Annotated in this window: 48 protein-coding genes and 2 pseudogenes (1 of these 50 running past the window's edge); 33 read left to right on the top strand and 17 right to left on the bottom strand. The window is 60.4% G+C overall.

Annotated features, from left to right (window positions below; translation table 11 throughout):
- From IG169_RS02380 to IG169_RS02465, 18 genes and pseudogenes are all read left to right on the top strand, one after another.
- Window positions 1-1,519, top strand: a 1,519-nt coding sequence (locus tag IG169_RS02380) for a sugar ABC transporter ATP-binding protein (RefSeq protein ID WP_193174566.1), incomplete at its 5' end; no start/stop codon positions are given.
- Complete coding sequence (locus tag IG169_RS02385) at window positions 1,516-3,606, top strand: ABC transporter permease (protein WP_193174567.1); 2,091 nt, start codon at window positions 1,516-1,518, stop codon at window positions 3,604-3,606. The genes IG169_RS02380 and IG169_RS02385, both read left to right, overlap by 4 nt.
- 13 nt (window positions 3,607-3,619) lie before the next feature.
- Window positions 3,620-4,420, top strand: a complete 801-nt coding sequence (locus IG169_RS02390; RefSeq protein WP_193174568.1) for an SDR family oxidoreductase — start codon at window positions 3,620-3,622, stop codon at window positions 4,418-4,420.
- Window position 4,421: 1 nt separating this feature from the next.
- On the top strand, window positions 4,422-5,369 hold the full coding sequence (locus tag IG169_RS02395) for a 3-hydroxyacyl-CoA dehydrogenase (protein ID WP_193174569.1): 948 nt from the start codon (window positions 4,422-4,424) through the stop codon (window positions 5,367-5,369).
- Between the two features lie 13 nt (window positions 5,370-5,382).
- Entirely contained in the window at window positions 5,383-6,315 is a 933-nt protein-coding gene (gene kce / locus IG169_RS02400; RefSeq protein WP_193174570.1) for a 3,5-dioxohexanoate:acetyl-CoA acetone transferase, read from the top strand.
- 55 nt (window positions 6,316-6,370) lie between these two features.
- Complete coding sequence (locus IG169_RS02405; RefSeq protein ID WP_193174571.1) at window positions 6,371-7,243, top strand: SMP-30/gluconolactonase/LRE family protein; 873 nt, start codon at window positions 6,371-6,373, stop codon at window positions 7,241-7,243.
- 20 nt (window positions 7,244-7,263) lie between these two features.
- Window positions 7,264-8,139, top strand: coding sequence for an SMP-30/gluconolactonase/LRE family protein (locus IG169_RS02410; RefSeq protein ID WP_193174572.1), 876 nt, complete (start codon window positions 7,264-7,266; stop codon window positions 8,137-8,139).
- A 397-nt stretch (window positions 8,140-8,536) separates the two neighbouring features.
- Window positions 8,537-9,126 (top strand): annotated as a pseudogene (locus IG169_RS02415) (transposase); the annotation flags it as partial.
- Between the two features lie 485 nt (window positions 9,127-9,611).
- Window positions 9,612-11,129: a sugar ABC transporter ATP-binding protein gene (locus IG169_RS02420; RefSeq protein WP_428982226.1), complete on the top strand. Its 1,518-nt coding sequence runs from the start codon at window positions 9,612-9,614 to the stop codon at window positions 11,127-11,129.
- Between the two features lie 3 nt (window positions 11,130-11,132).
- Window positions 11,133-12,131, top strand: a complete 999-nt coding sequence (locus IG169_RS02425) for an ABC transporter permease (protein ID WP_193174574.1) — start codon at window positions 11,133-11,135, stop codon at window positions 12,129-12,131.
- A complete protein-coding gene (locus IG169_RS02430; RefSeq protein ID WP_193174575.1) occupies window positions 12,131-13,156 on the top strand; it encodes an ABC transporter permease in 1,026 nt (341 codons plus the stop codon). The genes IG169_RS02425 and IG169_RS02430 overlap by 1 nt, the downstream gene beginning before the upstream one ends.
- Window positions 13,157-13,326: 170 nt before the next feature.
- Window positions 13,327-14,568, top strand: a complete 1,242-nt coding sequence (locus IG169_RS02435; RefSeq protein ID WP_193174576.1) for a sugar ABC transporter substrate-binding protein — start codon at window positions 13,327-13,329, stop codon at window positions 14,566-14,568.
- Between the two features lie 148 nt (window positions 14,569-14,716).
- Window positions 14,717-16,045, top strand: a complete 1,329-nt coding sequence (hisD, locus tag IG169_RS02440; RefSeq protein WP_193174577.1) for a histidinol dehydrogenase — start codon at window positions 14,717-14,719, stop codon at window positions 16,043-16,045.
- 43 nt (window positions 16,046-16,088) lie between these two features.
- Window positions 16,089-17,147 carry a LacI family DNA-binding transcriptional regulator gene (locus IG169_RS02445; RefSeq protein ID WP_193174578.1) on the top strand — a complete coding sequence of 353 codons (1,059 nt, stop codon included), beginning with the start codon at window positions 16,089-16,091 and terminating at the stop codon, window positions 17,145-17,147.
- Window positions 17,144-17,722, top strand: coding sequence for a hypothetical protein (locus tag IG169_RS02450; protein WP_193174579.1), 579 nt, complete (start codon window positions 17,144-17,146; stop codon window positions 17,720-17,722). The genes IG169_RS02445 and IG169_RS02450 overlap by 4 nt, the downstream gene beginning before the upstream one ends.
- 21 nt (window positions 17,723-17,743) lie before the next feature.
- On the top strand, window positions 17,744-18,631 hold the full coding sequence (locus tag IG169_RS02455) for an N-acyl homoserine lactonase family protein (RefSeq protein ID WP_193174580.1): 888 nt from the start codon (window positions 17,744-17,746) through the stop codon (window positions 18,629-18,631).
- Window positions 18,628-19,587 carry a 3-hydroxyacyl-CoA dehydrogenase gene (locus IG169_RS02460; protein ID WP_193174581.1) on the top strand — a complete coding sequence of 320 codons (960 nt, stop codon included), beginning with the start codon at window positions 18,628-18,630 and terminating at the stop codon, window positions 19,585-19,587. Before IG169_RS02455 ends, IG169_RS02460 begins: the two co-directional genes overlap by 4 nt.
- A gap of 61 nt (window positions 19,588-19,648) precedes the next feature.
- Complete coding sequence (locus IG169_RS02465; protein WP_193174582.1) at window positions 19,649-20,413, top strand: SDR family NAD(P)-dependent oxidoreductase; 765 nt, start codon at window positions 19,649-19,651, stop codon at window positions 20,411-20,413.
- A 556-nt stretch (window positions 20,414-20,969) separates the two neighbouring features.
- Here IG169_RS02465 and IG169_RS24400 read toward each other — a convergent pair.
- The 3 genes from IG169_RS24400 to IG169_RS02475 form a co-directional block, all read right to left on the bottom strand.
- Complete coding sequence (locus tag IG169_RS24400) at window positions 20,970-21,227, bottom strand: HGGxSTG domain-containing protein (protein ID WP_428982227.1); 258 nt, start codon at window positions 21,225-21,227, stop codon at window positions 20,970-20,972.
- Window positions 21,214-22,413 (bottom strand): tyrosine-type recombinase/integrase, encoded by a 1,200-nt coding sequence (locus tag IG169_RS02470; RefSeq protein ID WP_193174583.1) that lies wholly within the window; start codon window positions 22,411-22,413, stop codon window positions 21,214-21,216. The genes IG169_RS24400 and IG169_RS02470 overlap by 14 nt, the downstream gene beginning before the upstream one ends.
- A 485-nt stretch (window positions 22,414-22,898) precedes the next feature.
- On the bottom strand, window positions 22,899-23,606 hold the full coding sequence (locus IG169_RS02475) for a GntR family transcriptional regulator (protein WP_193174584.1): 708 nt from the start codon (window positions 23,604-23,606) through the stop codon (window positions 22,899-22,901).
- A 142-nt stretch (window positions 23,607-23,748) separates the two neighbouring features.
- Between IG169_RS02475 and tcuA the strand changes: the two genes are divergently transcribed.
- Window positions 23,749-25,146, top strand: a complete 1,398-nt coding sequence (gene tcuA, locus IG169_RS02480) for an FAD-dependent tricarballylate dehydrogenase TcuA (protein WP_193174585.1) — start codon at window positions 23,749-23,751, stop codon at window positions 25,144-25,146.
- On the top strand, window positions 25,133-26,251 hold the full coding sequence (tcuB, locus tag IG169_RS02485; protein ID WP_193174586.1) for a tricarballylate utilization 4Fe-4S protein TcuB: 1,119 nt from the start codon (window positions 25,133-25,135) through the stop codon (window positions 26,249-26,251). The genes tcuA and tcuB overlap by 14 nt, the downstream gene beginning before the upstream one ends.
- Before the next feature lie 16 nt (window positions 26,252-26,267).
- Here the strand turns inward: tcuB and IG169_RS02490 are convergent, their stop codons facing one another.
- Together IG169_RS02490 and IG169_RS02495 are read right to left on the bottom strand one after the other, a co-directional pair.
- The gene (locus IG169_RS02490; RefSeq protein WP_193174587.1) at window positions 26,268-28,370 is read right to left on the bottom strand and encodes an acetate--CoA ligase family protein; all 2,103 of its coding nucleotides are present in this window, start codon (window positions 28,368-28,370) and stop codon (window positions 26,268-26,270) included.
- The gene (locus IG169_RS02495) at window positions 28,370-29,533 is read right to left on the bottom strand and encodes an acyl-CoA dehydrogenase family protein (protein ID WP_193174588.1); all 1,164 of its coding nucleotides are present in this window, start codon (window positions 29,531-29,533) and stop codon (window positions 28,370-28,372) included. Before IG169_RS02495 ends, IG169_RS02490 begins: the two co-directional genes overlap by 1 nt.
- A gap of 93 nt (window positions 29,534-29,626) precedes the next feature.
- Here IG169_RS02495 and IG169_RS02500 point away from each other — a divergent pair, with 93 nt between their 5' ends.
- Together IG169_RS02500 and IG169_RS02505 are read left to right on the top strand one after the other, a co-directional pair.
- Window positions 29,627-30,535 (top strand): LysR substrate-binding domain-containing protein, encoded by a 909-nt coding sequence (locus IG169_RS02500; protein WP_246717081.1) that lies wholly within the window; start codon window positions 29,627-29,629, stop codon window positions 30,533-30,535.
- A gap of 226 nt (window positions 30,536-30,761) precedes the next feature.
- Window positions 30,762-31,502 carry an IclR family transcriptional regulator gene (locus IG169_RS02505; protein WP_193174589.1) on the top strand — a complete coding sequence of 247 codons (741 nt, stop codon included), beginning with the start codon at window positions 30,762-30,764 and terminating at the stop codon, window positions 31,500-31,502.
- An 86-nt stretch (window positions 31,503-31,588) separates the two neighbouring features.
- Here IG169_RS02505 and IG169_RS02510 read toward each other — a convergent pair whose 3' ends face one another.
- Genes IG169_RS02510 through IG169_RS02520 form a run of 3 tightly spaced genes read right to left on the bottom strand, consistent with a single transcriptional unit; the run spans window position 31,589 to window position 34,422 of the window.
- On the bottom strand, window positions 31,589-32,914 hold the full coding sequence (locus IG169_RS02510) for a TRAP transporter large permease (protein ID WP_193174590.1): 1,326 nt from the start codon (window positions 32,912-32,914) through the stop codon (window positions 31,589-31,591).
- Window positions 32,911-33,441 (bottom strand): TRAP transporter small permease subunit, encoded by a 531-nt coding sequence (locus tag IG169_RS02515; RefSeq protein ID WP_193174591.1) that lies wholly within the window; start codon window positions 33,439-33,441, stop codon window positions 32,911-32,913. The genes IG169_RS02510 and IG169_RS02515 overlap by 4 nt, the downstream gene beginning before the upstream one ends.
- Before the next feature lie 48 nt (window positions 33,442-33,489).
- A complete protein-coding gene (locus IG169_RS02520; protein WP_193174592.1) occupies window positions 33,490-34,422 on the bottom strand; it encodes an NAD(P)-dependent oxidoreductase in 933 nt (310 codons plus the stop codon).
- 209 nt (window positions 34,423-34,631) lie between these two features.
- Between IG169_RS02520 and IG169_RS02525 the strand changes: the two genes are divergently transcribed.
- The 3 genes from IG169_RS02525 to IG169_RS02535 all read left to right on the top strand — a co-directional run bounded on the left by IG169_RS02525 (window position 34,632) and on the right by IG169_RS02535 (window position 38,413).
- On the top strand, window positions 34,632-36,071 hold the full coding sequence (locus IG169_RS02525; protein WP_193174593.1) for an aldehyde dehydrogenase family protein: 1,440 nt from the start codon (window positions 34,632-34,634) through the stop codon (window positions 36,069-36,071).
- A gap of 29 nt (window positions 36,072-36,100) precedes the next feature.
- Window positions 36,101-36,988, top strand: coding sequence for an NAD(P)-dependent oxidoreductase (locus IG169_RS02530; RefSeq protein WP_343225550.1), 888 nt, complete (start codon window positions 36,101-36,103; stop codon window positions 36,986-36,988).
- Window positions 36,989-37,186: 198 nt separating this feature from the next.
- Complete coding sequence (locus IG169_RS02535) at window positions 37,187-38,413, top strand: TetR/AcrR family transcriptional regulator (protein WP_193174595.1); 1,227 nt, start codon at window positions 37,187-37,189, stop codon at window positions 38,411-38,413.
- Window positions 38,414-38,416: 3 nt separating this feature from the next.
- Here IG169_RS02535 and IG169_RS02540 read toward each other — a convergent pair whose 3' ends face one another.
- On the bottom strand, window positions 38,417-40,471 hold the full coding sequence (locus IG169_RS02540; RefSeq protein ID WP_193174617.1) for a 3-hydroxyacyl-CoA dehydrogenase NAD-binding domain-containing protein: 2,055 nt from the start codon (window positions 40,469-40,471) through the stop codon (window positions 38,417-38,419).
- A gap of 61 nt (window positions 40,472-40,532) precedes the next feature.
- Entirely contained in the window at window positions 40,533-41,735 is a 1,203-nt protein-coding gene (locus IG169_RS02545; protein WP_193174596.1) for an acetyl-CoA C-acyltransferase, read from the bottom strand.
- Between the two features lie 233 nt (window positions 41,736-41,968).
- Here IG169_RS02545 and IG169_RS02550 point away from each other — a divergent pair, with 233 nt between their 5' ends.
- Entirely contained in the window at window positions 41,969-43,159 is a 1,191-nt protein-coding gene (locus IG169_RS02550; protein WP_193174597.1) for an acyl-CoA dehydrogenase family protein, read from the top strand.
- Between the two features lie 23 nt (window positions 43,160-43,182).
- On the top strand, window positions 43,183-44,331 hold the full coding sequence (locus tag IG169_RS02555) for an acyl-CoA dehydrogenase family protein (RefSeq protein ID WP_193174598.1): 1,149 nt from the start codon (window positions 43,183-43,185) through the stop codon (window positions 44,329-44,331).
- Between the two features lie 9 nt (window positions 44,332-44,340).
- On the opposite strand, the gene IG169_RS02560 is transcribed toward IG169_RS02555, so the two are convergent.
- Genes IG169_RS02560 through IG169_RS02580 form a run of 5 tightly spaced genes read right to left on the bottom strand, consistent with a single transcriptional unit; the run spans window position 44,341 to window position 49,054 of the window.
- Complete coding sequence (locus IG169_RS02560; RefSeq protein WP_193174599.1) at window positions 44,341-45,435, bottom strand: glycerol dehydrogenase; 1,095 nt, start codon at window positions 45,433-45,435, stop codon at window positions 44,341-44,343.
- Between the two features lie 17 nt (window positions 45,436-45,452).
- Window positions 45,453-46,331, bottom strand: coding sequence for an N-acyl homoserine lactonase family protein (locus IG169_RS02565; RefSeq protein ID WP_193174600.1), 879 nt, complete (start codon window positions 46,329-46,331; stop codon window positions 45,453-45,455).
- 13 nt (window positions 46,332-46,344) lie between these two features.
- Window positions 46,345-46,905: a hypothetical protein gene (locus IG169_RS02570; protein ID WP_193174601.1), complete on the bottom strand. Its 561-nt coding sequence runs from the start codon at window positions 46,903-46,905 to the stop codon at window positions 46,345-46,347.
- On the bottom strand, window positions 46,902-47,444 hold the full coding sequence (locus IG169_RS02575) for an acyl-CoA thioesterase (protein ID WP_193174602.1): 543 nt from the start codon (window positions 47,442-47,444) through the stop codon (window positions 46,902-46,904). Before IG169_RS02575 ends, IG169_RS02570 begins: the two co-directional genes overlap by 4 nt.
- Window positions 47,441-49,054, bottom strand: coding sequence for an AMP-binding protein (locus tag IG169_RS02580; RefSeq protein WP_193174603.1), 1,614 nt, complete (start codon window positions 49,052-49,054; stop codon window positions 47,441-47,443). The genes IG169_RS02575 and IG169_RS02580 overlap by 4 nt, the downstream gene beginning before the upstream one ends.
- Window positions 49,055-49,238: 184 nt before the next feature.
- Between IG169_RS02580 and IG169_RS02585 the strand changes: the two genes are divergently transcribed.
- The 5 genes from IG169_RS02585 to IG169_RS02605 all read left to right on the top strand — a co-directional run bounded on the left by IG169_RS02585 (window position 49,239) and on the right by IG169_RS02605 (window position 56,031).
- The gene (locus IG169_RS02585) at window positions 49,239-49,748 is read left to right on the top strand and encodes a 2,4'-dihydroxyacetophenone dioxygenase family protein (protein ID WP_193174604.1); all 510 of its coding nucleotides are present in this window, start codon (window positions 49,239-49,241) and stop codon (window positions 49,746-49,748) included.
- Between the two features lie 88 nt (window positions 49,749-49,836).
- Window positions 49,837-50,997: a C4-dicarboxylate TRAP transporter substrate-binding protein gene (locus IG169_RS02590; protein ID WP_193174605.1), complete on the top strand. Its 1,161-nt coding sequence runs from the start codon at window positions 49,837-49,839 to the stop codon at window positions 50,995-50,997.
- Window positions 50,998-51,230: 233 nt separating this feature from the next.
- Window positions 51,231-52,406 (top strand): substrate-binding domain-containing protein, encoded by a 1,176-nt coding sequence (locus IG169_RS02595; RefSeq protein WP_193174606.1) that lies wholly within the window; start codon window positions 51,231-51,233, stop codon window positions 52,404-52,406.
- Window positions 52,407-52,491: 85 nt separating this feature from the next.
- Complete coding sequence (locus IG169_RS02600) at window positions 52,492-53,481, top strand: ABC transporter permease (protein ID WP_193174607.1); 990 nt, start codon at window positions 52,492-52,494, stop codon at window positions 53,479-53,481.
- 27 nt (window positions 53,482-53,508) lie between these two features.
- Window positions 53,509-56,031: an ATP-binding cassette domain-containing protein gene (locus IG169_RS02605; protein WP_193174608.1), complete on the top strand. Its 2,523-nt coding sequence runs from the start codon at window positions 53,509-53,511 to the stop codon at window positions 56,029-56,031.
- Between the two features lie 212 nt (window positions 56,032-56,243).
- Here IG169_RS02605 and IG169_RS02610 read toward each other — a convergent pair.
- Window positions 56,244-56,390: pseudogene (locus IG169_RS02610) on the bottom strand (IS6 family transposase); the annotation flags it as partial.
- A gap of 110 nt (window positions 56,391-56,500) precedes the next feature.
- Window positions 56,501-57,448, bottom strand: coding sequence for a LysR substrate-binding domain-containing protein (locus IG169_RS02615; RefSeq protein ID WP_428982228.1), 948 nt, complete (start codon window positions 57,446-57,448; stop codon window positions 56,501-56,503).
- A 119-nt stretch (window positions 57,449-57,567) separates the two neighbouring features.
- Between IG169_RS02615 and gabT the strand changes: the two genes are divergently transcribed.
- Window positions 57,568-57,671 carry the 5' end (the start) of a 4-aminobutyrate--2-oxoglutarate transaminase gene (gabT, locus tag IG169_RS02620; RefSeq protein ID WP_193174609.1) on the top strand. 1,189 nt of this gene lie beyond the right edge of the window, so only the first 104 of its 1,293 coding nucleotides appear in the window; the start codon lies at window positions 57,568-57,570; its stop codon lies off the right edge, out of view.

A 57,671-nucleotide genomic window follows, 5' to 3' on the forward strand; every position in this document is an offset into this window, starting at 1 on the left:
GGCCGTGGCCGTGTCAAACCTGAGCAAAGCTTTTGGCGCGACCGTCGCTGTTGATGATGTCTCTTTTCAAATCGAATCCGGGACCGTCCACGCCCTTCTGGGAGAAAACGGCGCCGGCAAGTCAACGGTCGTCAAACTGCTTTCCGGACTGATCGAGCAGGATCAAGGGCACATCAACGTATTTGGCGAGGCCGCCAGCCTCCGTAGCCCGCGCGCCTCACACCGCCACGGAATACAGACCGCTTTCCAGGAGATGACACTGGTGCCGGACTTGACGGTGCTGGACAATATGCTCCTGCCTTACGCGCCGATGGGGTTGACCGGGATGGTCCGGAGGCAGGCGGCGGAAGTGAAGGTGCGCGCGCATCTGGACGCGATGGGTTTCGATGTCGATTTGCACGATGAGGTCGGCGAACTCGATCTCGCTGTTCAGCAGAAAATCGAAATCGCCCGGGCCATTTTCCGAAAGCCGAAAATCCTGCTGCTCGATGAGCCGACGTCCACGCTTGCCGGGCGCGATGTCGATTGGCTCGGGGATGTCATCGCCCGGCTCAAGGCGGATGGCGTTACGGTCGTTTTCATTTCGCATCGGATGCCTGAAGTCCGGGCATTTTGCGACCATCTGACAATTCTGCGGAACGGGCAGCACATTTCGACCGGTGCGGTGTCCGATTTCACCGATGCCGAGATCATCGAAAAGATCATTGGACGTTCTATCAGCCAGACTTTCCCGGCGCGGCCGCCCAGCAAAGAAGTCGCGGACGAGGAAGTTTTCGGGGTCAGCGGTATGACCGCCGGAGCTAAGCTGCGCGGTGCGAGTCTTTCGCTCCGCAAAGGCGAGATCCTGGGCGTTGCCGGATTGCAGGGAATGGGCCAGCTCGATCTCTTCATGGCCTCGTTCGGCATGCGGGAGATCCGCGAGGGGAGCATTCGCATCGACGGCCGCGAGGTCGCCATTACTTCGCCAAGGGACGCGATCCGGCCAAATATCGCCATGGGTCTGTTGCCCGAAGACCGCAAGACCGAAGCGCTGTTCCTGAAGTTGACCGGCCGGCACAATGTTTCATTGCCGGTAATCGATCGCTATGGCCGCGGCGGTGTCATCGATACAGCGCGGGAGACGAAAGCGGTAAAACGTGTATTCGACCGGGTCGAAGTTGACCACCGCGCCCTGTGGACCAGAGTTGGTTCGTTCTCGGGCGGCAACCAGCAAAAGATCGCGCTTGCAAAATGGCTCTTTGCGGAGAGCCGCATATTGCTGCTTTTCGATCCGACGCGCGGCATCGATGTAGGCACCAAGCACGAGCTTTACGTGCTCATGCGAGCTTTCACGGAACTCGGCGGCAGTATTCTCTTCCATTCAACCGAGATACCCGAACTGGTGCATCTCTGTGACCGGGCGATCGTCCTCTATGCGGGGCGTGTCGTGGCGGAAATCGAGGCGGATGACTTGTCGGAGCACAACATCATGCGGGCGGCGCTCGGAGCCGACACGCCCGGCACGGAAGCGGTCGCATGAATACCCACGCAAAAAATGGCGGAATTCCTTCGCAGTCGAAAGGTGGCGTCCGTAGGCTTCGGCTCGGCAGGTTTCGCGGGCTGATAACTGCGGTCGTGGTTTTCGCGGTATTGCTCGTCGTAGTCGATCTTATCTCTGCCGGACCGCTCAGCTATTTCGACATCAGTTTCCTTTCCAGTGGCGGAGCGACCTTGGCGCTGACAGCGGTGGGCGAAACCATCGTCATCCTGTCCGGCGGATTCGACCTATCCGCAGGCGCCGTCCTTTCGTTGGTCAACGTGATCCTCGCGACGTCGATGGACCCGACGAATTTCGAAGCGTCCATTACGCTATGGACACTTGCCGGCATCGGAATTGGCATGTCCGTAGGGGCGTTCAACGGATTCTTCATTGCGTTTCTTCGCTTGCAACCGATCGTCGTTACGCTTTCGACGATGTTCATCATTCAGGGCATCACGCTGCTCATCCTCGACAAGCCGGGCGGCTTCGTATCGCCTTCGCTGGGCGGGTTTTACATGGGAGACCTCGTCTCCAACTGGATTCCGATGCCGATCGCGTTGCTCGTGGCCGTCGGATTGTTCTGGGCCTGGCTGAAGCGGACCCGGTTCGGGACAGCCGTCTACGCTGTCGGCAGCGATCCAAACGCCGCCGCATCGGCGGGATTGCGCGTCACCTGGGTGCGTTTCGGTGTGTATGTGGTCGCCGGCGGATTCTATGGACTGGGCGGGGTTTTCATCAGCGCACAGACCGGTTCGGGCGATCCCCTGGTCGGCAATCCGCTGCTCCTGTCGATCTTCGCGGCGGTCGTTGTCGGCGGAACGCGGCTCGGCGGCGGTCGAGGCGGGCCGATCGGCTCGATTCTGGGCGCTTATATCCTGATGATCGTCGTCAACATCCTCCTCGTACTCAACGTATCGGCCTACTACTCGTCGATCGCGGAGGGGCTGATACTGATACTGGCGGTTCTCGCAGGATCGTTGAGCCGGGACTCGACGCTTGCGCAACAGATCAGGAGTGCGACGACCCAATTTCAGGCATGGCGTGCCGGAACCTTGGCGTCGCAAATTGGCGGGGGCGACAAGCGTTTGGCCATGCAGGACGTGCATGCGCCCGCGTCGCGCGTCTCGGCCATGCCGTCATTTTGGAGCCGCCACGGTGAGACGCTGCGTTTCGCGCTTCCCGCCTATGTATCGCTCATCCTCGTTATCGTGGTGACGCAGGTCACGCTCGGTCACGCGATCTTCAACTGGACCTACTGGAATTCCCTAGCAGTCCTTTCCAGCTTCCTCGCTATCCTGGCGCTGGGACAAGGTACGGTCATTCTGACGGGTGGCCTTGATCTTTCCGTGCCGTGGACAATCGGGTTCTGCGGGATCCTACTTGCCGGCATCGTGCAGGGATCGGATGCAGCACTCATCTACGCGCTTCCTGTCGTCCTGGGCGTCGCGGTGCTTATCGGCCTGGTCAACGGACTCGGGATTGTCTGGCTCGGCCTTTCGCCGATTGTCGTGACATTGGCGACGAATGGCATCCTGCAGGGAGCGGCCCTGATCTACTCGGGCGGGACGCCGGCGGGATTTTCCTCGCCGCTGCTGCGCTGGTTCATGACGGCGAAGGTCCTTGGCGTGACCCCGGTCGTCTATTTCATGATTGGTTTTGTCGTGCTCGCGGTGATCCTGCTGTCGCGGACTTCTTTCGGACGGCAGGTTTACGGAATCGGCAACAGCATGCGCGCCGCACAACTGTCGGGAACGGCGACTGGCAGGGTACTGGTCGGCGTCTACGTCCTGTCGGCGGTTTGCGCCGGTCTGGTGGGAATGCTGCTCACCGGATTTTCCGGGCAGGCGAGCCTCGGCATGGGGGACGACTATCTCCTCCCGTCGATTGCGGTCGTCGTCGTCGGCGGCGCGCTGATTACTGGCGGCCGGGGACACTATCTCGGCATGCTGGGTGGCGCGCTTCTTCTTACCGCGTTGCAGACGCTCCTTGCCGGAACGACGCTCCCTTATGCCACCCGGGCAATCATTTTCGGCTCTGTCGTATTGGGCGCGGTCATCGCGCTGCGCGATCGGCGGGAAGCGAGTTAAGGAGGACCAGTGAATGGCAGATACACATTTGAATGATGATCTCGCCGGAGGCATTGCCGGGCAAAGGGTGCTGATTACCGCGGGCGCGGGCGGTATCGGTCTGGCCATTGCCGAACGGTTGGCCCTTCACGGCGCGCGCCTGTTCGTCTGCGATGTCTCCGATGAGGCACTCGATGCTTTCGGACGCAACTATCCGGAAGCCGGACGCATAAAGGCGGACGTCTCCGACGAAAACGACGTCGACCGGATGTTCGACGAGGTCGCCAGCAAGCTTGGCGGTCTCGATGCGCTCATCAACAATGCGGGTATTGCCGGACCGACGGGCGGCATCGATGAAATCGATCCGGCCGACTGGAGGCGGTGCATCGATGTGTGCCTGAGCGGACAGTTCCTGTGCGCCCGCCGGGCGGTCCCCATGCTCAAAGCGGCGGGAGGCGGTTCGATCGTCGCGATGTCTTCCGCAGCGGGACGGTTCGGATACGCTTTCCGCACGCCTTACTCGTCGGCGAAATTCGGGATCATCGGTCTCACGGAGAGCCTCGCCAAGGAACTTGGTCCGCACAACATCAGGGTCAACGCCATTCGTCCCGGTATCGTGGAGGGGCCGCGCATGGAAGGCGTCATTCGTGCCCGGGCCGAGCAGGTCGGCGTCCCTTATGAAGCGATGGAGTCCGAATATCTGTCGAAGATCTCGTTGCGCCGGATGGTGACGCCCGAGAACGTTGCCTCCGTGGTGGCGTTCCTGCTTTCCGACGCGGGGGCCAACCTTTCGGGACAGTCGATCGGCGTTGACGGAAACATGGAGACGCTCTGAAATGGCCAATGTCGCGATAATCGGAGCGGGTTTTATCGGACGTGCCTGGGCAATCACCTTCGCGCGCTCCGGACATACTGTCACGCTGTGGGACCAGGACAAGTCGGCCCCCGCAGGCGCCATCGGCTTTATCAGTGATGTACTGCCCGATCTCGCGGCAAACGATCTCCTGAACGGCCGGTCGCCCGAAGCGGTCCTTGGAAACATCCGTATCGAGGATGAGCTTTCGGCCGCCGTCGCCGGCGCGGAACATATCCAGGAGAATACGCCGGAACGCCTCGATGTGAAGAAGGCGGTATTTTCCGAGCTTGATGCGATCGCGCCAGAGGACGCGGTGATCGCAAGCTCGAGTTCCGCGCTCCTGCCGTCACATTTTACGGAGACGCTTGCCGGACGGCACCGCTGCCTGGTCGTGCATCCGATCAATCCGCCTTACCTCGTGCCCGCGGCCGAGGTGGTGCCCGCGCCGTGGACCGCGCCGGAGGTCGTCCAGCGTACACGGGAACTCCTGAACTCCTGCGGTCAGGCGCCCATCGTGATGAAGCGTGAACTGGACGGCTTCATCATGAACCGCATGCAGGGCGCGCTTCTCGAGGAGGCATTCCGGCTCGTCGCCGACGGATACGCGACAATCGAGGATGTCGATGTCGGCATTCGGGACGGACTGGCGTTGCGCTGGGCATTCATGGGGCCGTTCGAGACGATCGATCTGAACGCGCCGGGCGGCGTACGCGACTATGCCGAGCGCTACCAGGGCATCTACGAAAACATATTCAATCAAACGCAAAGACGCGTCGATTGGACAGGTCCGGTGATGGACACTGTCGAACACGACAGACGGCAAGTGCTGCCGGAAGAAAAACTGGCGGAGCGCCAGGCGTGGCGGGACAGGCGGCTGATGGCGCTGGTCGCGCACAAACGTCGCGCCGCAAAGGACATTGGCGAGTAGCGAGGGAACAACCATGGCATCCGACGGCAAGATCATCATCACATGTGCGATAACCGGCGCAATTCACACGCCGACCATGTCTCCGTATTTACCGATCACACCCGATGAGATCGCAAAGGAAGCGGTTGCGGCGGCTGAAGCAGGGGCGGCAATCCTGCATCTGCACGCGCGTGATCCCGAAACAGGAAAACCCGATCAGACGCCCGAGGCGTTCGCGCGGTTCCTGCCGCGGATCAAACAGGCAACCAATGCGGCGATCAATATTACGACGGGCGGCAGCCCCTACATGAAAGTCGAGGAGCGTGTCCGGCCCGCTGCCCAGTTCAAACCGGAGGTGGCGTCCCTGAACATGGGGTCGATCAATTTCGGATTGTATCACCTTCTCGCCAAGTACAAGGACTTCAAGTTCGACTGGGAGAGAGAGCATCTCGAAGCCACGCGCGATCTCGTTTTCCGCAATTCCTTCAAAGACATCGAGTACATTCTCGAGACGTGCTACAACAACGGCACGCGTTTCGAGTTCGAATGCTACGACATCGCGCATCTCTACAACCTCAGCCACTTCGCAGATCGCGGGCTCGTCAAGCCGCCGTTTTTCGTCCAGTCCGTGTTCGGCCTGCTTGGCGGCATCGGCAGCCATCCCGAAGACGTTGCCCACATGAAACGCACGGCGGACCGGCTCTTCGGAAAAGATTATCGCTGGTCCGTCCTCGGTGCCGGCGCCGCGCAGCTGCGCATTGCAGCGCAAGCTGCCGCCCTCGGCGGGAATATCCGCGTGGGTCTGGAGGACAGCCTTTGGGCCGGCAAGGGCGTTCTGGCGAAATCTAACGCCGATCAGGTCAAACTGGCGCGAAAGATAATTGAAGGTCTCGGTATGGAGGTCGCGACACCCGACGAAGCGAGGGAAATCCTGTCGCTCAAGGGAGGCGACCAGGTGAACTTCTGAGGTTCGCCGGATGCGGAAATGATCCACTGATTGGATCCAGACGGGAGGAGCGCAAATGTTACGGATCGAAGTCCTGATCGAGGACAGGGACAAGCTGGGCGAGGGGCCCTTGTGGGATGTCGAGGAACAGCGCCTCTACTGGATCGATTCCTATGGTCCGACCGTTCATCGATGCGATCCGAACGGCGGTGACCTGAAGCACTGGAGCGTGCCGGAGCAGATCGGTTCGCTGGCACTGCGCCAGAAGGGCGGCGCGGTCGTGTCGCTTCGAAGCGGATTTCACTTCCTCGATTTCGACAGCGGCGAGGTGACGCGCATCAACGAGACCCAGCCCGGAGAACTGCGCCCGCGTCTCAATGACGGAAAAGTCGACAGGCAGGGCCGTTTTGTCGCGGGTTCGATGGATTTCGAGGAACGCGACGGGGTCGGCAAGCTCTTCCGGCTCGATCCGGATCTTTCGCTGCACACGCTCGACACGGACATCATCTGTTCGAACGGTCCATGCTGGAGCCCCGACGGGCGAACGTTCTATTTCGCCGATTCCTCGCGCGGCGTGATCTATGCATACGATTACGACATCGAGACCGGCGACGTACGGTCCCGGCGCGTCTTCACGTCGTTCGACAAACTCCGGGGGTATCCAGACGGCGCGACCGTGGACGAGGAAGGTTACGTCTGGAGCGTGGAGGTATATTCCGGGCGCCTGATCCGCTTCGATCCGAGCGGTGTCGTCGATCGCATTGTCGGCCTGCCGGTGCAATCGACCACAAGCATGACGTTCGGTGGCGCCGACCTTGATGTCGTCTACGTCACATCGATGGCGCGCCCGATGGGCAACGAATACCACCGTGAACGGGAAGCAGGTTGCCTCTTTGCCGTTCATGGTCTGGGCGTGAGAGGTTTGCCGGAGCCGCGGTTCGCCGGCTGATAAACAGGGAGGTTGAGATCATGCGTATTGAAGTTCTTGTCGATGTGAAAACAACGCTTGGCGAAGGCCCGCTCTGGGATGTCGAGGAGCAGCGTCTCTACTGGATCGACAGTTTTGACGGACGAGTCTTCCGTTGCACCCATGACGGGCGCGAAATCCGCGCATGGGATGTGCCGAGCAAAATCGGTTCGATGGCGCTGCGCCAAAAAGGAGGCGCGGTGGTTTCGCTCCAGAGCGGATTTCATTTTCTCGATTTTGAAACGGGCGAGGTGGAACTGATCCACGATCCCGAGCCCGACAAGCCAAACAACCGACTGAATGACGGCAAGGTGGATAAGAAAGGCCGGTTCATCGCCGGTTCGATGGATACGATGGAAGAAGGCCCGAACGGCGCACTCTATCGGCTCGATCCGGATTTATCCGTACATACCTTGGACTCGGGAATCATTGTTTCGAACGGACCATGCTGGAGCCCGGACGGCAACACTTTCTATTTCACGGATACGTGGACCGGTGAAATCTGGGCCTATGACTACGACCGGGACACCGGAAACGTATCGAACCGGCGCACGTTCACGAAAGTCGATGGTTCAAATGGCGGCGCGGCCGATGGCTCGACCGTGGATGCCGAAGGCTGCGTCTGGAACGCCCTAGTATATGACGGCCGGCTGGTCCGCTACACGCCTGACGGCAAGGTCGAACGCGAAATCGCCATGCCCGTCAAGAAGGTGACAAGCGTTATGTTCGGCGGCCCCGATCTTGACATTCTTTTTGTCACGTCGATGGCAAAGCCACCTCTGCCGCGTTTTCCGGGAGACGGAGTCCAACGCGGAAGCCTCTTTGCGATTTATGATCTTGGAATCCAAGGAGTGCCGGAGTCACGGTTCGCGGGATAGCTTTCCCAACACCTTGAAAACATTCGCCTCTATAAGAGGATGAGTAGCGGGAACATGCGCCGACGGCAAGGGTCAGGTAGTGGCGCAAGGCGACCGCCTTTTCATTCTGCAGCGAATGACGGCACTCCGCCCAGGGGAGTCGTCCATCGCACTGCACCGAACGGTAGCTAAGGGTTATTAGCGGAAAATGCGATCTAAGCGGAGAACGTCTGTTTAGCGTTTGATTGCGGAGACAAGGATTGGACCCTGACATACGCAAAACCAAGTGCAATCTTTGAATGCCTTCATATTTGCAATTAGGCTGTGACCTGGCTCCTCAACCGAATACCCTAGCCTCGTTCACGATCTAGATGCCTTCGCTCCGCAGCGGGATTGAGCAATGCAGGAGCGCTTCCGCATCTGGCCCCGGCGGCTGGCGCTGACGCCGCCTATGGCTCCGCGGCAAACCTTGGGTGACTGGTCGATGACAATAGTATCGAACCGCACATCCTGGTGTTCGACAAATCCGCCTGGGGCGATGGCAGCTTCGAGCGTGCCGACTTCACCTACGATCCTGAGGATGACAGTTACCTCTGCCCGGGCGGCAACCGCCTGCGTCGGTCCAACCGCAACTTTAGCAAGCCGCGGACCGGCATCGATAAGGATGGATCTATCCGGTATCGCGAGCGTCAACAGGACTGCCAGATCTGCGTGCACCGGCAGCGATGCACGCCCAATATGCCCACTCGCAAGGTCACCCGCTCCATCCACGAAGCCGCTCGCGATGTGGCCCGCGATATCGCCACCACCGATGCATATCTCGTGTCACGCCGCCAACGGAAGAAGGTCGAAATGCTCTTCGCCCACCTGAAGCGCATCCTGAAGATGGACCGCTTGCGCCTGCGTGGTCCAAACGGAGCGAAAGACGAGTTCCACCTCGCCGCCGCAACTCAGAACCTCCGTATAATGGCGAAGATCATCCCGATGCCGAAGCCCGCACTCGCCTGATCTCGGTTGAGATCCCGCTCGTCCGCGATCCGCATTGCATGCCTATCGTCGCGGGCCCCGACTTCTTCAACAGAATATAGCTGAAATCAGACATTCAGACGCTCGATCGAGATGTCCGCTTCTGACCCGGAGTAGACATCCGAAAAATTCACTGCATGCTCGTTTCGATCTTACAAAATCAAGTGGTAGTCACATCCAACCGCTGAGCGCAAACCTCGATATCGTCGAGGCTGCTTTTCCTTTCGCTGACCAAACCATCGAGCGTGACAGTTGGTGATCCGTAAATCCCATACTGGCTAGCGAACTTGGCACGATGTCTTGCTGCGGAAGTGCATGGTGTACGGATTCGCGCTGCGGCCGACGCGTGCTCTGCCTCCTCGCGGCACTTTTCCTCTTGACTGGAAAGACGTGCCGAGATTATGTTTTGGAAACGTTTCCAATTTGATTGGAAACGATTACAATATTCTCGTTCGGGGAGGAACGACGTGAGGGCGAGAGTTCTCCAAGCAAACGCTTTGTCGAAGCGGTACGGTGCTACTGTTGCCTTGAGCGATGTGTCGTTGACGATCACCCAGGGTGAAGTTCACGCAATCCTCGGGGAGAATGGGGCCGGAAAATCCACACTGGTGAAGATCCTGTCAGGTGTCGTGCGTGCGAATTCCGGCGGGATGTCTCTTGCCGGCGAGCCCTACAATCCCCACTCGATTTCCAAAGCGCGGGCGCAGGGTGTGGCTACGGCTTTTCAGGAACTCAGCCTGATACCGAACTTGACGGTCGGCGAGAATTTACTGCTCCCAAATGCGTCCGCCAGAACATTCTGGCCGGAATCCAAATCGAGCATCCTTCGTCGGGCCGCTGAAGTGCTTCGCGAATGGCAGATTACGGATATTGCGCCGGATGCAATCGTCGAGGATCTTTCGCTTGCCGAGCGTCAACGGATCGAAATCACACGGGCGCTGTCACATGCGTCGCGCCTGCTCATTCTCGACGAGCCGACGGCGGCGCTGCCCGATCCCGGGTGGTTGTTTCAGCAGATTCGCAGGCTTACTGCCCGCGGCGTCGCGGTGATGTATATCTCGCATCGGCTGGGTGAAGTTCGCGAGATTTGCGAGCGGGCGACCGTTCTGCGCAACGGCAAGACGATCGACACGGTCGATCTCTCCGGCGTCGATGACGACGGCATTTTCGCGATGATGGTCGGTCGGAGTCCGGAAAGCGCATTCGCCGAACCGGTCGTCGCCCGGCCCGATGCCGACATTATCGTCGATGTCCGGAACCTGAATGTCGGCAAGGTCCGATCGCTTGATCTCAGTTTGAAAGCCGGCGAGATTGTCGGTCTGGCGGCTTTGGAAGGGCAGGGGCAGCAGGATCTCTTCAGGGCGCTGGGCGGTGCGGTCAAACCGAGTGATGGAAAAATCATGGTTGGCGGTCAGGCGGCAGCCCTCGGTTCTCCCCGGCGCGCCCTCCGAGCAGGCTCGGGTATCGCTTTCGTGCCCGAAGAGCGCAAGACCGAAGGGATATTCGTCAATCTCACGGCAGCTTCGAACATCGCCCTGCCGAAAATCGGCCGGGCGAGCCATGCCGGCATCGTTTATGCCGGGCTGGAGAAGAAAGTGTCGGCCGAGGCGGCATCGAAGGTGGCGCTTTCTCCGCGCTACTTGGGATTCAATGTCGGCAGTCTCTCTGGTGGAAATCAGCAGAAAGTCCTGTTGGCGCGTGCATTGATCACCGGCGCGAAATGCCTCGTCCTTTTCGATCCTGCTCGCGGCGTCGATGTTGGTACCAAGCAGTCGATCTACGCGATGATGCGCGACTATGTCGCCGGGGGCCGCACGATCCTTTTCTATTCGTCGGAACTGTCCGAGCTGGTTCACCTGAGTTCGCGGTGCCTCGTCATGTATGGCGGCCGGATTGTAGCGGACGTTCCGCGCGCGGAACTCACCGAAGAGCGCCTGCTGGCGGCGGCGCACGGTCACAGTCAAGAAATGAAGGTTGCGGTCTGATAAATGGCGAGCATTGAGGTCAATACTCCGCGTCAGTCGCGCGGTTTACCGACGGTCAGGCAGATCGTCGAAAGTGCATTTCCGATTATCGTCATCTATGTCGTGATGGCCACTATCTACAGTGTGGTTCAGCCTTCGGCGCTTTCGCTCTATTCCATCGAGTCGCTGTTCAACAATTCGCTGCCGCTGATGCTGGCTGCCGCTGGTGCAACCTTCGTCATCTTGCAGGGCGGTTTCGATCTGTCCGTGGCGGGCATCATCTCTCTGGCAAATGTCGTCGTTGCCGTGGCCCCCGTGGAAGGGCCATTAGGTGCGGTGGCGAACCTTGCCATGGTCATTGCGATAGGGCTCCTGGTCGGCGCCGTTAATGGATATGTGGTGGCGTATCTGCGGATTCAGGCGATCGCCGCGACGCTGGCGACGATGATTATCTGCAAGGGCGTTGCCTTGCTCATTCTTGGCGCTCCCGGCGGCTACGTATCCGATTTCATGGCGTATGAACTGACCGCGTCGATTTTCGGTGCTGTTCCGATTGCCGTCGTCATCGCTGTCGCCGTCATGGTCTTCTGGTCCGTCTTTCGAACCACGAATTCGGGGCGTTCCCTGCTTGCCGTTGGTCAGGACGAGAACGCGGCGGCCTTATCCGGCATCGACGTTGCCAGGACGCGGTTCGCGTCGTTCCTGTGGGCGGGCGCGTTCTATGGCGCCGCCGGCTACATGCTGGCCGCGCAAACCGCGACGGGCAATCCGAACGGGGGCGATCCATTCCTGCTGTTGACCTTTGCCGCAGTCGCGCTCGGCGGAACCGCATTCGGCGGCGGCAGGGGCGGCGTCACGGCTTCGCTCTTTGGCGCGGCGACGCTGATGCTGATGCAAAAGGTGCTGTTCGCGGTTGGCGTGTCGTCCTTCTATACGGGGGTCATCCAGGGCGCGATCATGATCCTTGCGGTGCTCTTCTCCGCATTCGTCCAAGCCGTAACCAGCCGCAGGAATTCCCTGTAATGCAAAACGAAAAAACCATAGCAAGCGCTGTCGCGGAGCAGGAAGACAACCGGGCGACCGCCAAGATCAGTGGTGAGTTCGTGACAATCGCCGCGATCTTCGGATTGACCTTCGCGATGATCCTCGCGTCCCGCGCAATCAGCCCGTCTTTCGGCAGCTGGTCACAAGTCGAAACGATCCTTTATCTGAGTTCGTTCCTGGTCTTCTGCGCCTTCGGCCAGGGACTGGTAATCCTTGTCCGCGGACTGGATCTTTCCATCGCCTCGGTGATCACGCTCGGCGGAGTGCTCACGGCTTCCCTGATGAACGGATCCAATGAGGGTTTCCTTTATCTCGTTCCAGCCATACTGGGCGCCTGTATCGTCGTCGGTCTGATCAGTGGTATCGGCGTCGCCTATTTTCGGGTTCCGCCCTTCATCATGACTATGGCTGTCGGGCTGATCGTCTACAGCCTGTGCCTCGGTTTCACGCGTGGAACGCCGCGCGGCTACCCCGCGCCGCTCTTGAGCGGTTTCATGCAGGACAAGTTTCTGGGCGTTCCCGCCCCGGTCTATCTGTTGCTGGCCTTCGTGGTATTCGGCACGATCCTCCAGTCCTATTCGGTGTTCGGGCGCAAGCTGAATGCCGTAGGCAACAATCCGCTTGCGGCGTATATCGCGGGCCTGCCCAGCGGCGTCCTGATCGTCAGCGCCTATGCTATGTCGGCCCTATGTGCGGGTTTCACCGGGATGATGCTTGCCGGATACGCAAATGGGGCGACGCTGCGGATGGGCGATTCCTATCTTCTACCCTCAATCGCGGCCGTCGTGGTGGGCGGTTCCTCGATCCTTGGCGGGCAGGGCAATTTCGTCGGCACGGTGGGCGGCGCCCTTTTGCTGACCGCGCTCGCGACAATCCTGACCGCGCTCGGGATCGAGCAGGGATGGAAGACCATCATGGAAGGCGGCGTAATTCTGTTCGCATTGATCGCCTTGCGCGAACAGTCCTTCGCGTTTCTTCGTGAAGTTCTCGGGAAACGAGGTTGAAATGCAGTTGGTCCGCGTATTTTCGCTTCAAATTGTAAACGTTTCCAAGATTCGGATTCCCGTGAATGTACGGGAGGAGCGGGAGGTGCATGAACACGTGCACCTTCCAGGCGGCCGCGCGACGCGCCGCATATCGGCCGGAATACCGGTGTCACAAAGGAGGAAGTCAAATGAAACTCACTAAAACGGCCAAGGCTCTGGCCTTGGCAGCTCTTGTCGGAGCGGGAACGCAGCTTGCTTCGACAGACGTTGCTTCAGCCAAGACTGCCGATGGCAAGTGGCTGATCTACCTTTCCCTCAGCTACTCGGGCAATTCGTGGCAGAGCGAGGCGGCCAATATCGTCAAGGCGCTCGCCGCAACGCCTCCCTTCAAGGATACCGTGGAACTCGTGGAGGTCATCTCGGGCACCGATCCGCAAGCGCAGATCTCCGACTACGAAAGCATGATCGCCAAAGGCGCCGACGGCATCGTCAGCTTTCCAATCTCGTCGACGGCTCTGAACCGTGTCGTACAGCGCGGATGCAAGGAAGGTGTGCTGTTCTTCATGTATGACGCGACCGTCACGGAACAGTGTGCATACAATATCAGCTATATCACTTCCGGCTTCGGCGAGAATACCGCACAAGCTCTGGTGAATGCGCTGGACGGGAAGGGCAAGATTTTCCTTTCGCGCGGCGTACCGGGTAATTCGGTCGATGATCGTCACACGAACGGCGCGATGCACATTTTCAACCAGTATCCGGGTATCGACGTTGTCGCAGAGTACTACAGCTACTGGGACGACCGCACCACGCAGCAGGAAACGGCAAAAGCACTTGCCGCTCATCCCGACGTTGACGGTATCTGGGCCCAGGCCGGCGAATATGGCGCAATCCAGGCGCTGCTTCAGGCTAACCCGAATCGTCTGGTTCCGGTGACCGGCGAGAACTCCAACGGCTTCCGCCTGGCGCTCGCGAACCCGGACTATCAAGCGATCGGGCTCGACGGCGTTTCGGCGGGCTCGCCGCCGGCCCAGTCCGGATTCGCATTCAAGATCATGATGGAGATCCTAAATGGCACGCGCGAGCCGCTTCCGGAAGGTCAGCGCAACATCGAGTATCCGCTGCCTTGGGTTCCGGGAGATGCGGTCAAGCTGTGCGAGGGCGACAAGTTCGAGAATGGATGCAACACCTTTCCAGAAGGAAAGGTGCCGAGCTCATTCGTGACCGAGGTTTTTAACCCGGAGCTTCTTCCGGAGCTTTCTTTGGCGTCCGCACTTGAAGGCAAACCGACGGAGGGCGCTGAAATCCAGCCTCTGCCGGCAGATGCCGTGAAAGCCGCGCCGAACGAGCCAGGCATCAACTGCCGTCAGTGCGAGGCTCCGGAGAACCTCTATCATCTGACGAAGGTCGAACCCACGGTTCAGCCCTGACTGAAAATTATGCCTGCCGCCGGACCAAGCTTCCGGCGGCGGGCAGCGCGCCGGGCAGAAACACACAGCAAAACGTGCGAAGCCGCGAAATGCCAACTTCGGAGCGTGCCGCGTTTAGTCGCGAAGCGATAACGAGGAAAGAAAAACGATGACCATACACTATCTCAAGCGGGGAAAGCCCGAGGCGGAACGAAGCGAAGACGATGCCAAAGTTCGCAGCGTAGTGGAAAGCACACTGAAGGAAATCGAAGAACGCGGCGACGCGGCTGTTCGCGAACTCAGCGAGAAGTTCGACAAATATTCACCGGTATCATTCCGGCTGAGCTCTTCGGAAATCGAAGCTGCTCTCCAGAAGGTCTCGACCCGTGATATGGAGGACATCCGCTTCGCCCAAGATCAGATCCGCAGATTCGCGGAGGCGCAGCGCGCATCGATGACCGACATCGAAATCGAGACAATGCCGGGCGTCATTCTCGGACACCGTAACATTCCGGTGCAATCGGTCGGCTGCTATGTTCCTGGCGGGAAGTTTCCGATGGTTGCCTCCGCGCATATGTCGGTTCTGACTGCTTCGGTCGCGGGTGTTAAGAGGATCATCGCCTCCGCGCCACCTGTAAATGGCGAACCCCATCCCGCGATTATTGCGGCCATGCATATGGGCGGTGCGCACGAGGTTTATGTTCTTGGAGGCATCCAGGCGGTAGGTGCCATGGCGCTCGGGACGGAGACCATTGATCCGGTTCACATGCTTGTCGGACCCGGCAACGCATTTGTTGCTGAAGCAAAACGGCAACTATTCGGGCGTGTCGGAATCGACCTGTTTGCGGGTCCGACCGAAACGATGGTGATAGCCGACAAAACGGTTGATGCCGAGTTGTGTGCGACGGACCTGCTGGGGCAGGCGGAGCACGGCTATAACTCGCCTGCTGTGCTGGTTACGAATTTCCGCAAGCTGGCCGAAGAGACAATGTCGGAAATCGACCGGCTGCTCCAAATCTTGCCTACGGCTGAAACGGCTTCTGTCTCCTGGCGGGATTACGGAGAGGTGATCCTATGCGACACCTACGATGAAATGTTGGCGGTTGCAGATGAAATCGCTTCCGAGCATGTCCAGGTCATGACCGACCGTGACGACTGGTTCCTGGAGAACATGACATGCTATGGCGCCCTGTTCCTCGGGCCGCGCACCAACGTGGCAAATGGCGACAAGGTGATCGGCACCAATCACACGTTGCCGACCAAGAAGGCCGGCCGCTATACAGGCGGATTGTGGGTCGGTAAGTTCCTTAAAACCCATTCCTACCAGAGGATATTGACCGACGAGGCGGCGACCCTGGTTGGCGAGTATGGCTCGCGTCTTTGTCTCCTCGAGGGATTCGTCGGGCACGCCGAGCAGTGCAATATCCGCGTACGCCGCTATGGCGGGCGCAATGTCGGATACGGACAGGCCGCCGAACCGATCGCGCAGGCGGAATAGACTTCGCGGCAAATTCGCGAGGTCCAGCACAAGCGAGATCGAGATGCACAAGAAGATGGCAGATCCTATTCGGAAAAACGGGCCGATAAAGAGCCGGGTCACGGTCAAGGATATTGCGCAATCGCTTGGCGTCTCGATCGCGACGGTGTCGCGGGCCTTGAGCAATGATCCGACGATAGCTTCCAAAACACGGGATCGCGTCCTGGAAAAGGCGGCCGAGATGGGATACGCGCCCAACCTGTTCGCACGCAGCCTGATCACGCAGCGGAGCCGGATCGCGGCGCTTTTCGTCAGCAACATCACAAATCCGTTCTATCCCGAAGTTGTTGTCAAGCTGACGCGGCGCCTTCAGGGGCTGGGTCTGCACACCATGCTGTTTACTTCTGACGGAACTCATGGTGTGGACGAGGCGCTGCCGCTCTTGCAGCAATACAATCCCGATGTCGCGATCGTGCTGGCCGCGACGATGTCCTCCGACACAGTGAGGAAATGCGTCGAGGGCCGCACGCCGGTTATCCTCTTCAATCGTTATGTCTCTGGCGCCAACGCCAGCGCGGTATGCTGCGACAACTATTCCGGCGGATATCTTGTCGCCACCACGCTCGCGGAGGCGGGCCACAAAACGCCGGCCTACATCTCCGGTCTGGACGACGCCAGTACCAACGTGGACCGTTTGCGCGGATTCCGTGACGGTTGTACGGCCGCAGGTCTTCCGGAACCCGCAGTGATCTCGGGCCGGGATTTCACCTATGAAGCTGGCTATGAGGGTATGAAGGAGCTGTTTGCCGGAGAGAGAAAACCGGATGCGGTTTTCTGTGCCAACGACATCGTAGCGATCGGCGCAATGGATGCGGCAAGACGGGAACTCGGCTTTTCGATCCCCGAGGACGTGTCGATCATCGGTTTCGACGATATTGCCATGGCAAGCTGGCCTTCGCACGAACTGACGACCGTTCGCCAGCCCATGAACGCGATGATCGACCAGGTGATCCTGGAGATCGAGCGACTGCTCTCGAAGGAGGACAGCGAGGCGAAAGAACACTTTCTTCCCGGCCGACTCATGATCCGCAAGTCGGCAAGACTAAAGGAGAGTTCGGGATGACACGCACCCATGCGCCCAAGAATGGCGCTATCCACGATGCACAATGTGGTGTCTGGGAGATTCCCGAAACTTCGAGCGTCGACGTGATCCTCGAAGGAGGATACCGGGACGAAGCGATCGCCAGCTATCTTGCCCAGGCAAGTCCGCTCTACAATGCACTGTCGCGCATTCTCGCGCAGCTCAGCGGAGTGCTGCTGCTGGCGACCACGCGCGGCCACCGGGACCTCTCACTGGATCATGCCATCTACACGACGGCCGTCGAGCAGTTGACGGAAGCAAGGGAACGTCTCCGCGCGCTGAAGGCGCCGGCGGCGGCCTCGCGACATTACACGGCGCTTCAGGATCTCGCCGGTTGTCTGGCTGAGGCTGCGGAGAAGATGGACTCGCTCTCTGCCCTGCTTGGCCAGCAAGCCCGTGACGACGCCAAGCATGAAATCATTCGAAAGCTCCATGTCGTGCAGAGGCTTTTGATTGCGACGGCGGAGCCGGACGCCAACATCACCCCCGTGGACTTCAGCCATGCGTGCTGCACTTGCGGCGCATCGCATACAGGCGGATCCGAGAAGAACATCTGAAACCGAGCCTGGGAGGACCAAATGGCCGACTATTCGATCCACGTGCTAGAATACAGCTACGTTCCGAAATACCACAAGAGCGGCGTGCTCTACGGCGCTCACAACGAGGGCTACGTCAAGCTGCCCTACTGCTACGTCCTCATTCGCAGCGAGGACCATGTCGCGCTTGTCGATGTCGGCTACAACGACCAGGACTATGGCAAGCATCTCGGCGACAAGTTCGGCGTGGAGAACTGGCGCTCACCCACGGTCGTCCTGGCCGAGTTCGGTCTGACGCCCAAGGACGTCGACACCGTCTTCATCACCCACGCACATTTCGACCATTTCGGTAACGTCGAGGATTTCCCGAACGCCACCTTCTACATCCAGCGAGACGAGATCGAGAAATGGGTCTGGGCGATGTCCTTGCCGGAACGGCTGCGCTGGATGATGATCGCGGTCGATCCGGGCGACATCCTGCGGGGCGTAAACCTCGCCGCGGAGGGCAGGTTGAGGGTCGTCGAGGGGTCGCAGGAAGATGTCCTGCCGGGCATCGACGTTCACCTGGCGCGGGACAGCCACACTTTCGGCTCGATGTGGGTCACCGTGCGTAATGATGGCAAGACCGACAGCGAGGACACCTGGGTCCTGGCTGGAGACCTCGTCTATCAGTTCGCCAATCTGAAGAATGACGGCTCGGTGGTCGGAGTGGAAACCATGTACACCCCGGTCGGCCTCGCGGTCGGAAGCCAGATGAACCTGCTGCTCGCGACCGAGGAAATGATGAAGCAGGTGGGATACGACGATACCCGGGTCATCCCGATCCACGAGGAAGGTCTCGCCGATACCTTCCCGTCCCGCATCACCAAGGAAAACCTCCGCATCAGCGAGATCTGCCTCGCCGATGGCGCGAAGTCGGCGGTATCATGAGCAGGACGGAACACCTGGGTTCGACCGGCGTCGCAATTGTCGGCGCCGGGCTGGTCGGTCTCGGTTGGGCGATCGTGTTCGCCCGGGCGGGCCTGAAGGTGCGGGTCTTCGACCGGAGCAAGGAACTCGTGGCGACGCTGCCGGCGAAGCTCGAGCAGTCCCTGTCCGATCTCGAGAGCTTCGGCCTGATCGAGGCGCCGCAGGAGATCGGCAGTCGCGTTTCCTATTGCGACACGCTGGAAGAAGCGGTCGACGGGATCAGATATGTCCAGGAATCGGTTCTGGAGCGGGTGGATGTGAAACGCGCGCTCTACGAGCAACTGGACGGAATGCTCGGCCAGAACACGATCGTCGGATCGTCTTCTTCCGGCATTCCCTCGTCCGACTTCACCGAGGGATTGTCGATTTCGCCGCGCTGCCTCGTGGCGCATCCGGTCAATCCGCCTTATCTTGTGCCGGTCGTCGAGCTGGTCCCGGCGAGTTGGACGCTGCCCGAGGTTGTCGACCAGGTCGATGACCTTATGCATGCCGTCGGCCAGCATCCCGTCCGCGTCGCCCGGGAATTGCGGGGTTTTGTCCTGAACCGCCTGCAGGGCGTTCTGTTGCGCGAGGCCTGGGCGCTATTCGAGGAAGGGTACTGCTCGACCGCCGATCTCGACGCCACGATTTCGAAGGGGCTGGGATTGCGCTGGTCCTTCATCGGTCCGTTTGAGACCATCGACCTGAACGCGCCCGGCGGCGTGCGCGACTATGCCAACCGGTTGGGTGGTCTGTATCTCGATATCGTCAGGGAACGGGGCGAACCGCAACCCTGGAGCGAAGAATTGATCGCGCGGGTCGATGCCGAAAGGCGGGATGCGCTGCCTCTGGACGGTCTTCAGGACCGCACCGAATGGCGAGACCGGCGCCTCATGGCCGTGGCGGCGCACAAACGCGATATGGAGGCGAGCGAATAATGTCCCGCGAAGCCGAGCGTTGCCGATTCCGGCTTCAGACATAGCGGGTCGGTTCCAAGGCATGACGGCTGTGAACTTTCCCAATTTCCGTCTCGACGGCCGCCGGGCGCTTGTTACCGGCGCCGGACGCGGTATCGGCAAGGCGATTGCTGAGGCCTATGCCGCGGCCGGCGTGGCGGTCACGCTTTGCGCCCGAACGGGCGATGAGATATCCGCCGTCGCCAATGCCCTTCGGTCCGAAGGACTTAAAGCGGATGTGCTCGTCGCCGATGTCACGGACATCGATGCATTCGAGGCGCACGTCGCGGGAAGGCCTGCCTTCGACATCCTGGTCAACAACGCCGGTACGAACCGCCCGAAGCCGCAGTTGGAGGTGACGGCCGAGGACTATGACGCGGTGATGAATTTAAATATGCGTGCGGCGTATTTCGCGACGCAGGCGGTCACGCGTCGGATGATTGCCGAGGAGCGCTCCGGTTCGGTCATCAACATGTCTTCCCAGATGGGCCATGTCGGGGCCGCGAACCGGACGCTCTATTGCGCCTCGAAATGGGCGATCGAGGGCTTCACCAAGGCATTGGCCGTCGAACTGGGTCCGCACGGAATTCGGATCAACACGATTTGCCCCACCTTCATCGAAACCCCCATGACGAAACCATATTTTGAAGACGAAACGTTTCGGGCGTCTGTTCTTTCGAAAATCAAGCTCGGGCGGTTGGGACAAGTGGGCGACGTCACCGGTGCAGCGATCTTTCTTGCGTCCGATGCCTCGTCTTTGATGACCGGTAGCGCGGTGATGCTCGACGGCGGCTGGACGGCGGATTAGCGGAATTTCCGTTCCATGGACGTTTCAAATCGGCGAGGTCACGGTGTGGACGGATTGAAAATGGCCCTTATGGAAGATCGGAGAGCAGGGGTATGAATGTGGAATCCCACAATTGGCCCGGAGCAGATCGCATACGTAGTGGTAATTTTTGAAAAGGATGTGCCGGAATGCTGCTTGGCACAATCGGTGACGATTTTACCGGCTCCAGCGATATAGCGAATATGCTGGCAAAGGGTGGTGGATTCAACTGATCGCCGCAACACACTCAGCAAACTTCTCCGCTGGGGTTTGGGATAGGCAGCTAATTGAGCTTTTCCGCGTTGGGCAGGAAGCTGCAGCGGGAACGATGGCCGCTTCTGGCACCAAACGGACTTTTCGCGGTCCGCCCTGCGGTGTCTGCTTTGGGTTGCATTCCTGCCCGGCTGTCTTCTGGTGCCGATAACGGATATTGCCGGGTAGGCGGCAAAGAGCCCGCTTTATGCCAATCGCGAAATTCAACAGCTGTTCGCAGACTCAGTCCCAGCTCCTGGCGCGAATAACTTCCGGCCCTGCTTTATCAAAGCGCCCACGGCGAAATGCGTCGGATCCGTCTCCATCGCTTGCGCCGAGTCGGGTTGGACTCGTCGTTAAGTTGCGTATCAGCTTGTTTCGGCTTCAATCTGACGTCACGCTTCGGCTCATTTGTATTGTCAACTTCGTTAACGCGGTTCCAGCGTCGAAGCTGGGCGTCGCGTATCCGTCTTTTACCTGCATGTGTTTTTGGACCGGTCGACAAGCCGCCATGGAGCTTGCAGCGTTTCTTACCGGGTAGCACCGGCTTGCCGCACTTTCCACCCAGCCGGGTCTTGGCTCCGCATCGCGGGCGCTGATGTGTTGGTAGTGCTGCGCCTGTCAGATCGAGACCAATAGGCGCGCTCAGTCGGATCGCCCTGGATATGGGCGAGAGCGCCTTCCGCGACCTCACGCGGGTGAGCGGTCTCGTCACCGGCCCAGTCCCTGAAGGCGCTGCGGAACCCATGCACGGTGTAATCTCCGAGGTTCATGCGACGCATCAACATCCCCATGGACATGTTGGAAAGCGGCCGGTTGGGTTTTTGTCCCGGAAAGACAAAGTCAGAGTGTCGTGTTTCGGAAAGATCTCGAAGCACAGACATAGCTTCCGAAGAGAGAGGGATGCGGTGCGTTCGGCCGGCCTTCATCCTGTCGGCCGGAATTGTCCATAACTTCCGGTTAAGATCTATCTCGGACCAGCCGGCATTCAGCGCCTCGCCCGAGCGGCAAGCCGTCAGAACCACAAGCTGCAGACAACGCGCCGCCATGGCATCGATGCTGCCTAGCCGTCGATAGAGCTCAGGCACCTCACGATAAGGCATGGCGGCATGGTGCCCACGTTGCAGTTTGGAAGGAGCCGGCAAAAGGTTTTTCAGATGGCCGCGCCAGAGAGCGGGGTTCTCTCCCGATCGCCAGCCTCGAGATTTCGCATAGTCGAGAACACGTTCGATTCGTCCTCTCAGACGCGACGCGGTCTCGTGTTTTTTCGTCCAGATCGGGGAAAGTATCGCCAAGATGTCGTCGGTCGTGATCTGGTCGACGGGTTTGCTATGGATTGCCCGACAATAGGTAGGGCCAAGCGTCATGCGCCACTGTGCGCGGTGCTTTTCGTTGCGCCACTGGTTTTCCATGGTTGTCAGGAAGAGGTCGGCACATTCCGAAAAGGTCGGTGTTCTTTCTACACTGCGAACTACCGCCGGATTTGATCCGGTCGCCACTTTCTCGCGCATGTCCGATGCCAATCGGCGAGCATGCGAGAGCTTCACCGCGGGATATGGGCCCAGACCAAGCGCCTTTCGGCGTCCGCCCGACGTGTACATGAAGATCCAGCTCTTCGATCCACCTGGTTTCACGTTCAGATATAGACCGCCACCATCGCTGTGACGTCCGGGCGTTAGATCGGAACTGCGGATCCGTGTATCTGAGAGCTTGTGAAGCGAACGAGCCATTGTGTATGCACTTTTGTATGCACTTTAGTGCGTAGATGTGCAGATACAATGATGGACAATCAAGGACGGATCAATGGTAAACCATCGAAAATGTGGGTATTTACGTAATGTACATACACGGTCTGACACGCCAATGAACTGAAGTTAGGCGGACCCCCTCTCCGCCAACTGGCTTTTACTTTCCGCCAGCGCGAAAGCCGCATTTCCGGCTGATTCCGCGCTTGCCCGCCCCGTATGAGGGCAACAGGCCATGGAAAGTCACTACGGTCTCTCGCCGTTGCCGGAGGAGGAGCAGGCGAAAGCGAAGACCTGCGGACCGCGGGAAATGGCCGCTCCAGAGAAGGCACGCGCTCCGAAGCCTGCCCCGGCTCTTGAGTTGGTCTCCGACAAGGCAGCCGCGGGCGGATATCCGGGTGGACCGCAAGGGCAACGGTGGCCGGCGATGAAGACGAAGGCGCGGTCAAGATGGCTAGATGCGGAGAATGTTACTCAGATGTTGACTTCACCGCAGCGGATTGTGCCAGCGCTCCGGCGGAGAACAGCATTTTCAACCGCCCGTCCAGCGCGTTGGCGATATGGCTGCGCGCCGCGGCTTCGGCGAGCGACGGGTCGCGGTTTTCGATCGCTTCAATGATGGCGCGATGTTCGGCGCGTGCGGCTTCCTTACGTCCGGGTACCGAGAATGTCGTATCCGGCAGTAGCGCTAGAGAGTCGTTGAGATCCTCGAGCATCCGCATGAGATAGCTGTTATGGGCCGCCTCGTAGACTGCCTCGTGGAACATAGTATTGGCGCGCGCGGCTTCCAAGGCTGTCTTTTGCTGCGAATCGAATAGGGCTGCGGCATGTCGCAGGCTGGCTACTTCGGCGGCCGAGGCATTTTCAGCGGCAAACGATGCGGCTGCTCCTTCCAGCCTGGCGCGTACAGCGTACAACTCCATGACTTGCGGACGGCCCAGTTTGGCCACCGCCATACCGCCACTGGACGTTTCAAGCAATCCGCGTTCCTGCAAGCGTGCGAATGCTTCGCGGACCGGCGTCCTGCTTACCGCCAGCATTTTGGCGATATCCTCCTCGCGAAGGCGGGTACCCGGTGACAACTCTCCTGATCGAATTCGGTCTACCAGATCGCGGTACACTTTGTTGCCGCGCGAAGCCTCGCCGCGTCCTCGTGTCGCTTGGCTGTCCTTTGCCATATCTCGTCTCGAATTCTCCGGCTGCGGGAATCGTTTAGGCACCATAGGCGAATTTTCCCTAAAAAACATCTGGACACCCTTGTATGCAGTAGTGTGCAGATGTATTCGTTTCGATGTTTGGCAAGCCTGCAGGGAGGTTGAAATGCAAGCCCCGCCCAATGAGGTGGATGTGCTGGTTGTCGGCGGCGGCAACGCCGCCTTGTGCGCAGCTATCGCTGCGAGGCGCGACGGCGCTTCGGTCCTGGTCGTGGAAGGCGCTCCCAAATTCTACCGAGGCGGCAATACGCGGCACACGCGCAACATGCGCTGCGCACACGATACGGCGACCGAACACCTGACCGGCCCCTATACCGAGGCCGAGTTCTGGGACGATCTCCTGCGCGTGACGGAGGGCAATACGGACGAAGGCCTTGCCCGTTTCATGATCGTGCAGTCCAAGGAGATGCTGACCTGGATCGCGGAACAGGGCGTGCGATTCCAGCCCTCGCTTGGAGGCACCCTCAGTCTCGGACGCACCAATTCTTTCTTTCTCGGCGGCGGAAGGGCGATGCTGAATGCGCTCTACCGGACCGCGGAAGAACTCGGCGTCTCCGTTCTCTATGACGCGCCGGTTATCGGACTGGACATCGACAACGGACGTTTCCGCTCCGCGACGATCCGCATGGACGGCGCCGATCATACAGTGCGGGCAAAGGCGCTCGTGGTGGCAGCCGGCGGTTTCGAAGCCAATATCGAATGGCTTAAAGAGGGCTGGGGCGAGCCCGCGGAGAATTTCCTCATTCGAGGAACGCCTTATAATCGCGGCGATGTCCTGAAGATGCTGCTCGACAGTGGCGTCGAGGCGATCGGCGATCCGACCCAGTGCCATGCGGTTGCCATCGACGCGCGTGCTCCGAAATTCGACGGCGGCATCATCACCCGGCTCGACTGCGTTGTGTTCGGTATTGTTGTCAACAAGAACGCGGAACGGTTCTACGACGAAGGTGAGGATTTCTGGCCGAAGCGCTATGCAATCTGGGGTCGGCTCGTAGCCGCTCAACCGGAGCAGATTGCGTATATCGTCTTCGACGCCAAATCACTGAAAATGTTCATGCCGTCGCTGTTCCCGCCGATCGAGGCGGACTGCATCACTGGGCTTGCCAACAAGCTCGGTCTGCCGGTCGAGGCCTTCGAAATGACGGTCTCTGGTTTCAATGCTGCCGTACGGCAAGGCAGCTTCGACCACACCGAACTCGATGATTGCCGCACGGAAGGCCTGACACCGCCGAAAAGTCATTGGGCGTGCCCTATCGATACCGCTCCCTTCTATGCCTACCCGGTGCGACCCGGCATCACGTTCACCTATCTCGGGACGCGCGTCGACCGGGACGCGCGCATGCAAATGGCGGATGGCGGCGCATCCGGGAACATGTTCGCCGCCGGCGAGATCATGGCCGGCAATGTGCTCGGCAAGGGCTATGCCGCCGGGATCGGCATGACAATCGGCAGCGTCTTTGGACGGATCGCAGGAGAAAGGGCGGCCAAGCATGCACGCGACTGATCATCTGAAAGAAGCCGAACGGCTGATGACCGTGTGCAATTCCTGCCGCTATTGCGAAGGCTTGTGCGCGGTCTTCCCGGCGATGGAAATGCGGCGCAGTTTCGCGGACGGCGATCTCAGCTACCTCGCCAATCTCTGTCACAATTGCGGCGCCTGCCATGTCGATTGCCAGTTTGCGCCGCCGCACGAGTTCGACGTCAACGTGCCGAAGACGCTGGCGCAGGTGCGCGCCGACTCCTATCGCGCCTATGCTTGGCCGAAGGCGTTTCAGCCGCTGTTTGATCGCAACGGTCTGGCGATCTCGATCATCGCCTCGCTCAGCATCGCCGGCTTCATTCTGGGTTTTGTGGTGTGGCACGATCCGCTGGTGCTGACGTCAGGCAGCGGGCAATTCTACCGGTTGATGCCGCACACTGTCATGGCCGGCCTGTTCGGCGCGGTCGCGCTCTATGCCTTGCTGGCGCTCGCCATGGGATTTCGGAACTTCTGGACCGCAATCGGCGCGAACAGTGTATCGGCCGGGTCCGGCACAACGCTATGGCAGGCGACCAAGGACGCGGCAGGACTACGCTACCTCGATGGCGGCGGGGTCGGATGCTACAACGAGGACGAAAAGCCGACCGACAACCGCCGCCTCTATCACCATCTGACCTTTTACGGTTTCCTGCTGTGCTTCGCCGCGACGACGACGGGCACGGTCTATCATTACGTACTCGACTGGCCTGCCCCCTATGGCTGGACCGATCTCCCCAAATTGTTCGGAATTCCCGGCGGGATCGGATTGGTGGTCGGACCCCTCGGGCTTTTACGGGCGAAACTGAAGCGCGAACCGGAGATGGTCGACCGGGCGAAATTCGGCATGGATACCGCCTTCCTCGCCATGATGTTCATGACCGGCCTGACAGGCCTGGCGCTGATGGTTCTGCGGGAAACGCCGGCCATGGGCATCATGCTGGCGATTCACCTGGGCGTCGTCTTCGCGCTCTTCCTGACCATGCCCTACGGAAAATTCGTGCATGGTTTCTACCGCTTCGGAGCGCTGGCGCTCTATGCGGCGGAACGGAAAGCCGAACGGTCGGCGAAACCGGGCATTCCCGCTTCGTAGAATCCGGAACCGGTTGTCAACTCCGGCGGACCAGCGCGTCCAGCATGATGACACCTTGGCCTTCGGCGCCGATCAGGATCGGATTAACTTCCGCCTCCGCCACAAGGTCGGACAGCGCGAGACAGGATATGTCGGCGATCGCACGCGCCAGCGCCGCGAGATCACCGCGTTGCCGTCCCCGGAACCCCCGGAACAGTTCCAGTCCCTTGATCTCAGCGAGCATCTCGCGAGCTTCGTCGACCGAAACCGGAGCCACGCGAACGGCGGCGTCGCGATAGATCTCGGTCATCACGCCGCCCATTGCGACCGTGATCACGGCGCCCACCAGCGGGTCATGCGTCAAGCCAACAAGCATTTCCCCCAGTCCCTTGCGCATCTCCTGTACGAGAATGCCCGTCAACCGGTATCCCGGCTCGTAGTTTTCCGCCGAACGACGCATGTCGGCGATCCTGGATACGAGTTCAGCACGATCGCGGACATTCAGGCAGATCGCCCCGGCATCCGTCTTGTGCGGCAAGTCCGGGGAAACCAGCTTGACGACAACGGGAAACGCAACAGGCAACTCCGCCGGAATGTCTTCGTCCGGGGAGATCACGATCTGGTCTGGACGTTTGATCCCGAGTGCCTCGAAGAGAGCGCCGGATTGCACTTCGTCCATTGTACCCGGGGCCGCATTTTTCAGCATGTCGATGACTGTGTCGGGAAGGAACCGAACCGATGTCTCGAACTCCCGAACCGGCGTCACGTAGAGCGACAGGGACTCGGCGCAACTTTCGACGTTATGAAATGCGGGCACGCCGCCGGCTTCGAGCATTGCCATGCTCTCGGGCGCTTCCGGCAGGGCGAAAGCCATGATCGGAGCGCGATCGGCCAGGTTTTCGGCGACTACGTCAACAATCGGGCGGACCGCCTTTTCCGGATCGAATTGCGCCGAAGACCCGATCACAACGAGCAGCAATCCTGTCGCGGGATCGTCTGCCAGCGTCGAGACGACTTCTTTCATCGTCTCGTATTTTGTCCCCGCGAGTGTCACGTCGACCAGTTTTCCGTGCCCCAGGGCGATACCTTGCGCTTCGAGTTTCGTCCGCGATGCCGGAGAGCAACCCGCAATCTCGACACCGTGAAAACTGATTTGGTCGACGACCATCGCGCCGCCGCCGCCGGTCGTTGAAACCACCGTTACGGTGCGCGGACGGCCGGGCCTGGAATGCCGGCGTGACAATATCCGTGGCGCATCGAGCAGCGTCTCGAAGTGATCGACCTGCCGTATTCCGATTTGTCGGAGGAAGGCGGACACTGCCTCGCGGGACCCGGTGAGAGCGCCGGTATGTGTCACCGAAAGCGCCTGCCCTTCGTCGGACCGGCCGATCATGTAGGCCGTCACGGGCTTGCCGGCGATGGCGGCGGAACGGGCAAAGCGGGCCAATGCGAGCGGCTCGCGGATCGTTTCGAGAAACAGCGCAAAACTGTCCGTATGCGGATCATCGAGGAGCAGATTCCCGATGACGCCTATGTTCGTGCCTGCCTCATTGCCGACGGAAACGAGTGTGGAGAAGTCGATCCCTCGCGCTTGTCCGCGAGAAAAGAGCGTTCCGATCACGCTACCGCTTTGCGACAGGACAGCCGTTCGCCCCGCGCCTAATCTTTCGGAGCGGAACGCTGCGTTCGTCGTGCAGGCAAAACCGGAATGCGTCGCGACAACGCCAGTGGAATTGGGACCGATCAGCAGGATGTCGGCATCGCGCGCGATCTTCGTCAGCCGTACCTGCCGCTCGCGGCCGGCCGCCCCGGCCTCGGCGAAACCGTCGGCCAACACCGATACGACCTTGACGCCCGCCGCCGCGCAATCCTCCAGCGCGGCGATCGCAGCATCGGCATCGAGAAGGATATAGGCGTGCTCGACGCGGTCAGGGATTTGCGACACGCTCGGATAGGCGCGCAATCCCATCACGTCGTCGCGCGCCGGATTAACCGGGTAGATCTGTCCGGAGAACCCGTGCTGGCGCAGGAACTGCAAGGGCCGCGCGGTCAGTTTTGCAGGTGACGAGGATGCGCCGATCAGCGCGACATTCCGGGGTGCGACAAGCGCATCGAGCAGCATTGTTTCGGATTTCCCCATTACCGCACCGTAGGGGCAGGAGCTGCTTGAGGAAATCGCCGCTCGAAAATACCTTCGGCGATCCGATTCTTGAGAATCTCGATCGACCCGCCCGCAATCATCCAGCCGCGGGTCCGGCGCAAGCAATACTGGACCGTGCTTTCTTCGGAAAAGCCCAGACCGCCCATGATCTGCAAAGCTTCATTGGCGGCAAAGTACCCGGCTTCGTTGCAGGCGAGTTTGGCCATGGCAGTGTCCTGGGCAGACGGCAACCCGTCACCGGCATTGACTGCCGCGCGCATCAGCAGGAGCTGGGCGCTTTCCAAGCGTACCGCCATTTCGGCAAATTTCCATTGCAGGCCCTGAAATTCGCAGAGCGGGCGGCCAAATTGTTTCCGGGTGAGGGCGTGTTCGCGCGCCACGTTAAAGGCATGGCGCCCCACCGCGACAGCGCGCGCCGAATTTCCCAGGCGCTCGATATTGAAGCCCGCGATCTGTCGCTTGAAACCGCCCGGACCTAAAAGGACATTGTCCCGGTGAATGCGGCAATTGTCGAAGAAAAGCGGCGACCATTCCTCGCCATTCATGAAGCGGGAGGATTTTCCGATCGTGAAGCCGGGCGTTTCCTTCTCGATCAGGATGGACCCGATGCCGTCCAGTCCCGGTCCGTAGCGGACATAGACGAGAAAAACGCTGGCTTCGCTGCTGTGCGTTCCGAAGATTTTCGCGCCATTAATGACGAAATGATCCCCGTCTTCGACTGCGCTGGTCGCCAGTTCCGTTACCGCCGATCCGGCGTCCGGTTCCGTCATTCCGAGCGAAATCACGCTCTTGCCTGAGAGCAGATCCGGAAGGTACCGGGCCTTTTGCTGTTCACTGGCGAATTCGGAGAAGGTCCGAATGGGGCCGAAATTGCCGGCTTGCACGACATCGCCGCTGCGCGGGCATTGTTCGGCGACCGCCTGTATCGCGATAATCGCATCGACCAATGTTCCGCCTACACCGCCATCCTTTTCCGGAATGGTGATACCCAGAAGGCCGTATTTCGCGCATTTTTGAGCGACATCCCACGGATATTGGCGGGCATTTGCCCGCTCGGCTGTTCCGTTGGCCAATTCATTGCGCGCGAACTTGCTTACCGTGTCAAAAAAAAGCTGCTGCTCTTCGGTGAGATTGAAGTCCATGATTTGCCTGCTTGCTGATCCGCAGAGCGCAAATTAGCCTGATCCGTATGTTATTAAACTGGACCTGTGATCAGGTTTGCCTAAGATATTGTTATGCAAAAGCGACACCGCAGTCTGCCACTGAACCAACTCCGGACCTTCTCGATTGCTGCAAGACACAGCACCCTTACTGCGGCGGCGCGGTATATGGGCGTTAGCCAAGTCGCCGTCAGCCGCCAGATCAGCGCTCTGGAGGACTATCTGGGCGTCAAACTGTTCGAACGCGGCCCGCGCTCGGTCAGGCTGACGGATGCCGGACGGCTGTTCGGGCACGAGGTCGCCGAAGCGTTCGACAAGCTGGATGACGCAACCCACCGCTTCCTTTCCGACGAGAGTTCCAACGCAATCAATGTGCGCATATACCCGACGCTTGCCCGCCACTGGCTGTTACCGCGTCTTTCCGGATTTCTGCAACGCCATCCGGATTACCGGATCCATCTCGATACAGTGGTCAAGCCGCTGGATTTCCGAAACACCGAACTCGACGTTGCCGTTCAGCTTGGCCACGGCGACTGGAGCAACGCCAAATCGCGGAAACTGTTTGAAGAGGTTATCGATGTCGTTTGCAGCCCGGCCTATGCGCAGCGAATGGAGGACGCCGTCCGCCAAAAAAGCCTCGCAGATGCCGATCTGCTTTACGCCAAGTACCGGCGTCGAGAATGGGAAGTGTGGGCCGAGCACGCCGGTGCCGAGATCGATCGGAACAGAGGGCTTGAATTCGATTCCTCGCTGCTTGCCTACAACGCCGCGGAATTGGGATATGGCCTTGCGATCGGCCAGATCGATCTTCTGGAGAGCGAACTCGCAGATGGAAGGCTGGTCCGTCCCTTCGATAATCAAGTGAGGACCGGTGCTGCGTTTTACGTGGTTTGGCCGACCATGAAGTCGGCTTCTATCCAGGTTCGTCACTTTATAGATTGGCTGCTGGAAATATCCGGGGAAAAAGCGGAGTTCTACAGATGAAACAAGGCTAACTCAGACCGGAGCTGGCCTAACGTGCAAACTGGCGGGTGTTGATCGCAACATTTGCGAAACTGCCGTAGTGACGGGGCCGGGGAGGTCTTGAAACAGCTCTTGCCTTTTCGCGCCGGGCGATGGAAATCGGTCATTCGGCGGGTTATGAAAGAAGCATGACTGCGGACGCGGCCGGCATACGCAAGTTGTTGAGGAGATGAGGGGACTCGAGTGCATGACAACCAGTAAGAGCTCGAAGACGGAACCCGCGAGAGTCGCAACGCTCGAAAGGGCGCTTTCCATATTGTCGGTTTTTGAATCGAGTGACACTCCGGTGACCCTTGCCGAAATCTCCAAGGCGACGGGGCTGTACAAGAGCACGATCCTGCGGCTCCTCGCATCGTTTGAAGATCACGGATATCTACGTCGAAGCGACGATGGCTCGACCTATTCGCTCGGTCCCACCGCATTTCGTCTCGGCATGAAGTACAAGCAGGCCTTCGAACTGGACGAGGCGATCGAAAGTGCGCTTGAGGAGCTTGTCCAGAAAGGCACCGAAAGCGCGTCGTTCCACGTCCTCGATCGTGATTATCGCCTGTGCATACTGCGTGTCGATTCAAACCACCCGACGCTGGATCGGGTGCGGGCGGGGGATCGGCTTCCCCTCGACAAGGGCGCGGCCGGCAAAGTGCTGCTCGCTTTCTCGGGCGTTGGCGACGCGGATCTGCAACCCGTGCGGCAAGATGGTATCGCCGTTTCCTACGGCGAAGTAGATCCGTCCTGCGCGGCAATTTCCGTACCGGTATTCGGGTTGAATAATGAACTTATCGGCGCGTTGTCGGTGTCCGGACCCAAGGAGCGGTTTACCGACGATACTGTTGCCTCGATGAGCGCGCTTCTCTTCGAGGCGTCACGCAAACTTTCCAGCCTGGCCGTGGCCGAACGGCGCATGCAGCGGATACCGTCGCACGCCTGATCGTTTCGGTTTGGATTCGGTGGCCAGGGCTGCCGGGATGATGGAAGCTCCGACCATTGGTCGGAGCTTCTTTCGTCTGATCCGCGTTACTTGACCAGGGCCGGGAGAAAGGTCGAGATCGACGGGAACGCGATAAGAATTGCGAGCATCACGATATCCGCCATGACGAACCAGACGACTTGCCGGACAATCTTTTCAAGCGGCGTGTCCGGCATGGTCGCCTTGATGACGAACAGGTTCATTCCCACGGGAGGCGTGATCAGCCCCAATTCGAGCAGCTTCACCACGATGATGCCCATCCAGATCAGATCGACATGCATGTTGAGCAAGATCGGATAGAGCAGGGGCAGGGTGAGGAGCATGATCCCGATCGGGTCGATGAACATTCCGAGGATCAGATACAGGATCGATATCCCGATGATGAACAGGACCGGGTCGCCCGCGACGTCGATGATGTAGGACGCCATGAAATCGGACACACCCGACAGGGCGAGGAAGCGCGTGAAGAGAACGGCGCCAATTCCGATAAGAAAGATGGATGCGGTCGTCTGCAGTGTCGCGATCACCGCGTTTCCGAAGGCGGCGAAATCAAATTTCTTTCCCGACGCGGCGATGATAAGCGCGATGAAGGCGCCGACGGATCCCGCTTCGGAAGCCGAGAACAGGCCGGCAAAAAGGCCGCCCATGATCGAGACGAACAGGACGATGATCGGCCAAACATCGAGAAGGGAGCCGAGCACGGAGGTTGGCGCGCCGTCTTCGACGACCGCGTCGTCGTCGGTCCGATCGCGTGCAGTGACAAGGCCGGGGTTCATCTTGATCCGGAAACGGATCGTCAGCGCGTACATGATCGCGGACAGGATTCCCGGAATGATGCCGGCGATGAAAAGCTTGCCGATCGAGGTCTCCGTGAAAATTCCGTAGATGATCATGATGATGCTGGGCGGGATCATCGTTCCCAGAGTACCCCCGGCGGCGACGATCGCGCCGGCAAAGCCGGCATTGTAGCCGTTCTTCGTCATTTCCGGGATTGCGATCCTCCCCATGGCCGCTGCGGTCGCGAGGCTCGATCCGCTGACGGCGGAGAATGCGGCGGCGCCGCCGATCGTCGCCACGCCGAGGCCGCCGTTGAAGCGCCGGAACGCTCGGTCGACCGCGCGAAACAGCCTGTCCGTTATGCCGGCGTAGTAGCAGATATATCCCATGAAAACGAACATCGGGATCGAGCTCAAAGCCCAACTGGCCGTGAATTCGTACGGCCCGCTCGTTAGAATGCCGAGCGCCGTGCGTTCTCCGTACATGAGTGAGATTCCGCCAAGCGATACGACGCCCATCGCGATGGCGATGGGAAGACGCAACACCAGCAGCAGGATGAGAACTACCAGGCCGCCAAAACCGATGTCCAGATTCATTCCGAGTACTCCCAGTCGCCTTCTTTCGTCGCGCCAGCGAAAATGTCGCGCGCGCAGGTGATGAAGCCGACCGTCTTCATGAAAACGACGACAGTGAAGAAGATCGCGCCGAAAACGAAGATCACGCGCCCCGGCCAGATGATGATCGGGTATTCGCCGAACATGAACTCGCCGATCAGGAATTTCCGCCAGGCTTCCCGCGCCGCCAGCCATGTCAGCGTCGCCAGGAAACCGGACATGATCAGGCCGTTCATGATCAGATTGATGCGCTGCACCCAGCGCGGAAGCATCTGATGGACCATCTCGACCGCGACATGGCCGTTCTTCATCTCGACGAAGGCGAGGGGCAGGGCGACGACTGCGGGCATGTAATAATATGCGACGATTTCCAGCGTTGCGGGGATCGGTATTGAGAAGGCGTATTTACCGACAGCGTCCAGCGAAACGTGCAAGGCCATGAGGACCAGTCCGATCCCGCCGACTATCAGGTAAAGTCTGTTGATCTTGGTAGTGAAGCCGACAACCATTCCCGTTTCCTCCCATTGTCGTCGCGATACCGGTCGGTTTCCCCGCCGCTAATCCGGCAAACGAACTGGCCTGAGCGAGTTCGCCTTCGCCCAGAAATCAGTCAGCACCGACGTATCCTGTCCCGAATAACCTTCGTCGACAGCGCGCTGGAAGATATCGCGGGCTTTTCCGCCGAGGGCAACCGTGACTCCCACCTGCTCCGCAGCGCGGCATGCAAGCGTCAGATCCTTGAGTCCCAGGACAACGTCGAAACCGGGGGTCGTATCGCCGCGAAGAACTTTCACCGGCCACTTGTCGCGCAATTGCCCATTCGATGCGGTGGTCTCGAGCAGCACATTCATGGTGTTGCTCAGATCGAGACCAAGCGCCATGGCGAGGGTGAGCGCTTCCGAGTTCAACTGGCAGTAGGAGAGTACGAGGAAGTTGTTCACAAGCTTCGTCCGCGTGCCGCTTCCCGCTTTCCCGCAGTGATAGATCGTGGTCCCCATAGCCTCCAGCAGGGGCCGAATTTTCGTGAAGACATCATCGCTGGCGCCAACCATGAACAGCGATTCGCCCTTGTCAGCATGCGCGGCGAGCCGTCCCACGGGGGCGTCCGCAAAGCTCAGATTCAGGGCTGATGCAGCTTCCGCCAAACCGTCGGCCGTGGCCGGATCGACGGTGCTCATATCGACGATAACAGCGTTTGCCCGCGCCCGGGCGTATACGCCGTCCGCTTCCTGCAGCACTGCCGTGACTTCCTTCGGTCCCGGCAGCATCAGGAATACGATATCGCATGCGGCCGCGACATCTCCCGCGCTTTTTGCACAGTGCACATTGTCGCCGGCCAGTTGGGCGCCGCGTGTTTCGCGGATGTCGAAAACGGTAAGCGGATAACCCTTGCGGGCGAGATTGGACGCAAGCGCGAATCCCATTCTTCCCAGGCCGATAAAACCGATCCGTCCAGCATCGGCCGCAGCCGTCTCCACCCCATTCTGCATTTCTGTGCTTTCCTGATTTTTCGCTGTCGCGATTGACAAAAAGAACGTGGACCGCAATAAATAGAACACTGTTCTAAAAATCAACACCCCTTTCACGCGAAGCAAGAGAGCCGGGGCGAACAGGAGCTCCGCACCTTGCTCGAGACGGGGCAGGCAAACGGGAAACGCGTTGCGCAGATTGCGCGCGAATCAGGAAAAGGAAGTCCACCGTGGTATTGAATTTCCCAGCGTCAGGTCGCTGGATCAGTGGTTCAGGACAGGTTCTGAAGACGGTTAATCCGGCAACGGGTGATATCAATGCCGAAATCGGCACACCTTCGCCGGAGGAAATCGCCGATGCTTGCATTTTTGCGCATCAAAGCGCCGCCAGCGACTCCTGGCGCAAGCTCAAGCCGCACGAACGCGCGACCTATCTGTATCGTATTTCCGCGGCGATTACGGAAGATGCGGAAGATCTCGCCCAGGCCCAGATGCTCGAGAACGGAAAGGCGCTCAAGGAATGCCGCCAGCAGGCTGCCAGCGCCGCCGCGACTTTTCGCTACTATGCGGCAGCCTGCGAGACGCTGGAGTCGATCGTCCCTCCAAATCGCGGAAATTATCTCACGGTAACCACCTACGAGCCGTACGGTGTCGTAGCGGCGATCACGCCCTGGAACTCGCCTCTGACGATGGAGGCGCAAAAGGTCGCGCCAGCCCTCGCCGCCGGAAACGCCGTCGTCCTCAAGCCGTCGGAGGTCACGACGCTGCCGAGCCTCACGCTGGCGAGGATTTGCGAGAAGGCGGGCTTGCCGGCCGGGTTGTTGACCGTTCTGCCAGGTTACGGGCGCGACATCGGTCCGACGCTTCTCGCCCGACCGGAAATCCGGATGGTTTCCTTCACCGGAGGAACGGAGACGGGACGGGCCATCGCCGGAGTTGCCGCGAAAAGACTGATCCCCGCCGCGCTCGAACTCGGCGGCAAGTCGCCGCATATCATCCTCGATGATGCCGATATTCCGGCAGCCTGTGACGGCGTGATCGACGGCATTTTCGAAGGAATGGGCCAGTCATGCGTTGCCGGCTCTCGCCTCTTCGTGCCGCGGGCGAAGCACGATCAGATCGTCGCGATTCTGGTGGAGAAAGCCGAGGCCATCCGGCTGGGCCAGCCAACGGGTCCCGACACCGATATTGGTCCGCTTTCGTCGCATCACCATCGCGACAAGGTCGAAGAGTATGTGGAAGCTGCGCGGAAGGAGGGCGGTATCGTCGCGACGGGCGGATCCCGGCCAGTTGGTGCGCAGTTCGACAGCGGCGCCTTCTATCGTCCGACGATCATCACGGGTCTGACGAATTCCGCGCGTGTCTGCCAGGAGGAAATCTTCGGTCCGGTCCTTTGCGTTCTTCCCTTCGACGACGAGGACGACCTCGTTGCAACCGCCAATGATACCGCCTTCGGACTGGCTTGCGGCATCTGGACGAGTGACTACCGGCGGGCATGGAGAATAGCGCGGTCGATCGACGCCGGGACTGTCTGGATCAATACCTACAAGCAACTGAGCATTGCCGCCCCGTTCGGCGGTTTCAAGGAGAGCGGGATCGGGCGCGAAAAAGGCCTGCAGGGCATGCGCCTGTATCAGCAGGCGAAGAGCATTTATTTCGCGACCGCCTGACGAATTTCGCGTCTTACGAACAGAAGTGCATCATGGATTCCAATAAAAAAATTACCATCGGCTTTATCGGTCTTGGCGTCATGGGAGGGCCCATGTGCCGCAATCTCGTTCGGAAGATGCCGGATGCCCGGATTGTCGTTTTCGACAAGTCTGTGGAGGCGATCCAGTCCGTGGCGGACAGGGGCGCGGAAGTGGCGTGCAGTGCCGAAGATGCGGCACGACAGTCCGATGTCGTGTTGTTGTCGTTGCCAAACGGCGACGCGGTCAGGCAGGTCGTCGATGCCATAATCGGCAGCATTCGTGCCGACGCGCTCGTTATCGACACGTCAACGTCACCGGTCGATGTGACAAAGGAAATGGCGCAGCGGATCAAGGCTGCGGGAGGCGAGTATCTCGATGCGCCAATCGCCCGTACGCGTGCGGCCGCCGAGAACGGGACGTTGAGCATCATGGTCGGCGGGGGTACCTCAGCCTTTCAGCGCGTATTTCCCATTCTGCAATGCATGGGTAGCGAAATCTCCCATTGCGGTCCGGTCGGCAGCGGGCAGATCGTCAAGATTCTGAACAACATGGTGCTGTTTCAAACCGTGCATGCGCTGTCGGAAGCCCTGGCGATCGGCACTCTTGCCGGTGTCGACGGAAAGACGCTGTTCGACGTGTTCTCCAAAGGCTCGGCTGACAGCTTCGCGTTGCGCAATCACGGCTGCAAAGCATTGCTAGCCGACGACTTCCCTCCGCGGGCGTTTTCCACCGATTATGCCCGCAAGGACAACGCCTATGCGATCGCGCTGGCGGAATCGGTCGGCGTCACGCCCAAGGGCGCGCGTCTGCTGGACGAGGTTTTCGATCTCGCACAGCAGCAAACACTCGGCGAATTCTATTTTCCGGTCTTCCACAAATTGCATTCCACCGACTGATACGCCTTTCTCCCCGGCGGTTTCCGGTTGTACGGGAAGCCACCCAGTCGCGCTGGACGCTACCGGAGCGTCCAGCGCGATACCGGGATGACGGCCGGACTGGTTGTCACCTGCGCGGCGCACGCGCTACTAGATGATCGACGAAAAGGGGACGCGAACGAGGCGGATGGCGCATTTGCATCCGGTCGATTGGAAGCCATGGCGGCGCGAGAAACAAAACGCTCGGAAAAGAAGCGGGAGATCATCCTCGACGCGGCGACCCGCCATTTCAACCGGGCTGGTGTGCGCGGCGCGACCCTGACAGAGATTGCCGCCAATGTCGGTCTGGTGACCAATAGCGTCACTTACTACTACCGCAAGAAGGAAGACCTGGCGGCGGCCTGCCTGCTGCGGGCGGTGGAAGTGATGCGCGAGACGATCGCGCAGGCGCTGGAACGTCCGACATCGGTGGAGCGGCTGGAAGAGCTGTTATCAAATTACGTCCGCCGGCTGGCCGCGGGCGTGACCGGCGAACAGCCGCCGCTGATGAGCTTCAACGACATCCGCGCGCTCGACAATCCGCAGGCCGAAACGGTGTTCGAGGCCTATAACGGCATGTTCCGTCTCTTGCGCGAACTGTTCCAGATGCCGGAGCTGGGGCTGGACCGTATCGAGCAGAATGCGCGTACGCATCTGTTGCTCAGTCTGCTGCACGCCACGCATGACTGGATCGACCGGTTCGAAGTCGGCGATTACGAACGGGTGGCGCAGCGGATCGGTGCGATCCTCATTGCGGGGCTTGGCGGCAGGCCCGCCGGCTGGGAGCCGACACCGGCGCTTGAGACGCTTCTCGAAAGCGAAGACGAAGCGCAGCGAGAGGCCTTCCTCAGGGTCGCCACGCGCCTGATCAACACACAGGGTTATCGGGGAGCATCCGTCGAGAAGATCGCTGCGGAACTGAATGTCACCAAGGGTTCCTTTTATCACCACATCGACAGCAAGGACGAGCTGATCGTCGGCTGTTTCGAACGCAGTTTCCGGGTCGTCCGGCGTGCTCAGGATTCGGGTTTTGCAGCTGACGGAAACGGGTTGGAACGCCTGACGGCGGTGACGGCGGACCTCATCGCCTATCAGCTCTCCGAGCACGGGCCGGTCCTGCGCATCTCGGCCCTGAACGCGCTGCCGGAAACGCTGCGCGAACAGATGAAAATCACCATGGAGCGGCTTGCCCGGCGCTACGAGGATTTCTTCGTGGACGGGATGGCGGACGGGTCCATGCAGGTGATGCATCCGGGAATAGCGGCGCAATTGCTGGACGGCATGATCAATGCAGTGATCGAGCTTGAGTGGTGGACCGGTGGCACGTCTTCCAGTGATGCCGTGCGCTATTATGCCACTCCGCTGTTCTCCGGAATTTTCTCCGATCCGCTCGGCGAACCGCGCTAGCGCTCAGGTGTCGTCGGTCAGACTGCTGCCTTCGGCGGCCAGCCGCTGGAGCAGCGCCGCCGGACGGAAACGCCCGCCATGCGCGGCTTCCAGCGCGCGCAGGCGCTCGACCACCTTGTCCAGCCCGACCTGTTCCGCATGGAACATCGGACCGCCCCGATAGGCCGGCCAACCGTATCCATTGATCCATATGACGTCGATGTCAGAGGCGCGCAGCGCCTTGCCTTCCTCGAGGATGTTCGCGCCCTCGTTGATCATCGGCAGCAGCAGCCGGTCGAGGATTTCCTCGTCCGATATCTCGCGCCGTGCGATGCCCCGTGCTTTCGCCACATCGCGAATGATCTCCTCGACCAGCGGCGAGGGATCGGATTTCCGGTTCTCTCCATAGTCGTAGTAACCGGCGCCGGTTTTCTGGCCGCGGCGTTCTGATTCGCACAGCCGGTCGCGAACGGTTTCGCCGGTCGAGGCTTCGCGCGTCCAGCCGAGATCGAGGCCGGCGAGATCCGCCATGGCGAAGGGTCCCATCGGCAAGCCGAAATCGTACAGCACCCGGTCGACTGCCCAAGGCGTCGCGCCTTCGAGGATGAGGCGGTCGGCTTCGTCCTGGCGCTTTTCAAGCATCCGGTTGCCGACAAAACCGTGGCAGACACCAACGACGACGCCGACCTTGCCGATGGCGCGGGCAAGCGCCATCGCGGTGCCGACGATTTCAAGATCCGTCTTTTCGCCGCGCACGATCTCGACGAGGCGCATGATGTTCGCCGGCGAGAAGAAATGCATGCCGAGGACCGACTGCGGGCGGGAGGTCGTCGCGGCGATCCGGTCGATATCGAGATAGGAGGTGTTGGTCGCGAGGATCGCGCTGGGCTTGGCGATGCGGTCAAGCGCGAAAAAGACCTCCGTCTTGACGGACATTTCCTCGAAGGCGGCTTCGACGATCAGGTCGCAATCCGACAGCGCCTCGAGTTCCAGTCTTCCGAAGAACAGGGCGGTTCGCCGTTCGGCTTCTTCCGGCGTCAGCGAGCCCCGTTGCGCGGAGCGTTCATAGGTGCGGCGGATATTTGCCAGTCCACGGTCTAGCGCTGCCTGCTGCGTTTCCACGATGGTGACCGGATAACCGGCATTGACGAAGGCCATCCCGATGCCCGTCCCCATGGTACCGGCGCCGACGATGCCGATCGATCGGATGCGGCTAATATCGGGCTTGCCCTCGACGCCAGGCACCTTTGCGGCTTTCCGTTCGGCGAAGAACGCGTAGCGCATCGCCGCCGATTGCGGGTCGTCGAGAAGCTCCCGGAACAATTTGCGCTCAATGGCGAGGCCCTCGTCGAAAGGTAGCGTCATCGCCGCTTCCACGCAGCGGATGATCTCGTCGGGCGCCCTGAAATTGCGCAGTTTGCGGGCATTCCTTTCGCGATAAGCCTCCGCGAATTCGGCCGGAGTCAGGGCATCCGGTGTTTTCGCGGGCATGTCGCGGATTCGCCGCAAGGGTTTTGCGTCACCGACGATGCGTTTGGCGAAGGCCACAGCGTCCGCTTCCAGCGACTGGCCCTCGGCCAGCGTGTCGATCATGCCGGTCCGCAGGGCTTTTTCCGCGTCGACAGGATCACCGGAGATCATGAGGTCGAGCGCTTCGCCAGGATCGATCAGCCGCGGCAGTCTCTGCGTGCCGCTCGCGCCTGGAAGCAGGCCGAGCTTGACCTCGGGCAATCCGACGCGGGCGGAGGGGACGGCGATACGGTAATGGCAGGCAAGCGCCAGTTCCAGCCCGCCGCCCAGTGCGGTGCCGTGGATGGCTGCAATGACAGGCTTCGCTGATTTCTCGATCGCAGCGAGGACTTCCGGCAGATCCGGCGACAAAGGCGGCTTTCCAAGCTCCGTGATATCGGCTCCGGCAAAGAAGGTCCGACCGTTGCAGATGACGACGACGGCCTCGACGCTGTCGTCCCGGTCGGCATCTTCGATGGCGGATTTGAGACCGTTGCGGACATGAACTGACAGGGCGTTCACTGGCGGGGAATCCGTAGTCACCACTGCGATGGAATCCTGGCGCGTCATCGTGACGACATTGTATGCGGACACTTCGCAATCCTCCCTTGAATGCGCTTTCGGCGTTTGATCAGAAGATCTCGAACAGGCCGGCGGCGCCCATGCCACCACCGATGCACATGCTGACAACGCCGTATTTCGCGCCTCGCCTCTTGCCCTCGATCAGGATGTGGCCGGTCATGCGGGCACCGGACATGCCGTAGGGATGGCCGATCGCGATGGCGCCGCCGCTGACGTTGAGGCGCTCGTTGGGAATACCCAAGGTGTCCCGGCAGTGAAGGACCTGACAGGCAAAGGCTTCGTTGATTTCCCAGATGCCGATGTCGTCAACGGTCAATCCGGTCTGTTTCAGCAGTTTCGGGATGGCAAAGACGGGGCCGATGCCCATTTCTTCAGGTCCGCAGCCAGCGACGGCGAGTCCGCGGTAGGCACCAAGCGGTTCGAGCCCCATTTGCTCGGCTTCTTTTGCCTCCATCAGCACGGATGCCGAGGCGCCGTCGGAAAGCTGCGACGCGTTGCCGGCGGTGATGAAACGTCCTTCTGCGACGCGCTGGCCGTCTTTGAAGACCGGCTTCAGCGCGGCGAGATCCTCGAGGCGCGTCGCCGGCCGATTGCCCTCGTCGCGCTCCAGGGTGATGTCGCGTTCGGAAATGGTGCCGGTCTCGCGGTCCTTGATCTGCATGGTTGCCGCGAGAGGCACGATCTCGGCGTCGAAACGGCCTTCTCGCTGGGCCTCGGCGGTGCGCATCTGAGATTGTAGCGCGTATTCGTCCTGCGCTTCGCGGGAAACGCCGTAACGGTCCGAAACGATCTCTGCCGTTTCCAGCATCGTCATGTAGAGCTCGGGAATTTCCGCGACCAGTTTCGGGTCCTGCGCCCGGTAGGAATTGGCGTGCTCGTTCTGGACGAGCGAGATCGATTCCAGCCCGCCGGCAACGGCGATGTCCATTTCCCCGAGCATGATGCTCTTCGCGGCCGAGGCGATGGCCATCAGGCCCGAAGAGCATTGCCGGTCCACAGTCATCGCGGCGACGGTGACGGGCAGGCCCGCGCTCAGGGCGGCCTGGCGGGCGAGGTTGTAACCGGTGGCGCCCTGTTGCCAGGCGGCGCCCATGACCACATCGCCGACCAGCGCCGGGTCGACCTCCGCCCGGCTGACCGCGTGTGCGATGGCGTGGCCGCCAAGGGCCTGCGGCTGCGTGTTGTTGAACGCGCCCCTATACGCCTTGCCGATCGGCGTCCGGGCTGTCGAAACGATCACGGCTTCACGCATTAGCGTATCCTCTTTGGTTTCGTCGGTTGCATTCTGTAGCAAGCGCAATCCCACAAACTGTCTATTTTTGCAATATGGGTATGCAATCATGCCTCTAAATTTTACTATGCATGTGGAGCTCTCCTGAATTTATAGAAAAATAGGGTTGCGAAATCCATGTTTCTGGCTAGCGTGCGCGGAGGTGGCCGCGCATCGTATGTGCGGCCGGATCTCGGCAAGGCGGAGGTGTTCACGTGGACCTGGATTTCACCGATGAGGAAGCGGCGTTTTGCGAGGAGGTTCGGGACTTTGTCCGGAAATCCCTGCCGCGGTCGATCCGGCAGAAGATGCTGTTCAACCGTGAATTGACCAAGGACGACCTGATCACCTGGACGCGGATACTCGACAAGAAAGGCTGGGCAGTTTCGCATTGGCCCGTCGAATGGGGCGGGATGGGATGGTCGCCGGTCAAGCAGGCGCTTTTCATCGATGTCATGCAGCAGGAGATGGCGCCCGATACGCTGTCTTTCGGGACGAGCATGGTCGGACCGATCATCTACACCTTCGGGAACGAAACCCAGAAGAAGCGCTTTCTGCCGCGTATCGTCAATCTGGAAGACTGGTGGTGCCAGGGGTTCTCCGAGCCGCAGGCCGGCTCCGATCTCGCCTCGCTGCGCACCACAGCCGTGCGCGACGGCGACGACTATGTCGTCAACGGCCAGAAGACGTGGACGACGCTCGGCCAGCACGCGGACTGGATCTTCTGCCTCGTGCGCACGAACCGCGAGGTGAAGAAGCAGGCCGGCATCTCTTTCCTGCTGATCGACATGACGTCGCCGGGCGTCACCGTCCGGCCGATCCAGACGATCGATGGCGGATACGAGATCAATGACGTGTTCCTCGACAATGTCCGCGTGCCTGCCGAAAACCTGGTCGGGGAGGAAAACCGCGGCTGGGATTACGCCAAGTTCCTTTTGCAGCACGAGCGCACCGGTATCGCCCGGGTCGGCGCATCCAAGGCGTCTCTGCGTCGCGCCCGCGAACTGGCGGAGCGCGAAGGTCGGGACAATTCGGCGCGCCTCGACCTGCCACATATCCGCTCACGGATCGCGTTGCTCGAGGTCGAACTCAAGGCGCTGGAAATCACGCAATATCGCGTTCTCTCCGAGGAGAGCCAGTCGGGCGGGAACAGCCACAGCCCGGCCGCGAGCATTCTCAAGGTGAAGGGATCGGAGATCCAGCAGGCGATCTCGGAAGTCATGCTCGATCTCGCCGGCCCACATGCCCTGACGCTGCTGACCCCGGCCGATGGCCACAATGACCTCGACCGTTCATGGGCCGGTACCGTTGCCGAGACCTACCTGAACTGGCGGAAGGTCTCGATCTATGGCGGGTCCAACGAAATTCAACGCAACATCATCGCGAAACAGCTTCTTGCGTCCTGACCGGACGGCAATCGGAGACAGCCATGGACTTGCAGATAAACGAACAGCAGCGGCTCCTGAAGGAAAGCGTGCAAAAGCTTGCGGCCGACCTCTATCCGTTTGAAAAAAGGGAGGCGATCCGGCTCAGCGAGGCCGGGTGGAGCCGGGACTACTGGGCGCAATATGCGGAACTGGGCCTGGCCGGGCTCACTGTCGAGGAAGCCTATGGCGGCATTGGCTGTGGTCCCTTCGAGACCATGGTCGTGATGGAGGAATTGGGCCGTTCGCTGGCGCCCGAACCGTTCGTTGCGACCGTCCTGCTCGGTGGCGGACTGATCCGCCATGCGGGTAACGAAGAGCAAAAGGAGCGCCTTCTTCCGGGGCTTTGCAGCGGCGAATTGCTGCTGGCCTTCGCTCATCTGGAAGAGCAGGCGCGGCACGAATTGCACGATATCGCGACGGTGGCGGCAAAGACCGCAGACGGCTATCGTCTAAAAGGCCGCAAAACGCTCGTTTTGCATGGCAGCGATGCCGACGTCCTTGTCGTTGCGGCCCGCCTGTCCGGCGATCGCCTTGACCGCGACGGGATCGGCCTGTTTCTCGTTGCCGGTGATGCGTCCGGCGTGTCGCGGCAAGGCCACCGCACCATCGACGGAAGGCCGGCGGCGGAGATCGTGTTCCAGGATGTCGATGTCCCTTCGCGGGACATGCTCGACGCGCCCGGCGAAACGTTGGCGGTGATTGAGCGCGTGGCCGACGAGACGATTGCGGCTTTGGCCGCCGAAGGCGTCGGCGTGATGGACGAAATGCTGAAAATGACGATCGAACATGTCGGGCTACGCAAGCAGTTCGGCACCGAGATCGCGTCATTCCAGGCAATCCAGCACCGGCTGGCGGACATGTACATCGCGCTCGAACAGGCGCGCAGTATGGCCATCTATGCCGCCGGCATCGGCCGGGACAATGATCCGGAGCGCCGGGGCGCCGGTATCGCCGCGGCAAAGGTGCAGCTCTGCCGGTCGCTTCGTTACGTCGGTCAGCAGGCGATCCAGCTGCATGGCGGGATCGGTATGACGATGGAATACAAGGTGGGCCACCTGTTCCAGCGTGCGACCGCGATAGAGGCGCTGTTCGGCGGGGCGGAGCATCATCTCCAGACTTTGGCGGCAGGCGGCGGATTGTTCGCCGCCTGACACGGACATTCAGAGCGCGGCAATCCTTTCCAGCCGCTTCACGCCGTCGACGATCATCTGCATCGAGATGGGCGGATCGTTCTTGACGACATAAGGCACCTTGGAAATCGGCTCGGCCATCTTCACGATGTCGTTGTCCGAATATTCGGTGACGCCGATCTCGGAAAGGCGGGTCGGCAGGCCGACCTCGCGGCAGAAACCGATAATGTCGCGGATATAGGCGTCGTCATGGCCCATAGTGGCGAGCTGGACGAGGACGCCATAGGTGACGACTTCGCCATGCAAAAAGGCTTGCGTCTGCGGGATATGAGCCAGACCGCGCAGGATGCCATGGGCTATCGACAGGCCACCGCTTTCGAAGGAAAGGCCGGAATAAAGAATGCATGCCTCGACGACGCGCTCAAAGGCGGCGTTCGGCGTTCCAGTTCCCGCGGCTGCCAACGCGTCAACGGCATCGGCGCGGATAATCTCGTAACACTGGTCGGCAAGAACGCTGGCGAGGCCCGGGGGCCGGCCGCCGAAATAATTGAGCCGGTTCGACTTGATGGTGGATGCGACCTCGAACTTCTTGGTCAACGCGTCGCCGATGCCGGCGGCGAGAAAGCGGCGGGGCGCGGCCGCCAGAATGGTCGTGTCGACGACGACGGCATGCGGGTTGCGCTTCAGGCTGGGGGTTTCGGCGATGTTGTGGTGTTCATCATAGATCGCAATGAGACGGCTCGTCGGCGCGTCGCTCGACGCGATGGTCGGAACGATGACCAGGGAACAGCCCAGTTCCATGACGACGCCTTTCGCCGTGTCTAGCGCCTTGCCGCCGCCGGCGCCTATGACGACATGCGGTTCGAGGTCTCTTGCCAAGCCCGCGAGGCGGTCGATCTCGGCGCGGGTGCATTCGCCGCCGAACGGATACTGGATGACCTCGCAGCCGGCGTCATGCAGCCGTTCGCTGACGTCCCGGAACTGGGATTCCACGATCGGGTCGGCGATGATCGCCACCCTGCCCTTGGCGGCAATCGCCTCCATGCATTCGGGCAGGCGCGCAAGAGCGCCCGGTCCCTGGATATAGATATGCGGGAAACCCGCGATTCGGATATCACTCACCATTGGTCCTTTTTCGCTTCCTAGGCGACCTTGCTGGTCTCGCCGTCGGCAAGGGTGATTTCCGTCATGCGCAGACCATCGACGGTCTCGCGGGACGGAAAGCGTTCATGCAGCCTGTCCTCGTGAATCGGAACGATGCGGCGGTGCTCGCCACCGACCAGTTTCGACATCTCGTCGAGGACCAGCACGTTGTTCGTCGTGCTGCCGACGTAGAAGCCGATCGGTATGTAGCTTTGGTTCTGCGGGTCCCAGCCTTCCAGGTTCTCAAAACGGTAGACCAAGTCTCCGGCGAGGATCCAGCCGTCTTCGCTGTCATCCTTTCCATCGTTGCGGATGTGGACATATTGCGAGCCCCAGGTGTGGGTGTCATAGGCGGCGTGAAGGTCGATCCCGGGCAGGACATCGGCGCGGTCACCCTGCACACAGACCAGCCGGCCGCTTTTCGCAAGACCGACCGCGCGCAGGATGTCGCCCGGGTCGAGTGCGGCCTGCAGCATCTTGAAGCGCTGGTCGAGGGACATCGCCCACACCCATTTGGAGAGCTCGCGCTCCTGGATGTAGAACGTGGCATTGGGAAAGGCCGCGATCCCGCCCATGTGATCGTAATGCGCGTGGGTGATGAAGATATGGGTGATATCCTCCGGCGTCATCTCGGCATGGGAAAGGATCTCGCGCGCCGAATGCCAGTTGCCGACGCCGAACTCGTTGGCGATGGTCTCTCCATATTCCGAGTGATTGTAGCCGACATCGACCATGGCGTTGGAACCGTTGCCCTTGATCAGGACATATGCATAGGGCAGGCGGCATGTGCCCTTGTCATGGGCGCCGTAGACGACGCCCGCCACCGGATTCTTGTTGCACTCGGCATATTCGAGCACCCAGATCGAATAATCTGCCATGGTTCTCTTCCTCCTATTGCTCCATCAGTATCCGTTTCGATCGCCGAAGCCCCACATGTTCGGCGCAGCATCCCTGTTCGAAATCGACGATCTCGAAGCCGGGCAGGCAGCGCGAGGCGGCCTGCAATTCCGTAAATGCGGTATCCAGGGGCTGAAACGCCCTGTCGACGGCGTCGGCGTCGCGCTTCGACAAAGCATCCGGCATCGCCGCCAGCGCTGCGGTGAGATTTCTTGCCGCCGCGAGCATGTGACGATGGTGGTGTCCGGCGCCTGGTGGTGCGATTGCGGCAAACGTGGCGTCGGCGGCGAAGTCGTGTGTGTTGCGCGCAAGCTCCAGCATCGGATGGCCGGGATCGGTGCGCCCGCCCGCTGCCGCAAGGACGAGGAGACCGCCAAGCTGCGCCGCGCATTGGCGCAGGCTCTCAAAGCGGCGTTGCGCCGCGACGACATAATCGAAAACCGCCGGATCGCGATCGGCGAAGAGCCGTTCGTCGAGTGCCGGCGGGTCAGCCGGCGCGGGGTCGCAGGAGAACGCGGAGGCCGGAAGTACGGTCGCGTCGTCACGGTAGGTCATGCGGCATCTCCCCCGCCCGTGTTTCGGTCAAGGCTGATCTGGCGGCCGACATATTTGGGCACCGGAAGGTGGCGCTGCGCGTCGACGACGGTTTGGAACCTTTGCCGTGCGACCGGCGGAAGAGGGGCCGGGCGCCGGGTTACAAGATCGACACATATGAAAAGCTGTTCGTTCAGTGCCGCGAGAACGTTTTTGTCATCGTCATACATCGAGAGACAGGCATGCGCCCGCTCGCCGGTCAGGCCTAACAGTTGCACGTTGATGCGGACGGATCCTCCCCGGACCAGTTCGTGCCTGTAGACGATGTTTGCCTGGCCCACGAAGATCGTCTTGTTGGTTTGCGGGATCTGGTCGGGTCCGATGCCCAAAGCCGTGCAGAAGATGCATACCGCGGCGTCGAAGGCCGTCAGGTAGGCGGCGACATTCATATGACCGTTATGGTCCAGCCATTCCTCGCGAACCTTCTCGACACTAACCAGCAGGGTGCCGTCATCGCACACGTCGAAACCGAAAAGGTTTTTAGGGTTGGAGCCGCTCATGCCGGAAATGCCTTCCTGAGCTCGGATTTCAGGATCTTGCCCGTCGCGGATAGTGGCATTTGCGCGACAATCTCCACCCTGTCGGGAACCCACCATTTGACGACCTGCGATGCCACGTGCTCCAGCAGTGCGGTGGTATCGGCACCGTTCGTCGCCGTGTCCGGTTGAACGATCAGCAATGGACGTTCCTGCCATTTGGGATGTGGAATTCCGATGACGGCCGCATATTTTATTCCGGGATAGCTGAGTGCGGCCGCTTCGAGATCGGTAGTGGAAATCCACTCGCCGCCCGACTTTATGATGTCCTTGGAACGATCCTTGATTTCAAGATATCCGTCAGGATCGATCGTGGCCATGTCGCCGGTTTCGAGCCAGCGATCGGCGGAAAGCGGGTCGGCTACCTCGTTGAAGTATCCGGACGCGGTCCAGGGGCCGCGCGCCTGGAGGTGTCCTACGGCTTTTCCATCTTGGGGAAGCACCGCGCCGTCCTCTGAGACGATGCGCAGTTTCGTGCCCCAGCTCACCCGCGCGGTCTTCTTGCTCGATGCCTGCTGTTGTTCCCGATCGAGCTTGTCGAAGCCGGGTTTGAGCGTTCCCTTGCTGGAGCACAGCGATTCGGTCATTCCCCATGTCTGGACAATGTCGACGCCCTTGCGCGCCCAGCGCTCGATCAGCGGTTGCGGCACGAGGCTTCCGCTCGACAGGAACGACTGCAGGATCGGGATTTCTTCGCCATGCTCATCCAGCCAGTCGCACAGGCCGAGGAGAACGGTCGGTACGGCGCCGGCGATAGTCACCTCTTCTTCCGCCATCATCCGGCAGAGGGAAGCGGGGTCGTGTTGGCGGCCGGGCAGGACCAGTTTACCGCCGCTGATCGGAGCGGTATGCGGAAAACTCCAGCCGGTCGCGTGAAACATGCCGGCGATCGGCATATAGGCATCGAGGGCGCCGTTTCGGTAGCCGCCGAAGAAATCCTTGGCGATGCTTGCGATGGCGATCAGCACAAGCGAGCGGTGCGAATAGAGAACGCCTTTCGGGTTGCCCGTCGTTCCGGACGTGTAGCAAAGGACCGCGCCGGCCCGTTCGTCAAATTCCGGAAAGCATGGCAACGGGGCAGTCTCTGCCACCAGCGATTCGTAACGCAGATATGATTGTTCAAGATCCGGAAGTTCGCTGCCGTCGTCGACAACTATCAACGTCGTCACCTTCGTCAGGCGGGGAAGCACTTCCGCCACGACATCGGCGCAGCCCGTGTCGAAAACCAGAACCTCTGCGCCGCCGTGATTGATAATATAGGCAATGTGGTCGATCGACAGGCGTGGATTAACGGTGTGGAGGATGCCGCCCGCACATGGAACGGCGTAAAACAGTTCAAAATGCTGTCTTGTATTCCAGCACAGCGTTGCCACACGGTCCGATTCCCGCATGCCCAAACCAATGAGGGCAGCAGCCATCCGCAGGGTGCGGTCATAAGCTTCCGCATATCCGTAACGTATCGTTTTTCCAGCCATTGTGCGGGAAACAACTTCAGTCCGGCTGTGGTAAGCGGCAGCATATTCGATGATGGACGACAGCAGCAAAGGCGTGTCCATCATGAGCCCGTCAATCATTCATTTCCTCCCGGCGGTCACAATTGGGCTTGACGCTTAATACCGAATATCAAATAATAGAACGACGTTCTGAAATTTGATTTCATCTGAACACTAGGGCTTGACGAAGGTTGCGGTCAAGCCCCGCGAGGCCGGTAGACGACCGGTTTGAGCGAAAAATCGATAGCCAACCAGGGGTGATTGAATGACCGAATTTCCCGAGCCCGTCCCACCGGAGCGCCAACCTGAGGGAATGGCTTCCGACATCGTGATCAAGGCGCAACCCGACGACGAGCGTGTATGGGTGCCAATGGACGAGAATGTGTGGTTCCGGCCGCTTTGTCTCCATACGGTGGAGGGGTATTGGACCAGCCTATTGAGGGTGCGTGCATCCGGAGTCGTCAGCTGCCACCGGCATCCGGCGCCCGTGCATGGCTATGTCATCAAGGGAAGCTGGCGATATCTCGAACACGACTGGATCGCCACCGAGGGCAGCTACGTCTTCGAGCCGCCGGGCGAGACGCACACTCTCGTCGTCGATGAAGACGTCGACGAGATGATCACCTGGTTCCTCGTCAACGGGGCGATGCTTTACATGGATCGGGATGGAAATCTGACCGGATTTTCCGACGTGTTTCAGCGCATCGAGATGTGCCGCGAACATTACATCAAGGTCGGCCTCGGCGCCGACTTCGTCAACCAGTTCATCAGATAGGCCGTTCGTACCGGCTGACCTGCCGGCATTCCGTGAATGCCGGCAATCAAGACTCGAATTTTCCAATTTGATTCAAAGGGAGGAATAAATGGAAATGAAATCTGTCAAGAAGACCGCGCGGTTGGCGCTGATATCCACCGCGCTGGCTTTCGGGCTTGCGGCGGGCGTCAGCGGGGCCGCGCTTTCCGACGAGGTGAAACTGAATTCCTGGCTCGGACCGACGCATCCGCTGAACTCCGGCGGATATGTCCCGTTCATCGATGCGGTGGAGAAGGCAAGCAACGACGACATCAAGTTCCGGCTGTTCCTCGGCGGATCTTTGCTGGATAGCCGCGCGACTTTGCCCGGCATTCGCGACAACGTGGTAGAGGGCGGGTTCGTCGTCCTATCGTTCCACCCGGCCGAATTCCCGGCGATGACGACTTTCTCCGACCTTTCGATGGTCGGCACGGATTCACTCACGGCGGCCGCGGCTGTCACTGAAACGATCCTGCTGCACTGCAAGCCCTGCGAAGCTGAAGCCAAGGCGCAGAACTTCCTGTTCTTCGGAGCCTATGCGACGACGGCCTACAATATCATGTCGGTCAAGCCGGTTAACTCGCTTGAGGACATGCATGGCAAGAAGGTCCGCTCCTTTGGCGGTGCGATCGACCGCTGGTTGAGCAGCCTTGGCGCGGTCGCCGTGAATGTTGACGCAACCCATGCCTATGACGGGCTTTCCAAGAACACTCTGGACGCTGTCATGCTTCCGGTGGCAGACCTGTCGGCGTACAATCTCTGGGACGTCGCCCCCTATGTCACGCTCCTGAATGTCGGTTCGTTCAAGGCGGACAGTTCGGTCGGTTTCAGCCGCGATTTTTGGCGTGGACTGACCACGGAGCAGCGGGCGCTTCTTCTCAAATATGCGCCGATCATGGCGATCGGGCCCGGCCTCGATTACATCAAGAATGACGAGAAAGTCGTCGCCGAGGCGAGCGGAAAGGGCGTGACGCTCATTCAGCCGACCGACGAGATGAAGAAGGGGCTTGCCGACTTCTTCGAAGTGGACAAGTCCGCCATCCTCGAAGCCGCCGCAAAGCGCGGTGTGTCCGAAGAGGATACGTCGGAGATTGTCGCGACCTACGTCAAGCTCCTCGACAAGTACAACAAACTCTTCGAAGGCAAGCGCGACGACCCGCAGGCCCTCTATGACATCCTTTACCAGGAAGTCTACGCGAAGCTGGATCCGGCTACCTTCGGTCTCGACTGACCGAAGCCGGCTTCGGCACTAAAGGCAATCACTCTCGCGCTTCGCGCATAAATCCTGCGCCGGTCCCGGCCGCAGCACGGCAGGCCTATGCCAATCGGCCGGCCGGCGCAGGACGACTTATGCCCGATAAAAGTGATCGGCGCGCCGGCGATCAGCCCGGTGACATAACGGCAAATCAAAACATGCCGGGCCGCATCAGCGAAGTTGCGAACAACATCCCGCAGGAGGAAATCATGTTCAAAGCTTTATCTCATTCGCTCCGCTCGACCATTGTATCGAGCCGGCGACCAATCACGCTGGCGGCGGCTGCCGTCCTCGCAGCGCAGTTCGCAGCTTCGCCGGCGGCTTCCGCCGACGGAAAATTCGCCAATGTGGATCTTGCGCCCGAGAAGCGCGGCCCCGTCTCCGAATTGATCGACATTACCGCGTTGTGCGGCGACAAGCCGATCAAGGTTGCCTATTCGGACGGATATGGCGCAACGGCGTGGCGCAAGATCAGCCGCCGCGAGTTCGAAGTCGAAGCCGCGAAATGCCCGAATATCACCGATATCGCGTATACGGACGCTCAGGGAAATCCCGAGAAACAGATCTCTGACATCCTCGGTCTGGCAGCGCAGGGATATGACGTGATCGTGGTCTTCCCGGATGCGGGCGAGGCAATCCTCAAGGCCATGCGCCAGGCGACGGCGGCGGGCGCCGCCGTGATACCGTGGGCGGTCGGGCTCAACTTTCCCGGCGAACGCGGCAAGGATTATTTGCTGACGGTGACGGAATCGATTGAGGAAACGGCGCGCAACCGTGCCGAGTGGATTTCCAAGCAGTTGAACTATGATGGCAATGTCATCGCCTTCGGTGGCCTGCCCGGCAATCCCATCGTCGCTGCCGAGGAGCGGGGCTGGCGGCCCGTTTTCGACAAATATCCCGGCGTCAAGGTGCTTGAAGGCCCGATCGACACCAACTGGGATCCGTCCCAGTACCAGAAGATCATGGCCAGCCTGCTGTCCAAATACCCGAAAATCGATGCGATCTATGCCGACTACGGGCTCGGCGTGATGGGCGCGCTGCGCGCCTACGAGGCCGCGGGCAAGCCGATTCCCATCATCACCGCCGAGGATGCCAACGAGCTCGGCTGCTTCTGGCGCGCGCACAAGGATTCCAACCCGGATTTCAAACTTGCCACGACGTCCGGCCGGAATTGGATGAGCCGCCTTGCACTGCGCAAGGGCGTGGCCGCTGTCGAGGGCATCGACGACACTGAGCCGAGCATCATCCTCCTCGACACCAAGGAAGACAGCACTGCAGCTGACGAATCGCTGTGGCCGAAATGCGATCCGTCACTTCCGCCGGACGCGCTTCTGTCCTCCACTATGCTCACCCGGGACCAGCTCCGCGAGCTGTTCGGCAAGTAAGGATCGCAACATCCGTGCGACCGTGCGGCGTTTTCGCCGCACGGTCTCGCGCCGTTTCCATCGGTACTAATTCCGAGGCGTTGCCATGAACACTGATTTGACCGGAAACGATCTGCCGAACAGCGCCGGCAATTCGCGCATTCAGCTGCCGCAGGTCGCCTATGTCGCGACTGCGACGGTGGTCCTGGTGGCGATCGGTGGCTTTCTGGCGCCGCAATCCGTCTCGCTTCCGGCACTTCTTACCTTGCTGCCATTCATGTCCATTCTCGGCGTAGCGGCGATCGGCCAGCATCTCGTCGTACAACAACGCGGCTTCGACATTTCCGTGGCGGGGATAATCTCGCTTTCCGCGGTTATCGTGACGAACTACGCCGAACGCGGCGCCGGAGCGGGGCCCATTGTCGTCGCGGTCCTGCTTGCACTTGCGGCCGGCGCCGGTACTGGCGCCATCAACGGTTTCTTCGTCACTTTGCTGCGGGTTCCGCCGCTGGTGACGACCATAGGCATCAATGCTCTGGCCATTGGCGTAACGGTCTATCTTTCCGGAGGCGTGCCACGGGCCGTGCCCGATGCGCTCGGCACGCTCGCCCTCGGACGTACGCTCGGCATTCCGAACACGTTCGTCGTGATGCTGATTATCGCCGCCATCGTGATCTTCGTCGAACGCCGCACGGTTATCGGAAGACAGTTCATCGCGATCGGGACCAATCCGTCGGCCGCGCGCGTGCTTGGCGTTCGCGTGACAGCCTATAGCTGGCTTACCTATACCGCAGCCGGACTGTTCTTCGCGCTCGCGGGCGTGATGCTGTCGGGCTTCGTCAGCGTTCCGACGATCATGTGCGGCAACGAATACATGCTTTCCACCGTCGCGGCCGTCGTGGTCGGCGGCAATGCCCTGACGGGCGGTCGCGCAAGCATCCCCGCGACGATCCTCGGCGCATTCTTCCTGACCTATCTCGGCCAACTTGTGCTCTCGGTCGGCTTCGAGCGGGCGGTTCAGGATGTCGTCAAGGCCACGATTATCATTCTCGGTGTCGCCTTGCCCGAAATCGTTCGCCGGCTGCGCAACCGTTGACCCCGCCGACATGAAGAGGTTGGACCAGTGAACTCCGCTCATTCCCGCCAACGCGGCACGCCCTCCGAAACACCGATCCTCCAGCTCACCGGGATACGCAAGACCTATGGCGCGGTCATCGCATTGCATGGCGTGGACTTTGACGTCCGTTCGGGCGAGGTGCATGCGATCGTCGGAGAAAACGGCGCTGGCAAATCCACGCTGATCTCGATTGCGGCCGGTATCCTGGAAGCCAATGCCGGCGAGATCCGGATCATGGGGCGCACCGTGGATGACACCGATGTGCGTGCGATGCGGGCGCGGGGCGTGTCGGTGGCCAACCAGCATCCCGCGCTTGTTCCCGATCTCACCGTGCGCGAAAACCTGCAACTCGTCGCGCCGGGCATCGAGGACGCGGAATTGCAGGCGATGCTGCAGCGTGTCGCGACGGAATCGTTGACCATCGATCCGCAGGAACGGGTCGCGGACCTGATTCTTGCCCGCCGGCATGTGGTGGAGATCGCTCGCGCGCTGATTACCCGCCCGCAGGTACTTATTTTCGACGAGCCGACGGAGCCCTTTCAGGAGGCGGAAGTCGACAAGCTGTTCGCGTTGATACGGTCCTTGCGCGACGAGGGAATCGCGATTGTCTACATCTCTCACCGGCTGAACGAAGTCATGCAGATCGCGGACAGGATCTCTGTCTTGCGCGACGGACGCCTGATCGAAACGCGGCGCGCCGGGGAATACACGCCGAACGAGGTCGTGACCCTGATTGCGGGGCAACCGCTGGACCAGGTCTTTCCGCCAAAGGGCACCAATGCAGAGACTTCCGCACCGGTACTCGAGACGAAGGAACTCGCCGGTCCGGGATTCGATGGCGTTGATCTGGTGTTGCGGGCAGGCGAGATCGTCGGACTGACGGGCGTCGAAGGGCAGGGGCAACGCGAGTTTCTGCGTTGCCTTGCCGGCATCGTGTCGCGCCGGAGCGGCGAAGTCCGTATCAAGGGAAAGACGCATTCGGGTGAGAGCGTTCCCGCCAGCCGGGCCGCCGGTTTCGGCTTCGTGCCCGACGACCGGCACAGCGAAGGATTGTTCCTTCCGATGTCGATTCGCGAGAACATCGGACTTGGCATATTCAATCGCATCGCGCGTGGCGGCGTAATCGACTGGGCCGACGATCATCGCATCGGCGGCGAAATCGCCGCCGGCCTGGGCGTCAAGGCGGCGTCCATCGAAACGCCGGTCAGCGCTCTTTCCGGGGGCAACCAGCAGAAGGTTCTGATCGGGCGCGAAATCGCCTTCGGGCCGTCGGTACTGCTGGTCGACGAACCCACCCATGGCGTTGATATTGGCGCCCGTAGCGAAATCTACCGGCAGTTGCGCGAAGTCGCAGACAACGGAACTCCGGTCCTGGTGGCGTCCTCGGACGGTATCGAACTCGAGGGTCTGTGCGACCGCGTCGAGGTGTTCTCGCGGGGCAGGATCGTGCAGGAGCTTGTTGGCGAGGCGGTCTCCGATGAGGCGATTACGGAAGCCAATCTTCATGCAACACAGCTTCGCGAGATTTCCGGAGTCAGCGAACGCGCTACTAATTCCGACTGGCGCCGGCGTCTCGGAGATCATTTGCCGGCGGTGGCGAACCTGGTTGTCGCAGGCGGCATCATGGCAGCTGCCAACGCGGTCAATCCGCTGTTCCTGTCGGGCTTCAACCTTTCGATGCTGATGACATTCGTTTGCTCGCTCGCCTTTATCTCCGCGGCGCAGCTTTGCGTCATGTTGATCGGTGAAATCGACCTGTCGCTCGGGCCCTTGGCCGGTCTCGTCGTCGTCCTGTGCTCGTTCCTGATGGGCCCGGACCAGCCGCCGGGTTCGATCGCGATCGCCGCGATTGCCGTCGTCCTGATGTGCATGCTTTTCGGATTGGCCCAGGGGGTGCTCGTCGAGCTGCTGCGTCTTCCGTCGATGGTGATCACGCTGGCGACATTCAGCGGTATTCAGGGCGTATCGCTTCTGTTGCGGCCGCAACCGGGCGGACGGATCAGCGATCTGTTGAGTGACGCGATCGGATTTTCCGTGTTCGGCATTCCGACCGGGATGGTCGCGGTCATCGCGGTAGCGGTCGTTCTTCAATTCGTGCTTGCGCGCTCATCCTTCGGCCGCGCCTGGCGGGCAACGGGATCGGACGCGCGGGCGAGCCATATTCTGGGCGTCAAAGCCAGGCAGGTGCGTTTGGCGGCGTTTGCCTTGGCTGGCCTGCTGACGGGCTGCGGAGGACTTGTCCTCGCCAGCCAGGTTGGCATCGGGACCGCGACGACGGGGGTGAACTACACGCTCCTCGGCATCACTGCGGCGGTCCTTTCGGGCGCGAAGATTTCCGGCGGGCGCGGTTCGTTTCTGGCCGTTCTGGCGAGTTCTCTGCTGGTTCAGACAATCATGAATGCGACGCCGTTCCTGCGCCTCAGCGATGCCTGGCAATACTGGCTGATCGGCGGCGCGACGCTAGTCGCGGCGAGTTTCTTCAGTTTGTCGGCTGGCGGTCGCGCGTTAGTCAGCGCCGGCAATCGATGACCGCCCAGTGGCTGTCTTCACAGACACCGGAAGGGGAATTGCCGCCCGAACGGGATAAAGGGTGAGCCGGATGAAAGGGGCTGTAATGACGGCGCGGCACTGTCACGACTTGCTGTGGTTGGCAGCATCGTCGGAACAGGATCTCAGTCGGTGACGATCTGGCGCCAGCCGGCCAATGCTTCGGCATGAAGGATCTTGAGCGTCCGGCGCGGGACGGTCTCATAAGACGCATCGATGCCGCGCTCCGCGAGTATGTCCTCGACGTCGCGATAGCTGAGGGCGAACCGGAAGTAGAGCCAGACAGCATGTTGAATGATCGTAGGCGGAAAGCGATGACGGGCGCAGGACAAGCTGCTCATGACATCCGCTACCGTGCCCTGGCTCACAGCGCCACCGGATTACCGTGACAGTGCTGAAAGGAGTGCGCTTACCTTCGTCTACAGGATCGGCTTGGCTGCCGCCCCGTGCGTCACTCGAAGTTGGTAATCGAGTGTTCAATCCAAGCCCTGAACCGCGCAATCCGCTCGTCCTGCGGCTTCGAGCCGGATGTGATCAGATAATAGCCGCCGACCCTGATGTCGGTATTGAAAAGCTCGACCAGACGACCGTTCTCGATCTCGCGCGCGACCATGAGATTGCTGGTCAGCGCAACCCCCTGGCCAGCCATCGCCGCGTCGAAACCCAGATTGGCGTCCCATAGCCGGGGGCCGGTCAGGGTGTGCTGTATGTCGATGCCTGCCTGTTCGAACCAGCTTGTCCACTGGGCATAGGATTCCTCGTGGATCAACGGCAGACGGGTCAGGTCCTCGAGCGAATCGGGCATTCCGTGCCGTTCGAGCCAGGCGGGGCTAGCGACGGGGAACATGCGGGGCTGCAGCAATGGAACGGCGCGGTCCGGCAGATTGTCGAAGTCCCCGAAGCCGATCATGAGGTCGGCTTCGCCGTGCACGAAATCCGGGCTGCGATCGACAGCGCGCAGCAATACCTCGCCGGAGGAAATGGCCCGGCGGATTTGTTCCAGGCGGGGAATGAGCCAGCGGGTCGCCAGGCCGGGCACGCACCAGATATGGAACTCGTCGCTGCCCACCTTCGACCGTAACTGCGCCGCTGCGCCCGCGATGGACTGGAATGCCGCGGTGGTGGTCGCAAACAGGGACCGGCCTTCCGGCGTCAGCGCGATGCCGCGCGGTCCTGCCGCAAGAAGTTTCCAGCCGATCCAGACCTCGAGATTCCGGATGTGCCGGCTGACGACGGTGTGGCTGATGCCGATGTCGTTCGCGGCCTTTCGCATGCTTCCCGTTCGCCCGGTCGCTTCGAATGCGCGCAACATGATCAATGGCGGAAGCCTCCCGGCAAGCGGCCGCTCGGGATTGAAATGCGTGCTTCGGCGGTTTCGCGATGTACCTGTCTTTGGCATGTAGCCGATGCTTCTTGTGGTGCACTGAAAGCACCGCAATAGCATAAACAATCTGATACCTGAAGCGCTGCGTTCGGGCCTATCCTCGATGTATATTCCAAAACTTCGGGGCACATCGGATGACCAATAGCGACTTACAGGACCGCAGGTCCGCAGCCATTCCGCGCGGCATTGCGACGGCATATCCCAAATTCGCTGCCAAGGCGGAAAACTCCGAAATCTG

This window comes from Oricola nitratireducens (assembly GCF_014904745.1).
In the GTDB taxonomy this organism is placed as follows: Bacteria; Pseudomonadota; Alphaproteobacteria; order Rhizobiales; family Rhizobiaceae; genus Oricola; species Oricola nitratireducens.

Bases quoted from the DNA above. Each gene is read 5' to 3' on its own strand.
- IG169_RS02595 (WP_193174606.1), top strand. From the start codon at position 51,231: ATGTTCAAAGCTTTATCTCATTCGCTCCGCTCGACCATTGTATCGAGC.
- IG169_RS02585 (WP_193174604.1), top strand. From the start codon at position 49,239: ATGACCGAATTTCCCGAGCCCGTCCCACCGGAGCGCCAACCTGAGGGA.
- IG169_RS02430 (WP_193174575.1), top strand. From the start codon at position 12,131: ATGCAAAACGAAAAAACCATAGCAAGCGCTGTCGCGGAGCAGGAAGAC.
- tcuA (WP_193174585.1), top strand. From the start codon at position 23,749: ATGCAAGCCCCGCCCAATGAGGTGGATGTGCTGGTTGTCGGCGGCGGC.
- IG169_RS02435 (WP_193174576.1), top strand. From the start codon at position 13,327: ATGAAACTCACTAAAACGGCCAAGGCTCTGGCCTTGGCAGCTCTTGTC.
- hisD (WP_193174577.1), top strand. From the start codon at position 14,717: ATGACCATACACTATCTCAAGCGGGGAAAGCCCGAGGCGGAACGAAGC.
- IG169_RS02395 (WP_193174569.1), top strand. From the start codon at position 4,422: ATGGCCAATGTCGCGATAATCGGAGCGGGTTTTATCGGACGTGCCTGG.
- IG169_RS02545 (WP_193174596.1), bottom strand. From the start codon at position 41,735: ATGCGTGAAGCCGTGATCGTTTCGACAGCCCGGACGCCGATCGGCAAG.
- IG169_RS02455 (WP_193174580.1), top strand. From the start codon at position 17,744: ATGGCCGACTATTCGATCCACGTGCTAGAATACAGCTACGTTCCGAAA.
- IG169_RS02615 (WP_428982228.1), bottom strand. From the start codon at position 57,448: ATGCCAAAGACAGGTACATCGCGAAACCGCCGAAGCACGCATTTCAAT.
- IG169_RS02410 (WP_193174572.1), top strand. From the start codon at position 7,264: ATGCGTATTGAAGTTCTTGTCGATGTGAAAACAACGCTTGGCGAAGGC.
- IG169_RS02565 (WP_193174600.1), bottom strand. From the start codon at position 46,331: ATGGCAGATTATTCGATCTGGGTGCTCGAATATGCCGAGTGCAACAAG.
- IG169_RS02575 (WP_193174602.1), bottom strand. From the start codon at position 47,444: ATGAGCGGCTCCAACCCTAAAAACCTTTTCGGTTTCGACGTGTGCGAT.
- IG169_RS02385 (WP_193174567.1), top strand. From the start codon at position 1,516: ATGAATACCCACGCAAAAAATGGCGGAATTCCTTCGCAGTCGAAAGGT.
- IG169_RS02405 (WP_193174571.1), top strand. From the start codon at position 6,371: ATGTTACGGATCGAAGTCCTGATCGAGGACAGGGACAAGCTGGGCGAG.
- kce (WP_193174570.1), top strand. From the start codon at position 5,383: ATGGCATCCGACGGCAAGATCATCATCACATGTGCGATAACCGGCGCA.
- IG169_RS02540 (WP_193174617.1), bottom strand. From the start codon at position 40,471: ATGACGCGCCAGGATTCCATCGCAGTGGTGACTACGGATTCCCCGCCA.
- tcuB (WP_193174586.1), top strand. From the start codon at position 25,133: ATGCACGCGACTGATCATCTGAAAGAAGCCGAACGGCTGATGACCGTG.
- IG169_RS02475 (WP_193174584.1), bottom strand. From the start codon at position 23,606: ATGGCAAAGGACAGCCAAGCGACACGAGGACGCGGCGAGGCTTCGCGC.
- IG169_RS02560 (WP_193174599.1), bottom strand. From the start codon at position 45,435: ATGGTGAGTGATATCCGAATCGCGGGTTTCCCGCATATCTATATCCAG.
- IG169_RS02390 (WP_193174568.1), top strand. From the start codon at position 3,620: ATGGCAGATACACATTTGAATGATGATCTCGCCGGAGGCATTGCCGGG.
- IG169_RS02580 (WP_193174603.1), bottom strand. From the start codon at position 49,054: ATGATTGACGGGCTCATGATGGACACGCCTTTGCTGCTGTCGTCCATC.
- IG169_RS02570 (WP_193174601.1), bottom strand. From the start codon at position 46,905: ATGACCTACCGTGACGACGCGACCGTACTTCCGGCCTCCGCGTTCTCC.
- IG169_RS02520 (WP_193174592.1), bottom strand. From the start codon at position 34,422: ATGCAGAATGGGGTGGAGACGGCTGCGGCCGATGCTGGACGGATCGGT.
- IG169_RS02515 (WP_193174591.1), bottom strand. From the start codon at position 33,441: ATGGTTGTCGGCTTCACTACCAAGATCAACAGACTTTACCTGATAGTC.
- IG169_RS02555 (WP_193174598.1), top strand. From the start codon at position 43,183: ATGGACTTGCAGATAAACGAACAGCAGCGGCTCCTGAAGGAAAGCGTG.
- IG169_RS02460 (WP_193174581.1), top strand. From the start codon at position 18,628: ATGAGCAGGACGGAACACCTGGGTTCGACCGGCGTCGCAATTGTCGGC.
- IG169_RS02500 (WP_246717081.1), top strand. From the start codon at position 29,627: ATGCAAAAGCGACACCGCAGTCTGCCACTGAACCAACTCCGGACCTTC.
- IG169_RS02505 (WP_193174589.1), top strand. From the start codon at position 30,762: ATGACAACCAGTAAGAGCTCGAAGACGGAACCCGCGAGAGTCGCAACG.
- IG169_RS02490 (WP_193174587.1), bottom strand. From the start codon at position 28,370: ATGGGGAAATCCGAAACAATGCTGCTCGATGCGCTTGTCGCACCCCGG.
- IG169_RS02450 (WP_193174579.1), top strand. From the start codon at position 17,144: ATGACACGCACCCATGCGCCCAAGAATGGCGCTATCCACGATGCACAA.
- IG169_RS02465 (WP_193174582.1), top strand. From the start codon at position 19,649: ATGACGGCTGTGAACTTTCCCAATTTCCGTCTCGACGGCCGCCGGGCG.
- IG169_RS02425 (WP_193174574.1), top strand. From the start codon at position 11,133: ATGGCGAGCATTGAGGTCAATACTCCGCGTCAGTCGCGCGGTTTACCG.
- IG169_RS02535 (WP_193174595.1), top strand. From the start codon at position 37,187: ATGGCGGCGCGAGAAACAAAACGCTCGGAAAAGAAGCGGGAGATCATC.
- IG169_RS02445 (WP_193174578.1), top strand. From the start codon at position 16,089: ATGCACAAGAAGATGGCAGATCCTATTCGGAAAAACGGGCCGATAAAG.
- IG169_RS02510 (WP_193174590.1), bottom strand. From the start codon at position 32,914: ATGAATCTGGACATCGGTTTTGGCGGCCTGGTAGTTCTCATCCTGCTG.
- IG169_RS02590 (WP_193174605.1), top strand. From the start codon at position 49,837: ATGGAAATGAAATCTGTCAAGAAGACCGCGCGGTTGGCGCTGATATCC.
- IG169_RS02495 (WP_193174588.1), bottom strand. From the start codon at position 29,533: ATGGACTTCAATCTCACCGAAGAGCAGCAGCTTTTTTTTGACACGGTA.
- IG169_RS02600 (WP_193174607.1), top strand. From the start codon at position 52,492: ATGAACACTGATTTGACCGGAAACGATCTGCCGAACAGCGCCGGCAAT.
- IG169_RS02470 (WP_193174583.1), bottom strand. From the start codon at position 22,413: ATGGCTCGTTCGCTTCACAAGCTCTCAGATACACGGATCCGCAGTTCC.